Below are 57,671 nucleotides of genomic sequence, written 5' to 3'. Positions count from 1 at the left end.
CTGCTGCCGCGAAACCGGCTGCCAAGCCCGCTGCTGCCAAACCGGCCGCCGCCAAGCCTGCGGCAAAACCCGCCGCCGCGAAGAAGCCCGCTGCAGCGAAAAAACCCGCAGCGCCCAAGCCCGCCGTAGCGGCCAAGCCTGCCACCGCGCCAACGCCAACCGCGTCCTCAGCCAACTCGGTTTCCGCACCGACGCCCGCTGCTGTCACCCCGACTGCAACGCCGGTAACTCCGACGCCATCCAGTCAGTCCTGATTTCTACAGGGCACAAAAAAACGCTCGGCCTACAGAGGTCGGGCGTTTTTTTTCATTTTTAATCGGTGTGATCCAGGTATTTGAGGGCCAATCGCTCAGTCGCCTGGCGTGCCGGCAACATCAAGTGCGGCGCCACCAGCATCATGATCTGGTACACCACCACCCGCACTTCGCCGTCGCGGTCGAGAATGCGCTGGTAGTCCAGGGAGAACAGCAGGGTCAGGGTGATCTGCTCCACCAGCTGCCCCAGTGCCTGGGTATCGCTGACCAGTTGCCCCGCCGTCTTCAACCGCGCCAGCAATGACGCCAGGGTGCGCTTGAGTGCAGTCAACAGGCCACGAATCCCCTTGGCCAGCTTCGGCAGGCGGCCGGCCAGGTTCGACAGGTCCTGGAACAAAAAACGGTAGTGCGCCATGCGCTCGACGATCAGGTGCAGGAACAGCCAGTAATCCTGGGCCTCCAGTTGCGCATCTGCCGGTGGGTCGAGCAGCGGTGCCAGCTCGTTCTGGAAGCGCTCGAACAGCCCGAGCACCAGCGGCTCCTTGCCATGGAAGTGGTAGTAGAGGTTGCCGGGGCTGATCCCCATTTCATTGGCCACCTCCATGGTCGACACGTTCGGTTCGCCCTTCTGGTTGAACAACTGCAGGGCACATTCAAGGATACGGTCGCGGGTCTTCATCCAGTCTTCTTAATGTGATCGTTGAGCTCAGCGCACCCGCACGTAAGTGCCTGGCGCCGCTTCCATCGGTGGATAGTTCTGGTTGCCCAGGGCGGTGAGGGTTTCGCGCTGTACGCCGGAGCGTTGCTGGATCCAGGTCAGCCACTGTGGCCACCAACTGCCTTCGACGTGATCGGCGTCGTAGTACCAGGCGCGCGGGTCGCTGCTCAGCTTGGGGTTTTCGACGTAGTTGGCCTTGGGGTTGCCCGGCGGGTTGAGGATGCTCTGGATATGCCCGCTGTTGGACAGCACGAAGCGCCGCTCGCCGCCCAGCAGTTGGGTGGAGCGATACACCGCGTCCCACGGCGTGATGTGGTCGTTGATCCCGGCGACGCTGAAGCTGTCCACCGTGACCTTCTGTAAGTCGATGGGCGTGCCACACACTTCCAGGCCGCCCGGATGGCTCAACGGGTTGTGCTTGAAGAAGTCCAGCAGGTCGCCATGCAGTGCGGCGGGCAGGCGCGTGTTGTCATTGTTCCAGTACAGGATGTCGAACGCCGGTGGCTCCTTGCCCAACAGGTAATTGTTGATCCAGTAATTCCAGATCAGGTCATTGGGACGCATCCAGGCGAACACGCGCGCCATGTCGCGGCCGTCGAGCACGCCTTGCTGGTAGGAACGGCGCTTGGCCGCCTCCAGGGTTTGCTCGTCGACAAACAGCGTGGCGGGGCTGTCGATCTGGCTGTCCAGCAGGCTCACCAGGTAACTGGCACTGGAGATGCGCCGCAGCTGGCGCTTGGCTTGCAGATGGCCTTGCAGCGCCGCGATGGTCAGGCCGCCGGCGCAGGCGCCCATCAGGTTGACTTCACGGGCCCCGGTGATCGCCCGGCACACGTTGAGCGCTTCTTCCAGCGCGGCCACATAGGTGGACAGGCCCCATTCGCGATGGCGTACGTCCGGGTTGCGCCAACTGACGATGAACGTCTGCAGGCCGTTCTTCAGCGCGTACTGCACAAAACTGTTGGCCGGGCTCAGGTCGAAAATGTAGTACTTGTTGATTTGCGGCGGCACGATCAGCAGCGGCTTGGCGTACTGCTTTTCGCTCATGGGCTTGTACTGGATCAGCTCCAGCAGCTCGTTGCGAAACACTACCGAGCCCGGCGTGGTGGCCACGGTCTTGCCGACCTCGAAGGCCTGCTTGCTCACCTGGCGTGGCAGGCCGTGGTTGTGCAGCAGGTCGTCGAACAGGTTGCTCACGCCGCGCACCACGCTGTTGCCGCCGGAGTTGAGCAGCTCCTTGATGGCCAGCGGGTTGAGCAGAGTGTTGGACGGCGAGACGGCGTCGTTGATCAGGGCGAAGGCAAAATGCGCACGGGCGCGGTCATCGGCGCTCAAGGTGCTGTCATCGATCCAGTGGCGGGTCTGTTTCTGCCAGCTCAGATAGGCTTGCAGGCTGCGCCGGTAGAAGGGGTTGAGGGCCCAGGTCGGGTCGACAAAGCGGCTGTCGCGGGGATTGGGCTCGTGCACCGTTTCCCCCAGCAGTACGCGGCCCAGTTGACCGCCCAGCGCGAGCGCGTGACGAGCGGTATGCACCGGGTTGCGCAAGCCATGGGCGGCGACGCTGCGCAGGGTCGACAGCAAATCCCGGCCGCGCAGGCCGGTGATCGCATTTTGCGCGTTGATGAACGCAGCGGGGGTGGGCGCCGGGTTCGTCACGGGTCTTTCTCGCATGAGCCAACACTCCTTCGTCAAGCCATCAACAGGCACGCCAATTCAGAACCATAGCCGGTTCTCGGCAAGTTGCGCGGCGGCGCAGTCCTTACACCGCCGGTCGCGGGTGAATCACCGCCCGCAGACGCTCCTCCTCGAGAAACTTCATGATGATCGGAGCCACGGCTTCCGCGCGGGTGATCAGGAACAGATGGCCGTCATCGATGATGTGCAACTGCGCGTTGGGAATGCGCCAGGCCAGCATGCGCATGTTGACCAGCGGGATCAGCGGGTCGTCGTCCCCGGCCAGCACCAGGGTCGGCTGGCGGATCTTGTGCAGCCAATGAATGCTGGTCCAGCCAAGCCCCGCAAACAGCTGCCAGTAGTAGCCGAGCTTGCCGGCCGAGCGCACTTTGCTGGCGTGTTCGGCGGCCAGTTTCGAGTCGCGGCGGAACGAGCCGCCGTAGATCATCGGCGCAATGCGCACCACATGAGAGGGCTGGATATACCGCCGTGGGCTCGCCATCAGCCACAGCACCTTGGGTTTGCCCGGCACCATAAAGGCGCCGGCGGCGGTGGCGGCCAGGATCAGCTTCTTGCAGCGCTCCGGGTAGTCATAGGCAAACTGCTGCGCCAGCGCGCCGCCCCAGGACACGCCCACCGCGTTGACCTGGCCGTAATCCAGGTAATCGAGCATGCGCGCCGTGAGCTTGGCCAAACCAGGAAACCGGTACGGCCGGCTGGGCGTCGAGGAACCCCCCACGCCCGGCACGTCGAAGGCGATCACTTCAAGGTCGGGGTCCAGGGCCTGGACGAACGGAAACACCAACTCAAGGTTGGCGCCGATGCCGTTGAAGATCAGCAACGGCGTCAAGTGCGGCTTGCCCGGGCGCACCGCCGTGCGGATGGTCTGGCCATCCAGGTCGATGGTGCGGAAGATGAACGGTTGCGGCATGGGCTTACCCTGCGAAGTGGCGCACTATTTCCCTGTCGGAATTCGGTCAGTGTGGGAGCGGGCTTGCTCGCGAAAGCGGTGTATCAGTCGAGTAAATAGTGACTGATCTAGCGCATTCGCGAGCAAGCCCGCTCCCACATTTGAGCGCATTCCAGCTACAAAACGGTGGTTCGTTTAGCGTTCGTGAACGTATGTCCCCGGCGCAGCCTCAGCTGCGGCGTAAGTTTTATTACCCAAAGTTGTCGGCGCCTTCTTCAGTTTCCCCGCCCGCTCCGCCTGCCAGGCCTGCCAATGCAGCCACCAGGAATCGGTGTGCTTGGTGGCATTCTCCTGCCATTCCAGGGCCTTGCCCGCCAAGCCATCGCTGGTCTGGTAGCGCGCCTTGGGGTTGCCCGGCGGGTTGAGGATGCTCTGGATATGCCCGCTGCTGGACAACACAAACTCGACCTTGCCGCCAAACAGCTGCGCCGACTTGTAGCAGGACTGCCAGGGCGTGATGTGGTCGTTGGTACCGGCCAGTGAATAGATATCGGCAGTGACCTGCTTGAGGTCGATCGGCGTGCCGCACACTTCTAGTGCATTGGCGCGCACCAGTGGATTGTTCTTGAACAGTTCGATCAGGTCGCCGTGGAAGGCCGCCGGCAAGCGCGTGGTGTCGTTGTTCCAGAACAGGATGTCGAACACCGGCGGCTCGTTGCCGAGCAGGTAGTTGTTCACCCAATAATTCCAGATCAGGTCGTTGGGGCGCATCCAGGCGAATACCTTGGCCATGTCGCGGCCTTCCAGCACGCCGGCCTGGTAGGAGTGACGCTTGGCCGCTTCAAGGGTCTGCTCGTCGACGAACAGCGCCACCTGGGTGTCCAGCGTGGTGTCCAGCACACTCACCAGCAGGGTCAGGGCGTTGACCTTCTTCTCGCCCAGCGCCGCGTAGTGGCCCAGCAGCGCGGTGCAGGTGATGCCGCCGGAACAGGCGCCGAGCATGTTGATGTCTTTGCTGCCGGTGATCGCGGTGACCACATCGACGGCTTCTTTCAGCGCTTCGATATAGGTCGACAAGCCCCACTCGCGCTGCGCCTTGGTCGGGTTGCGCCAGCTGACGATAAAAGTCTGCTGGCCATTGCGCAGGCAGAAGCGCGCCAGGCTTTTATCCGGGCTCAGGTCGAACACATAGAATTTGTTGATCTGCGGCGGCACCACCAGCAATGGGCGCTCGTGCACCTGCTCGGTGGTCGGCTTGTACTGGATCAGCTCCAGCACGTCGTTGCGAAACACCACGGCGCCTTCGGTGGTGCCCAGGGTCTTGCCGACTTCAAACGCACCCATGTTGACCTGGCTCGGCATGCCGCCGTTGTGCACCATGTCCTTGGCCAGGTGGGACAGGCCATCGAGCAGGCTCTTGCCGCCGGTTTCAAAGAAGCGCTTGACCGCCGCCGGGTTGGCCGCGCTGTTGGTGGGGGCCATGGCTTCGGTCATCAGGTTGATCACGAAGTGGCCGCGGCTGATGTCCTGTTCCGACAGGTTGCTGTCGCCGATCCACTCGTGCAGTTCCTTGCGCCACGCCAGGTAGGTCTGCAGGTAGCGTTTATAGAGCGGGTTCTGGGTCCAGGCCGGATCATTGAAGCGACGGTCGTCGTTCTCGGGCTGCAGCTGCGATTTGCCGAACATCACGTTCTTCAATTCGACGCCGAAGTGGGCCACATGCTTGACGCTGTGCAACGGTTGCTTGATGGCTTGGGTCAGCACCATCTTCGCCGAGGCGAGTAAATCCTTTTTTCGTAACGCGATGATCGGGTTGAGCCCCAAGGTGTTTTCCGAGGCCTGGCGTTTCAAGTCATCGTTATTCTTGTTACTCATCTACGACGCTCCATTGTCCGAAAGACGAGTACCGGGTACCGCTGCGCACCAGGTTTCGATACACAACACAAGCCAGGTACTGCGACTCGGGTGACCGTTGATACCGCATCGTCAAATGCAGGGAACTTGCCAGTTCCATTGGTTACCCGAGTTTAATTTTTTTCGCAAGCGGGCCAATCATTGGCCACGTGACAGGGCATTCAAGCAGATGAAATTAGAAAATGCCCTCTAAAGAGCAAGAAGCCTAAGCTAGAGCATCAGGCGCACGACCGATTCACTCGGATCGCGGGTTTTGCCGGCAGCCTTGAGCTCGACAAGATAATCGGCCCACAGCGCCTCCTGACGCACGGCCAGTTGGTAGAGGTAGTCCCAGGTGAACAAACCGCTGTCATGCCCGTCGTCGAAGGTCAATTTCAGTGCGTACTGACCGGCCGGCTCGATCTTGGTCAAGCGGACATTGAGTTTGCCGAATTGCAGGATGGGTTTGCCGTGGCCCTGGACCTCGGCAGACGGCGAGTGCACCCGCAGCAGTTCGGCGGGCAACTGGTAGACCTCGTCTGGCCCGTAGGTGAGGCCGAGGGTGTTGGAGGTTTTGTGCAGGTTGATGGCGGTAGGCAGTTTGGTCATTTGGGGAACCGCTCAGAGATGATCCTGAAGGAACCGGATCAATGTGGTAGCTGGGCTTGTGTGGGAGCGGGCTTGCCTGCGATAGCATCACCGCGGTGCTTCTGGCACTACGCGGCGACCCTATCGCGGGCAAGCCCAGCTCCCACAAAAGCCAGCGCTCACACGAGCTGGTCCGATGTAAGGCTTACAGGATATAACGAGACAGGTCTTCGTTCTGCGCCAATTCGCCCAAGTGGCTGTTGACGTAGTCCGCGTCGATCTTGATCGATTCGCCATTCTGCGCGCCCGCCATGTCACCCGCGCTGAAGGACACTTCCTCAAGCAGGCGCTCCAGCAGGGTGTGGAGGCGACGGGCACCGATGTTCTCGGTCTTCTCGTTGACCTGCCAGGCAATCTCCGCCAGGCGCTTGATGCCGTCCGGCAGGAACTCGATGCCCAGGCCTTCGGTTTTCAGCAGCTCACGGTACTGCTCGGTCAGCGACGCGTGCGGCTCGCTGAGGATGCGCTCGAAGTCGCCCGGGGTCAGCGCCTTGAGCTCGACGCGAATCGGCAGCCGGCCTTGCAGCTCGGGTACCAGATCGCTGGGCTTGCTCAGGTGGAACGCACCGGAGGCGATAAACAGGATGTGGTCGGTCTTGACCATGCCCAGCTTGGTATTGACGGTGCAGCCTTCGATCAGCGGCAGCAGGTCACGCTGCACACCTTCACGGGATACATCGACGCCACCGGCGTTGCCGCGCTTGGCGACCTTGTCGATCTCGTCGATAAACACGATGCCGTGCTGCTCGACGGCTTCCAGGGCCTTGGCCTTGAGTTCTTCCTCGTTCACCAGGCGTCCGGCTTCTTCGTCACGCACCAGTTTCAGCGCCTCTTTCACCTTGAGCTTGCGGCTTTTCTTCTTGCCCTTGCCCATGTTGGCGAACAGGTTCTGCAACTGGCTGGTCATTTCTTCCATGCCAGGCGGTGCGGAGATGTCGACGCCGGAAACTTCGGCGACTTCGATCTCGATTTCCTTGTCGTCCAGCTGGCCTTCACGCAGGCGCTTGCGGAACAGCTGGCGGGTGTTGGAATCCGAGGCCGGTGCGGCGTCTTCGTTGAAGCCCATGCGCGCCGGTGGCAGCAGGGCGTCGAGGATGCGTTCTTCGGCGGCGTCTTCGGCGCGGTGGCTGACCTTGGTCATTTCCTGTTCGCGCAGCAGCTTCAGCGCGGCGTCGGCCAGGTCACGAATGATCGACTCGACGTCGCGGCCCACATAGCCCACTTCGGTGAACTTGGTGGCTTCGACCTTGATGAACGGCGCGTTGGCCAGCTTGGCCAGGCGCCGGGCGATCTCGGTCTTGCCCACGCCGGTCGGGCCGATCATCAGGATGTTCTTGGGGGTTACTTCAACGCGCAGTTCTTCGGGCAGTTGCATCCGGCGCCAACGATTACGCAGCGCAATGGCAACGGCGCGCTTGGCATCGTCCTGGCCGATGATATGGCGATTGAGTTCATGGACGATTTCGCGGGGAGTCATGGACATAGTGTTTGGCGGCCTCAAGCAGGAATAAGCCTACGGCTTACTCGGCGAGGTCCTGCTCCTCAATGGTGAAGTTGTGGTTGGTGAACACGCAGATGTCGCCGGCAATGCCCAAGGCAGTCTCGACGATTTCGCGGGCCGACAGGTCGGTTTTCTTCAACAGTGCGCTGGCAGCCGCTTGTGCGTAGCCACCACCGGAACCCATGGCGATCAGGCCGTGTTCGGGCTCAACCACATCGCCGTTACCGGTGATGATCAGGGACGCGTCTTTGTTGGCGACTGCCAGCATGGCTTCCAGGCGGCTGAGGGAGCGGTCGGTGCGCCATTCTTTGGCAAGCTCGACAGCGGCGCGCACGAGGTGGCCCTGATGTTTTTCAAGCTGGCCTTCGAAACGTTCGAAAAGGGTGAAGGCGTCGGCGGTAGCGCCGGCAAAGCCCGCGAGAACCTGGCCGTGGTACAGGCGACGGACTTTTTTCGCGTTGCCTTTCATCACGGTGTTGCCAAGGGAAACCTGGCCGTCGCCGCCCATGACGACTTTGCCGTGGCGACGTACTGAAACGATGGTGGTCAAGGGGAGAGTCTCCACGCAGCGGGGCGAAAATGCCCTGATGGAAACTCATATGGGGGTGGCGGGGGGGATTTCAACCGTAGGGGTTTAAGGCGGACGAGTGGTGTTTATCGGTCTGACACATTTTTAAGCGCACACCAAAACCGAATGTGGGAGCGGGCTTGCCTGCGATGGTGGTGTGCCAGTCACTGAAAATATTGACTGTGATACCGCCATCGCCGGCAAGCCTGCTCCCACATGGGCCCTACTGTGTTCTCAGATTCAGCGGCTCTGGCGTTGTTGTAACAACAGGTTGCTAAACCCGGCGCCGGCCAGTTGTTTCTGTGCGACGGTCAGCTGTTCGCGGTTGCTGAACGGCCCTACCAGGACGCGATACCAGGTCGCGTCCTTGACCGTGCCGGACTCCACCGTCACCGTCTGGCCGAGCAGGATGATCTGCGCACGCACACGATCCGCATCCGCCTGTTTCGGGAACGAGCCCGCCTGCAGGAAGAATTTGGTCACCGGTGCCGCCTTGGTTTCTGCAACCGGCGGGGCTGGTGGCGGGGTGATCCCGGCCAGCGCCGCCTGGGCCCGTGCGGTGTCGATTTTCGCCGCTTCCGCAGGCGTTACCGGGGTGGTCGGCACTTGCGGCGTCGGCAGGGTTTTCTCCGGCACGGCGTCGGGCGGCACGATCACTTCCGATTCCGGCAGCAGCGTGTAGAAGTCGTACTTCGGCTTCACCGGTGCAGTCGGGCTCGGCGCAGTCTTGTTGGCTTCGGCAATTTTGGTGGCCTTCTGCTGCTCCTGCTTGACGCGTTTGACGTCATCGCCCTTGCCCGGCTCCAGCTTCATCAGAATCACCACAAACGCGCCGACCGCCAGGCCGATGGCCATCCACAACCAGCCTGGAATAGGCTTCTTCGCCGGTGCCTGGTAGCGGCTCGCGCCGCGCTTGGGTGCAGGTTTTTTCTTGGCAGCCAACTTACATACGCTCCAGGGTTTCCAGGCCTAACAGTTCCAGGCCTTGCTTGAGGGTCCGTCCAGCCAGTGCGGCGAGGCGCAGGCGACTTTGCTTCTGGGCTTCGTCGTCGGCGGTGAGGATCGGGCAATTCTCGTAGAAGCTGGAGAACAGACCGGCGACTTCGTACAGGTAGGTGCAGAGGATATGCGGCGTGCCTTTCTCGCCGACGCTGTTCAGCACTTCGCCGAATTGCGCCAGTTTCGCGGCCAATTCCTGCTCATGCGGGGCCTGGAGCACGATCTGGCCTTCGACTGCGCTGAAGTCCTTGCCGAGCTTGCGGAACACCCCGGCTACGCGGGTGTAGGCGTACAGCAGGTACGGCGCGGTGTTGCCTTCGAAGTTGAGCATCAGTTCGAAGTTGAAGCTGTAGTCGCTGGTGCGGTGCTTGGACAGGTCGGCGTATTTCACCGCGCCAATCCCCACCACGCGGGCGATGTTGCGCAGGTCGGCCTCGGCCAGCTCCGGGTTCTTTTCCTTCACCAGGTTGTAGGCACGCTCCTGGGCTTCGGTCAGCAGGTCGATCAGCTTCACGGTGCCGCCGTCGCGGGTCTTGAACGGGCGGCCATCGGCGCCGTTCATGGTGCCGAACCCCATGTGTTCCATGTGCATCGGGTGGGTGACAAACCCTGCGCGCCGCGCCACTTCGAACACCTGCTGGAAGTGCAGGGCCTGGCGCTGGTCGACGAAATACAGCGCCCGGTCGGCTTTCAGCACGCCGCTGCGGTAGCGCACGGCCGCCAGGTCCGTGGTGGCGTAGAGGTAGCCGCCGTCGGCCTTGACGATGATTACCGGCAGCGGCTCGCCGTCGGCAGTCTTGAACTCTTCGAGGAACACGCACTGGGCGCCGTTGCTTTCGACCAGCAGGCCCTTGGCCTTGAGGTCGTTGACCACGTTGATCAGGTCATCGTTGTAGGCGCTTTCGCCCATCACGTCGGCCGGGGTCAACTTGACGTTGAGCAGCTCGTAGATTTCCTGGCAGTGCGACAGCGAGATCTCCCGGAAGCGACCCCACAGCTCCAGGCATTCCTTGTCACCGGCCTGCAGTTTGACCACCAGGCCACGGGCGCGGTCGGCGAATTCTTCGGATTCGTCGAAACGCTTCTTGGCAGCGCGGTAGAAGTTCTCCAGGTCTGCCAGCTCGTTGCTGGTGATCGGGTTTTCCTGCAGATACGCCATCAACATGCCGAACTGGGTGCCCCAGTCGCCCACGTGGTTCTGGCGGATCACGGTGTCGCCGAGGAACTCCAGTACGCGTGCCACGCCGTCGCCGATGATGGTCGAACGCAGGTGGCCGACGTGCATTTCCTTGGCCAGGTTGGGCGCCGACAGGTCAATCGCCACGCGCTCGAGCGGGCCGGCCTTGCGCACGCCGATTTTTGCGTCAGCCAGGGCCGCGTCCAGGCGGGACGCCAGGGCCTGGGTGTTCTGGAAGAAGTTGATAAAGCCCGGGCCGGCGATTTCGGCCTTGGTGACCTGCGGGTCGGCGGGCAGGGCGGCGATGATTTTTTCCGCCAGGTCGCGCGGTTTCATGCCCGCAGGCTTGGCGAGCATCATCGCGATGTTGCTGGCGAAGTCGCCGTGGGTCTTGTCGCGGGTGTTTTCCACCTGGATCGCCGGCGTCAGGCCTTCAGGCAACACACCTTCGTTGACGAGTTGGGTGAGGGCTTGTTGGATCAGCTGGCGAATGGTGTCTTTCATGGTGTTCTCTTTCGACCGCAAGCGGCGGCGCGCGATGCGCAGGTGGAAAAACTGGGCATTATCCGTGGCGAGGGCGGGCTTGCCAACCGTTCAGGTTCTTCGGCAGACCTGCGGGCCTCATCGCGGGCAAGCCCGCTGCCACATTTAAGGGTATTCACATTTCAAAACGTGGGAGCCGGCTTGCCTGGGATAGCGATTTTGAAGTCAGTACAAATCTACCGGATCTACGTCCAACGACCATCGCACTTGCCGGCCACTGGGCATTTGCTCCAGGGCAAGCAACCAGCTACTTAATAGCCGATGCAGCGGTGCACGGGAGGTTGCCTGCAAGAGTAGCTGAGCACGATAGCGTCCGGCGCGGCGCTCCATGGGCGCGGGCACCGGGCCGAGCAATTCGATGCCGGTCAGACCCAGTTCGACGAGCAAACGTTCGGCGGCGCTGCAGGCTTCATCCAGGAAACCTTCGGCCTGCCCGGGTTTATGCGCTTCGGCGCGCAGCAGCGCCAAATGGGCAAAGGGTGGCAGTCCGGCGGAGCGGCGCTCGCTCAGCGCCTGCTCGGCGAAGGCAAAGTAGCCTTGTTCTGTCAGTTGGATCAGCAGCGGATGGTCGGCCAAATGCGTCTGGATAATCACTTTGCCCGGCTCTTCGGCGCGTCCGGCGCGGCCCGCGACCTGCACGATCAACTGCGCCATGCGCTCGCTGGCGCGGAAGTCGCCGGAGAACAGGCCACCATCGGCATCCAGGATCGACACCAGGGTCACCCGTGGAAAATGATGCCCTTTGGCGAGCATTTGCGTGCCCACCAGAATGCATGGCTGGCCTTTCTGGATGGTGGCAAACAACTGATTCATCGCATCTTTGCGCGAGGTGCTGTCGCGGTCGACCCGCAGCACCGGGTAGTCGGGGAACAGAATGCCCAGGCGTTCCTCGGCGCGCTCGGTGCCTGCGCCCACCGGCCGCAGGTCGACCTTGCCGCACTGCGGGCAGTGGCGCGGCACGCGTTCCACATGGCCGCAGTGATGGCAGCGCAATTCGCCGTAGCGCTGGTGCACGGTCATGCGCGCATCGCAGCGCTCGCACTCTGACATCCAGCCGCAGTCATGGCACAGCAGGGTCGGCGCAAATCCGCGGCGATTGAGAAACACCAATACCTGCTGGCCGGCGGCGAGGGTCTGGCCGATGGCTTGCTGCATGGGGCCGGAGATGCCGCTGTCGAGTGGACGACTCTTGACGTCCAGGCGCAGGAAGCGTGGCTGTTTGGCGCCCCCCGCGCGTTCATTCAAGCGTAGGAGTCCATACCGGCCGGTGTAGGCGTTATGCAGGCTTTCCAGGGACGGCGTGGCCGAGCCCAGCACAATCGGGATGTCTTCCTGGCGCGCGCGCACCAGCGCCAGGTCGCGGGCGTGATAACGCAGGCCTTCCTGCTGTTTATAGGAGCCGTCGTGCTCCTCGTCGATGATGATCAAACCGGGGTTCTTCATCGGCGTGAACAGCGCCGAACGCGTGCCGATAATAATGTCGGCCTCGCCATCGCGCGCCGCCAGCCACGACTCCAGGCGGTCCCGGTCGTTGACCGCCGAGTGCACCAGGGCAATGCGCGCATTGAAGCGCTGCTCGAAGCGCGCCAGGGTTTGCGGGCCCAGGTTGATCTCCGGGATCAACACCAGCGCCTGTTTGCCGGCCTGCAGGGTTTCACGGATCAGTTGCAGATAGACTTCGGTCTTGCCGCTGCCGGTGACACCCGCCAGCAGGAACGCGTGGAAACTGTCGAAGCCTGCGCGAATGGCTTCGTACGCGGCGCGTTGTTCGGTGTTCAGCGGTAGCTCGGGCTGGGCCAGCCAGTGTTCGTGGCGCGGGTCCGGGGCATGCTTGCGGATTTCCACCTGCACCAGGCCCTTGGCCAACAGCAGGTCGAGGCTGTCCTTGCTCAGCATCAGCTTGCTCAACAGCTGATGCGCGACGCCGTGAGGATGTTGCGCCAGGGTGGCCAGGGCTTCACGCTGGCGCGGCGCGCGCGCGATGCGCGGGTCGTCGAGGCGCGCACCGGGCACCATCGACCAGAAGCGTTCCTGGCGCGCTTCGGCCAACTCGCCCTGGCGCAACAGCACCGGCAGTGCCCAGCTCAAGGTATCGCCGAGGCTGTGCTGGTAATACTGGGCGGTCCACAGGCACAGCTTGAACAGCTCCGGCGGCAGCGGTGGCGTGGCATCAAGGATCGCCAGGGCCGGCTTGAGCTTTTCGGCCGGCACTTCGCTGTGGTCGGCGACTTCCACCAGGATGCCGATCATCTCCCGCCGCCCGAATGGCACACGCACACGCATGCCCGGCTGCAACTGCGCCCGCAGCACGCCGGCCGGGGCCCGGTAGTCGAACAGGCGGCGCAGGGGCGAGGGCAGGGCTAGGCGCAAAATGGCGTCGGGCACGCGAGGGGTCTCATCTGTAAAGGCAGGCAGTGGCGCAGGGGCGGGAGCCTAGCAGACCTGCGGTAGAGGTGTCCCGTCTCTGGTACAGGAGGCAGCACTTCTGTGGGCGCCGGGCGGGTTGTGGTGGGCAGGCTTGCCCTGTGGTGTGCCGCAAGTTTTCTGATGAAAGGGGCTTTTATGTGTGTAAACGAGCGGAGGCGCCGCTTGCGTGATTAAAAAGGTCTGGTAGAATCCGCGGCCTAATTACGTGCGGTATTCGACAATAGTGTCGAGTGGCGGCACGCTAGCCCGAGGAAGTCACCATGAAAGCCGATATCCATCCAGCGTACGAAACCATCGAAGTCACCTGCAGCTGCGGCAACAAGTTCGAAACTCGTTCGAACCTGTGCAAGCCACTGGGTACTGACGTATGCAACGAGTGCCACCCGTTCTACACCGGTAAGCAGAAAACTCTGGACACCGGCGGCCGTGTACAGCGCTTCGCAGATCGCTTTGGTGCTTTCGGCAAGAAGCCTGCTGCTACTCCAGCAGAGTAAGGCTCAAAAGCCTTATGGGCTTTTGCCAGCTGTTGAAAAAGGCGTCCCTTGTGGGCGCCTTTTTTGTGCCTGGGATTTGGCTCTCGGCCGCGCAGGCCGAGGCGTTCTGCCCGGCACCGACGTCCCTGGCCCGTGTGGAAGTGCAGCGCGTGGTGGATGGCGACACGGTACGCCTCAAGGATGGCCGCAGCGTGCGGCTGATCGGTATCAATGCGCCGGAAACCGGCAAGAAGGGCCGTGCGGAAGAACCCTACGCCGTCGCCGCCCGTCAGCGTCTACAGGCGCTGGTCCAGGCCAGCGATGGCCGTGTCGGCCTGGTGGTGGGGCGCGAGCCTAAAGATCATTACGGGCGCACCCTGGCCCATCTCTATGGTGCCGACGGCAAGAACCTTGAAGCCCAACTGTTGGCCGAAGGGCTGGGCTTCCAGGTGGGTGTGGCGCCGAATGTTGACCTCGTCAGCTGTCAGCAGGCCGCTGAAAACACTGCCCGCAAGGCGCGGCTCGGTCTTTGGCGGCAATCGCCGGTGCAGGCCGTCACGCAACTCAAGCGTTCCGGGTTTGCCGTGGTCAGTGGCCGGGTCAGCAAGGTCGAACGCAATCGGGGCGGTCTCTGGATTGAGCTGCAGGGTTCACTGGTATTACGCATCGCCCCGGCTCTGGTCAGCCAATTCGACAGTGTCCTGCTCAATGGTCTGCAAGGGCGCACTGTTGAGGCGCGTGGTTGGGTGCAGGATCGTTCGCGACGCGGCGGCCTGAAAAACGGCCAGGCGCGTTGGCTGCTGCCACTGACCGATCCCGGGATGCTTAAATCGACGCTTTAAGAAAAAATTGTAGACATTTTTTAGATCGATTGTGAACAGTTGAGCCCTTGTATCCCGCGGCTCTTGGCCGAAAGTCTTAGTGCAGGGCCCTTGACACCTGTGACTGCCCAGTCTTGTAGGGACTTTGCGACACGCGTATCCTCGGCGGTCCGTCGACCAACAGTAAAAGCGGAATGCCGATATGTCTGATTTGAAAACTGCCGCTCTCGAATATCATGCCCATCCTCGTCCAGGAAAGCTGAGTGTAGAGCTCACCAAAGCCACTGCCACCGCCCGCGACCTGTCGCTGGCCTACAGCCCTGGCGTTGCCGAGCCCGTACGTGAAATCGCCCGCGACCCTGAACTGGCGTACAAGTACACCGGCAAAGGCAACCTGGTTGCAGTGATTTCCGATGGCACCGCGATCCTGGGCCTGGGTAACCTCGGCCCATTGGCTTCCAAGCCAGTCATGGAAGGTAAAGGCGTGCTGTTCAAGCGCTTCGCCGGCATCGACGTTTTCGACATCGAAGTCGACTCCGAAAGCCCGCAGGCCTTCATCGACACCGTCAAGCGCATTTCCATCACCTTCGGTGGCATCAACCTGGAAGACATCAAGGCACCTGAGTGCTTCGAGATCGAAAAGGCCCTGATCGAGCAGTGCGACATTCCGGTATTCCACGATGACCAGCACGGCACCGCGATCGTTACCGCGGCCGGCATGATCAACGCCCTGGAAATCGCTGGCAAAACCCTGGCTGACGCCAAGATCGTCTGCCTGGGCGCTGGCGCTGCGGCCATCTCCTGCATGAAGTTGCTGGTGAGCATGGGCGCCAAGCTGGAAAACATCTTCATGGTCGACAGCAAGGGCGTGGTCCAGTCCGAGCGTACCGACCTGAACCAGTACAAGGCGATGTTTGCCCACGCCACCGAGAAGCGCACCCTGGCTGACGCCCTCGACGGTGCCGACGTGTTCGTCGGCCTGTCCGGTCCGAACCTGCTGAGCGCCGAAGGCCTGAAGTCCATGGCGGCCAACCCGATCGTGTTCGCCTGCTCCAACCCTGATCCAGAAATCTCTCCGGAACTGGCGCACGCCACCCGCAGCGACGTGATCATGGCGACCGGCCGTTCGGACTACCCGAACCAGGTCAACAACGTACTGGGCTTCCCGTTCATCTTCCGTGGTGCCCTGGACGTTCGCGCCAAGCGCATCAACGAAGAAATGAAAGTCGCTGCCGCCAACGCCCTGCGCGAACTGGCCAAGCTGCCGGTTCCTCAGGAAGTGTGCGACGCCTACGGTGGTATCAAGCTGGAATTCGGCCGTGAGTACATCATTCCGAAACCAATGGATAAGCGCCTGATCACCCTGATCTCCGATGCCGTGGCCAAGGCCGCGATCGAGACCGGTGTGGCTACCCTGCCGTATCCGAAGCACTACCCGCTGCAAAGCGTGGATGATGTGTTCAACGGCTAAGCCGTTGTAGCGCACAACAAAAAGCCCCGACTCTCGCGAGCCGGGGCTTTTTTGTTGGCTGGCAATTAGCTTGAGCCTTGCGGTGAGCTAAAGGTGGGAGCGGGCTTGCTCGCGAAGGCGGTGTGTCAGTCGGCGCATCTGAGCCTGATACTCCGCCTTTGCGAGCAAGCCCGCTCCCACATTGGATCTGTGCTCAGCCACAGATCGGATTAGAACAAGTCGATCGGCGCCGCCTCATCCGCTGGCAGCGGGCTGCCCGGCGCAACGCCATTGCCCAGCTCGTTGACCGACGGCGGGGTGTCTTCGCTCTTGAACAGTTCGAAGTACGCATTCGGCGTGCTTGGCGAGGCCGCGCGGCCACTGACCGGATCGATCCGCAGGCTGAGGATGCCTTCCGGCTCGGGTTGGGTATGCAGCGGCTTGTCCTTCAGGGCGGCGCCCATGTAGCTCATCCAGATCGGCAGCGCGACGGTGCCGCCGAACTCGCGACGGCCGAGGCTTTCCGGCTGGTCGTAGCCGGTCCACACGGTGGTCACGTAGTCGGCGTTGTAGCCGGAGAACCAGGCGTCCTTGGAATCGTTGGTGGTACCGGTCTTGCCCGCGATATCCGCCCGGCCCAGGGCCAGGGCGCGACGGCCGGTGCCTTTCTTGATCACGTCTTCCAGGATGCTGTTGAGGATATAGGTGGTACGGCCATCCACCACGCGCTCGGCCACGGCAGGTGCCTGCGGCTCGGTCGGGGCCGTGGCATTTACCGCAGGCTGTGTACCTGGGGTCGGCTCGATGGTGATACCGCCGTTGCCCGGGGCCGCCACGCCATCGGTGGCCGCCACGCCGTTGACCACGTCACCCGGCACGCGTGGCGGGTTGGCAGTGAACAGGGTGTCGCCATTGCGGCTTTCGATCTTGTCGATCAGGTATGGCGTGATCTTGTAGCCGCCGTTGGCAAAGGTGCTCCAGCCGGTGGCGATCTCCATCGGCGTGAGGGTCGCGGTGCCCAGGGCCAGCGACAGGTTCGGCGGCAGGTCCGACTTGTTGAAGCCAAAGCGGGTGATGTAGTCGATGGTCTTGCCCACGCCCATCGCTTGCAGCAGTCGGATCGACACCAGGTTGCGCGACTTGTACAGCGCCTCGCGGATGCGGATCGGGCCGAGGAAGGTGTTGGTGTCGTTTTTCGGGCGCCAGACCTTGTCCAGGTACTCGTCGACAAACACGATCGGTGCATCGTTGACCAGGCTGGCGGCGGTATAACCGTTGTCCAGTGCGGCGCTGTAGATGAACGGCTTGAAGCTCGACCCTGGTTGACGCTTGGCCTGGGTGGCGCGGTTGTAGTTGCTCTGCTCGAAGGCGAAGCCACCGACCAGCGCGCGGATTGCACCGTTCTGTGGGTCCAGCGATACCAGGGCGCCCTGGGCCAGCGGCACTTGGCTGAATTTGAGGCTGTCGTCCTTCTGGCGCTGCACGCGGATCAGGTCACCGACTTGCGCGACGTCCGACGGCTGCTTGGGCATCGGGCCCATGCTGTTGGTGTTCAGGAACGGGCGTGCCCATTTCATGCTGTCCCACGCCACATGCGCTTCGCCGGTGCGGGTCAGGACCTGCAAGCCATCTTTCTTCACCTGGGTGACGATGGCGGGCTCCAGGCCACTGATCGGGCGTTGCTTGCCCAGCTCGGTGGTCCAGGCGCTCAGGGTCTTGCCCGGCAGGCGCGATTCCGGGCCACGGTAGCCGTGGCGCTGGTCGTAGGTGACCAGGCCGGAATGCACCGACGTGTTGGCGATTTCCTGCAGGTCGCTCGGCACGGTGGTGGTCACGCGGAAACCTTCGGTGTAGGCCTCGCTGCCGTAGCGGCCGACCATCTCGGCGCGCGCCATTTCGGCGATATACGGCGCGTTCACTTCTGGCGTCGGCACGTGATAACTGGCGTTCAGCGGCTCGGCCACGGCGCTTTCGTAAGCGGCCTGGTCGATCTTGCCCAGCTTGTACATGCGCCCCAGGATCCAGTCGCGACGCTCCTTGCTGCGCGCCGGGTTGGCCAGCGGGTTGAAGCGCGACGGGGCCTTGGGCAGGCCGGCGATCATCGCCATCTGCGCCAGGCTGGCGTCACGGATCGACTTGCCGTAGTACACCTGCGAGGCCGCCTCGATCCCGTAGGCACGGTTGCCCAGATAGATTTTGTTGACGTACAGCTCGAGGATTTCATCCTTGGTCAGCTGGCGTTCGATCTGTAGCGCCAGGAGGATCTCGGTGGCTTTACGCGAAAAGCTGCGCTCGCTGGTGAGGAAGAAGTTCTTCGCCACCTGCATCGTGATGGTGCTGCCGCCGGATTGAATGTGTCCGCTTTTTACCAATTGGGTGGCTGCGCGCACCAGGCTGCTGGGGTCGACGCCATAGTGGTTGGCAAAATTATCGTCTTCGGCCGACAACAAGGCGCTGATGAAATTGGGTGGAATGTCGGCAAAACGGATCGGTGTGCGGCGCATTTCGCCGAACTCCGCGATCAGTTTTTCATCGCTGCTGTAGACCCGCAAAGGAATCTGCAACTGGATACTTCTCAGGGCCTCTACGGAGGGCAAACCCGGACTAAGGTAGAGATAGGCCCCGCTGAGCACGAGCAGCAGCCCGCAGACGATCGCGACAATGGAGTACCCGAAAAACTTCAGCAGACGAATCAAGGCTTTTGGATTTCCAGAGAAAAGAATGAGTTAGGCGTCGGGGCATGCATGGCAAACGATGGATCAACCCGAGCTGCAGATAAAAAGCGGGAAAAAACGCTGGGCATTAAAGCATTTTTCGGCTTCGGACGTCATTCGCACAGGTTCAACAAATCGACCGAATGCATGGCGCCCGACGGCAATCAGGCGGTATGACAGGCAAAGCTTTAGGGAGTTTTATGCGAAAGGGATTTTTCAGGCGAAAAACCGACACCCTCCTGGGCGTCGATATCAATGACACGGCCATCAGCCTGGTCGAGTTGAGTCATTCAACTTCCGGTTACACCATTCAAGGCTACGCCACCCAGGCGCTGCCGGCGCATGCGGTGGTGGACGGTACCTTGCTGGATCTCGAGGGGATCGGGCGTGCCCTGCAGGCTGCATTGGCACGGCTGCAAACCTCGGCGCGCGGGGCTGCCGTGGCGGTGTCCGGGCCCTCGGTGATCACGCGGGTGATCGAAATGGAAGCAGGCCTCAGCGACGACGAGATGACATGGATGATCCAGATGGAGGCGGACCAGTACATCCCCTACCCATTGGATGACGTGAGCATCGACTTTCAGGTGCAAGGGCAATTGTCCCAGGACCCGGCGCGGGTGCAGGTGCTGCTGGCTGCGTGCCTGAAGGCGCAGGTTGAGGCGCGCGAGGCGGTTTTGGCGCTGGCCGGGCTGGTGCCGAAGGTGGTGGACGTCGAAGCGTTTGCATTGGCGCGCGCTTGCAGTCAGGATTTCGCCAGCTTCACGCCGGGCCATCGAGTCGATGGTGCACAATGGGCCTTGGATGCCCAAGGGATGGGAATTGCTTGCGGGTTGGCCCTGAGGAGTTTCGCTTGATGACACGAATCAATCTTTTGCCTTGGCGCCAGGCGCTGGCAGAGCGGCGACGCAAGTACTTCCTCGCGTGTTTGCTGGCGTTCGCCTGTGTGGCGCTCGCAGCCGTGTGGCTGGCGGACCAGGTGATCGACCAGGCGATTGACCGGCAAGTGACGCGCAATGACCACCTCGGCAAGGAAGTCGGCGTGCTCGATTCGCGCATCAGGACCATCGACGACCTGCAGGAGCAAAGCCAGCAACTGGCGGAGCGCATGAAGGTCGTACAGGACCTGCACGACTCCCGCTCATCCGGCGCCCAACTGCTGGACCAGTTGGCCCGCGCGGTGCCTGAAGGGGTACACCTGCATGAAGTCGTGGCGAAGGGCGACACGCTGAGCATCAGCGGCAGTGCTGAATCGAGCCAGGACATCGCCCAGTTGATGCGCCGCCTGGAGGCGTCTGAAGGCGCCCACGCCACGCGGCTGCAGCATGTGCGCACCGAAGGCATGCGCGGCAACAATGAATTCCAGCTGATGGTGCGCCAGGGAGAGTCCACCGAGGCTCAACCATGAGCCTGCCCAGGCTCGATATTTCTGCACTCACTCACAACGCTGCAAAATGGCCCCTACCTGGCAAGGCCCTGCTGGGCTGTGCGCTGGTGGGCGTGGTGCTGGTGATGGGTGAGTGGATGTACCTGGGCCCGTCGCGCGAGCGGTTGCAGCAGCTGGAGCGCGAGGACGTCTCTTTGCAGCAGCAGCTTGCGCAAAAAAGCACCTTGTCGGCCAGCCTTGAGGCACGGGTCCATGAGCTTGCACTCAGGCAGGCGAAGTTCGACGAGCTGTTGCAGGCGCTGCCCGCCGAATCGCAGATGCCCGCCTTGCTGGAAGACACCGCTCGGTTGGCGCTGGCCAATGGTTTGCTGATCGAAAGCATCGCCCCGCTGGATGAGCAGCCACGGTCTTTGCACGGCGAGCAGCCGGTGCAGATCGGCGTGACGGGCGCTTACCACGACCTGGCCACGTTCGTGAGTGCCTTGGGCGGCCTGGCACGACTCACCACGGTGCACGATGTCGCCCTGCGCCGTGATGGCAAGCTGCTGCGCCTGGACCTGCTGGCCAGGACCTATTGGCATGCGCAGCAGGGGCGGGGAATAGCCGTTCAGGCCCAGCCTTTTGTCTACGATGCCTTTGGCCTGCGCGACCCGTTCCAGCCGCTTGCCGTCCAGGTCGATCATGTGCGTGGCCGCGCGGCCCATGCGCCGGACCTCACCCGGGCGCGAGGCATCCTCGAAGGCCTGGCGGTGGATCAGCTCGAAATGGTCGGCACCTTGTCTCGCGGGCTGCAGACCTATGTCTTGCTGCGTGCCGCCTCCACGGTGCATCGCCTCGCGGTCGGGGATTACCTGGGGCCGGACCACGGCCGGGTGACGGCCATCCATGAGGGGCATATAGAACTGGTGGAATTGTTCCCCGATGAACAGGGCGCATGGCTGGAGCGTCCGCGAACCCTCGCGTTAAACGTCAACTCATAACGGAATAAACCAATGAAAAGGACTTTCTCGTCCTTCGGTGTGGCGCTATGGATAGCGTTCACGGCACCGATGGCTGCTGCTGTGCCCAATCGTGTGGATCTGATCCAGCTGCCGCCCCCCGGCAGCGCGGCATCGAACACCTATACCGGCGACAAGCTGAACCTCAACTTCCAGAACATCGAGCTGCGCGCTGTGCTGCAGCAAATCGCCGATGTCGCGGGCCTCAACCTGGTGGCCAGCGACGACGTGCAGGGTTCGATCACCCTGCGCCTCAAGGATGTGCCGTGGGATCAGGCGCTCGACCTGGTGCTGCAGGCCAAGGGCCTGGATAAGCGGCTGAAGGCCGGTGTATTGCTGGTGGCGCCTGCCGAGGAGCTGGCTGCCCGCGAACTGTTGACGCTGGAGTCGCGCAAACAGATGGCCGAGCTGGCGCCCTTGCGCCGCGAGCTGCTGCAGGTCAATTACGCCAAGGCCGCGGACCTGGCCAAGCTGTTCCAGTCGGTGGCTGGCCTTGAAGGCAGCACCGATGAGCGCGGCTCGGTGGCGGTGGACGACCGCACCAATAACATCATCGCCTACCAGACCCGCGAGCGTTTGGACGAGCTGCGGCGAATCGTGGCGCAGCTGGATATCCCGGTGCGCCAGGTGATGATCGAGGCGAGGATTGTCGAGGCCAATGTCGATTACGACAAAAGCCTGGGCGTGCGCTGGGGAGGTGGGCTCAGTCGCGGTGGTTGGGGCGCTGGCGGCATTCAGAAACCTTTGCCCGACGGCATGGAGCCTGTGGAAAACCCGGCCAGCGTACCGTTTGTCGATATGGGCTCGCTGGCCGGTACCTCCGGCCTGGGCATCGCCTTCATCACCGATAATTTGCTGCTGGACCTTGAGCTGACCGCCATGGAGAAAACCGGTAACGGGGAAATTGTCTCGCAACCCAAAGTGGTCACCTCTGACAAGGAAACCGCGCGCATCCTCAAGGGCACCGAGATTCCCTACCAGGAATCCAGCTCCAGCGGGGCCACGTCGGTGTCGTTCAAGGAGGCTTCTCTGTCGCTGGAAGTCACCCCGCAAATAACCCCGGACGGCTGGGTGATCATGGAGGTCAAGGTCACGAAGGATGAGCCCGACTACCTGAACAAGCTCAATGACGTGCCGCCGATCAAGAAAAACGAGGTCAACGCCAAGGTGCTGGTCAAGGATGGGGAGACCATCGTGATTGGCGGGGTTTTCTCCAATACCCAAAGCAAAGTGGTAGATAAAGTGCCATTTTTGGGCGATGTGCCGTATCTTGGCCGCCTTTTCCGGCGCGATGTGCTGGCGGAGAAAAAATCCGAGCTGCTGGTATTCCTGACTCCGCGTATTATGAATAACCAGGCGATTGCTGTGAGTCGTTGATTCTGTGCGAAATTTGATTCTTGTAGGACCGATGGGGGCTGGAAAAAGCACCATCGGCCGTTTGCTGGCCAAAGAGCTGCGCCTGCCATTCAAAGATTCCGACAAGGAAATTGAATTGCGCACGGGTGCCAATATCCCATGGATCTTCGATAAGGAAGGCGAACTGGGCTTTCGCGACCGCGAGCAGGCGATGATTGCCGAGCTGTGCGGCTGCGATGGCGTGGTATTGGCGACCGGCGGTGGCGCGGTGATGCGCGAGGAAAACCGCCGGGCGCTGCATGCCGGCGGTCGCGTGGTCTATCTGCATGCGTCGGTGGAACAGCAAGTGGGCCGTACCGCCCGCGATCGCAATCGCCCGTTGTTGCGCACCGCCGACCCGGCCAAGACCCTGCGGGATCTGCTGACGCTGCGCGACCCGCTGTATCGGGAGATCGCCGATCTGGTGGTGGAAACCGATGAGCGGCCACCGCGGATGGTGGTGCTCGACATTCTTGAGCGCCTGCAACGGCTGCCACCCCGTTAAAGCCAGGCCCGAAATGCGCTATTCTCGGCGGCGCGCTATCACCCTTGCGGGTGTGGCGTAGAGCCATCAGGCAACGTCTGATCTGGACGTTACCGGTCGTCAATACATCTTCAACGCGGGGACACATGCAGACACTTAAGGTCGATCTAGGCGAGCGCAGCTACCCGATCCATATTGGCGAAGGTCTGCTGGACCAGCCCGAGTTGCTCGCACCGCATATTGCCGGGCGGCAAGTGGCGATCATCTCCAACGAAACGGTCGCGCCGCTGTATCTTGAGCGTCTGAGCCGCAGCCTGTCGGCGTATTCCGTGATCTCGGTGATCTTGCCCGACGGCGAAGCCCACAAGAACTGGGAAACCCTGCAACTGATCTTTGACGGCCTGCTGACCGCACGTCATGACCGCCGTACCACCGTGGTCGCCCTGGGCGGCGGTGTGATCGGCGACATGGCCGGCTTTGCGGCCGCCTGCTATCAGCGTGGCGTGGACTTTATCCAGGTGCCGACCACCTTGCTGTCCCAGGTCGATTCCTCGGTGGGTGGCAAGACCGGTATCAACCACCCGCTGGGCAAGAACATGGTTGGCGCGTTCTACCAGCCCCAGGCCGTGCTGATCGACACCGCGACCCTCAACACCTTGCCGCCGCGCGAGCTCTCGGCCGGGTTGGCGGAAGTCATCAAGTACGGGCTGATCTGTGACGAGCCGTTCCTCACCTGGCTCGAAGAGCACGTAGACGCCCTGCGCAACCTGGACCAGGCGGCACTCACCGAAGCGATTTCCCGCTCCTGCGCCGCCAAGGCGCTGGTGGTGAATGCCGACGAACGGGAGTCCGGTGTACGGGCCACCTTGAACCTGGGTCACACCTTCGGCCATGCGATCGAAACCCACATGGGCTATGGTGTGTGGTTGCATGGGGAGGCCGTTGCGGCTGGCACTGTGATGGCATTGGAGATGTCGCACCGCCTGGGCTGGATCAGTGCCCAGGAGCGTGATCGTGGTATTCGCCTGTTCCAGCGCGCCGGTTTGCCGGTCATCCCGCCTGAGGAGATGACCGAGGCGGACTTCCTCGAACATATGGCGATAGACAAGAAAGTGATCGACGGTCGACTGCGACTGGTGCTGCTGCGCCACATGGGCGAAGCAGTGGTGACCGACGATTATCCGAAAGAGATTTTACAGGCCACGCTGGGAGCGGATTACCGCGCCCTGGCCCAGCTTAAAGGTTAATAAGATCCCGATGACTAGTTTGCATGCCGACGAGGCGTTCCTCGGCCATTACCAGCTCAGCCACGACCCCTTTGCTCCACGGGTGCCTGGCTTCAAATTTTTCCCGGCCCAGCGCAAGCCGGTGCTTGGGCAGTTGCACCATCTGGCGCGCTACAGCCAACTGCTGCTGGTGGTGACCGGCCCGTTGGGCAGTGGCAAGACCCTGCTGCGCCAGGCCCTGGTGGCCAGCACCAACAAGCAGTCGGTACAGAGCGTGGTGGTCTCGGCTCGCGGCGCCGGTGATGCAGCGGGCGTATTGCGCCAAGTGGCCCAGGCGTTGGACGTGTCCACTGCCGAGCCGAATGCGATCCTCAAGCAGGTGGTGCAGTTGGGCCTGACCGGCCAGGAAGTCTACCTGCTGGTGGATGACGCCGAACAACTCGACGAATCAGCCCTGGAAGCACTGCTGGCGCTGGCGGCGGGTACGCCCGAGGGTCGCCCCCATGTGTTCCTGTTCGGTGAGTCGTCGTTGATCGCCGATCTGGAGCAGATCAGTGGCGATCAGGAGCTGTTCCACGTCATCGAATTGCAGCCGTACGAAGAGGAAGAAACCCGCGAATACCTGGCTCAACGCCTTGAAGGCGCAGGGCAGGGCATCGAACTTTTCTCCGCTGCGCAGATCTCTGATATTCACGAAAGCTCCGACGGCTGGCCTGGCACCATCAACCAGGTCGCCCGCGATGCCATGATCGAAGCCATGATTGCCAGCCGCTCTGCGGTCAAGCGTCCAAAGATGGGGTTCACTATGCCTAAGAAGCACGTATTGGCGATTTCCGCCGTTGTCGTGGTCGCCGTTGCCGCTGCCTGGCTGATCCCTGGTCGCAGCAAGGCACCGACGACTGCCGGCGCGCCAACCGAACAGGCGCAGTTGCCACTGGGCAAGCCCACGCCAAATGTCGAGTTCGCCAACTCCGGCCAACCGACCAACCTGCCGATGGTCGGCCAGCCGGTGATGCGTGGCCCGCTTGCCGAAGAAGCCGGCGGCATCTCCGAAGGCGACGACGGCGTGCCGGTGGAAGGCTCCAGTGCCACACCGCCGACGGTCACCACCACTGCACCACCTGCGGGTGTGCCAGCGGGCCAGCCGGCTGCCAAGCCGACGCCGGCACCTACCGTCGCCACGGCCAAGCCTGCGCCAGTGACCAAGCCGGTCGCCCCTGCGCCAGCCGCCAAGCCCGCTCCGGCACCGGCTGCCAAGCCTGCAGAAAAACCCGCCGCCACCGTTGCCAAGGCTGGCGCCGCCGGCAGCAGCTGGTACACCAGCCAGCCGACCGGTAACTTCGTGGTGCAGATCCTCGGTACCAGCTCCGAAGCCAACGCCCAGGCGTTCGTGAAAGAGCAGGGTGGCGAGTACCGTTATTTCAAGAAAGTGCTCAACGGCAAGCCTCTCTACGTGATCACCTACGGCAGTTTCTCCAGCCGTGCCGCTGCTGATTCTGCGATCAAAACCTTGCCAGCGAAGGTCCAGGCTGGTAAACCTTGGCCACGCACTGTTGCCAGCGTTCAACAAGAACTCGCAACAACTCGCTGAAGATCCGGCGGCCTTACCCAGGCCGCCCTCCCGGCACCTCAAAAAAACTACAACAGCGTGCAGCCCTGAAGGCCGCGCGCTTTGTGGTGTCTGCGTCACAGTAGCTTTTGAGTCGTAGCGGTCAGAATTAAAAAAGTTTTGACTAGCACAGCATATCGCTTTAAACCTTTCATAAATGCGACATAGATTTGCGACATTTCGTCGCTAAATTTGTGAGCGTTCGTGTCGGTGTGTACAATGACCTCCCTTTTGCCCCCGCTAAGCCGGCGTACGTTCGGCGTGGAAGGTAACCGGTTGAATTGAAAAGAAATTTGCCTCGATATAAGAGGCAGCCTGGTGAGAAAGTGTCTATGAAAGCAGGTCTGTACCAACCCGATGAATTCAAGGATAACTGCGGTTTCGGCCTGATAGCCCATATGCAGGGCGAGCCCAGTCATACCCTTTTGCAAACGGCCATCGAGGCCCTGACCTGCATGACCCACCGTGGTGGGATCAACGCCGACGGCAAGACCGGTGACGGTTGTGGCTTGCTGATTCAAAAGCCCGACCAGTTCCTGCGTGCTGTCGCCAAGGAGCATTTCGGCACCGATTTGCCCAAGCAGTACGCCGTGGGCATGGTGTTCTTCAACCAGGACCCGGTCAAAGCCGAAGCCGCTCGCGAGAACATGAACCGCGAGATCCTGGCTGCCGGCCTGCAACTCGTCGGCTGGCGCAAAGTGCCGATCGACACCAGCGTGCTCGGCCGCCTGGCCCTGGAGCGCCTGCCGCAGATCGAACAAGTGTTCATTGCCGGTGATGGCCTGAGCGACCAGGACATGGCGATCAAGCTGTTCACCTCGCGTCGTCGTTCGTCCGTGGCCAACGCCGCCGACACCGACCACTACATCTGCAGCTTTTCCCACAAGACCATCATTTATAAAGGCCTGATGATGCCGGCGGACTTGACCGCCTTCTATCCAGACCTGAGCGATGAGCGCCTGCAAACCGCGATCTGCGTGTTCCACCAGCGCTTCTCCACCAACACCCTGCCGAAATGGCCGCTGGCCCAGCCATTCCGCTTCCTCGCCCACAACGGCGAGATCAACACCATCACCGGCAACCGCAACTGGGCCGTGGCCCGTCGCACCAAGTTCGCCAACGATTTGATGGACCTGGAAGAGCTCGGCCCGCTGGTCAACCGCGTCGGTTCCGACTCCTCCAGCATGGACAACATGCTCGAGCTGATGGTCACCGGTGGCATCGACCTGTTCCGTGGCGTGCGCATGATCATTCCGCCAGCGTGGCAGAACGTTGAAACCATGGACCCGGATCTGCGTGCATTCTACGAGTACAACTCGATGCACATGGAGCCGTGGGACGGCCCGGCCGGCGTGGTCATGACCGACGGTCGCTACGCCGTGTGCCTGCTCGACCGTAACGGCCTGCGCCCGGCGCGTTGGGTGACCACTACCAACGGGTTCATCACCCTGGCGTCGGAAATCGGCGTGTGGAACTACCAGCCCGAAGACGTGATCGCCAAGGGCCGTGTAGGCCCTGGCCAGATCCTGGCCGTGGACACCGAGACCGGGCAGATCCTCGACACCGACGCGATCGACAACCGCTTGAAGTCGCGTCACCCGTACAAGCAATGGCTGCGCAAGAACGCCCTGCGCATCCAGGCCACCATGGAAGACAACGACCACGGTTCGGCTTTCTACGACGTCGACCAGCTCAAGCAGTACATGAAGATGTACCAGGTCACCTTCGAGGAACGCGACCAGGTGCTGCGTCCGCTTGGCGAGCAAGGCTACGAGGCGGTCGGCTCCATGGGCGACGACACGCCGATGGCCGTGCTGTCCCAGCGCGTGCGCACGCCGTACGATTATTTCCGCCAGCAGTTCGCCCAGGTGACCAACCCGCCGATCGATCCGCTGCGTGAAGCCATCGTGATGTCCCTGGAAGTCTGCCTCGGTGCCGAGCGCAACATCTTCCAGGAATCGCCTGAGCACGCTTCTCGCGTGATCCTCAGCTCGCCAGTGATTTCGCCGGCCAAGTGGCGCTCGTTGATGACCCTGGATCGCCCGGGCTTCGACCGCCAGATCATCGACCTGAACTACGACGAGAGCCTCGGCCTTGAAGCCGCCGTGCGCAATGTCGCCGACCAGGCCGAAGAAGCCGTGCGCGCCGGTCGTACCCAGATCGTGCTGACCGACCGCCACATCGCGCCGGGCAAGCTGCCGATCCACGCGTCCCTGGCCACCGGCGCGGTACACCACCGCCTGACCGAAAAAGGCCTGCGCTGCGATTCCAACATCCTCGTCGAAACCGCTACTGCCCGTGACCCGCATCACTTTGCGGTGCTGATCGGCTTCGGCGCCTCGGCGGTGTACCCGTTCCTGGCGTACGAAGTCCTCGGCGACCTGATCCGTACCGGCGAAGTCCTCGGCGACCTCTACGAGGTGTTCAAGAACTACCGTAAAGGCATCACCAAGGGCCTGCTGAAGATCCTGTCGAAGATGGGCATCTCCACCGTCACCTCGTACCGTGGCGCGCAACTGTTCGAAGCCATCGGCCTGTCCGAAGAAGTCTGCGAGCTGAGCTTCCGTGGTGTGCCGAGCCGTATCAAGGGCGCGCGTTTCGTCGATATCGAAGCCGAGCAGAAAGCCCTGGCGGCCGAAGCCTGGAGCGCGCGCAAGCCGATCCAGCAAGGCGGCCTGCTGAAGTTCGTCCATGGCGGCGAATACCATGCGTACAACCCGGACGTGGTCAACACCCTGCAAGCTGCCGTGCAGCAGGGCGACTACGCCAAGTTCAAGGAATACACGAGCCTGGTGGATAACCGCCCGGTGTCGATGATCCGCGACCTGTTCAAGGTGAAGACCCTGGACACCGCGATGGACATCAACGAAGTCGAGCCGCTGGAATCGATCCTCAAGCGCTTCGACTCCGCCGGTATTTCCCTGGGCGCCTTGTCGCCCGAGGCTCACGAAGCCCTGGCCGAAGCCATGAACCGCCTGGGTGCGCGTTCCAACTCCGGTGAAGGCGGTGAAGACCCGGCGCGCTACGGCACCATCAAGAGTTCGAAAATCAAGCAGGTGGCCACCGGCCGTTTTGGTGTGACCCCGGAATACCTGGTCAACGCCGAAGTGCTGCAGATCAAGGTTGCCCAGGGCGCCAAGCCCGGTGAGGGCGGCCAACTGCCAGGCGGCAAGGTCAACGGCCTGATCGCCAAGCTGCGTTACGCAGTACCCGGCGTGACCCTGATCTCGCCTCCGCCGCACCACGACATCTATTCGATCGAAGACTTGTCGCAGCTGATTTTTGACTTGAAACAAGTCAACCCGCAGGCCCTGGTCTCGGTGAAGCTGGTGGCGGAAGCCGGCGTGGGCACCATCGCCGCTGGCGTGGCCAAGGCCTATGCCGACCTGATCACCATCTCCGGCTACGACGGCGGCACCGGCGCATCGCCGCTGACCTCGATCAAGTACGCCGGCGCGCCGTGGGAACTCGGCCTGGCCGAAACCCACCAGACCCTGCGCGGCAACGACCTGCGCGGCAAGGTCCGGGTGCAGACCGACGGCGGCCTGAAAACCGGCCTCGACGTGATCAAGGCTGCGATCCTCGGCGCCGAGAGCTTCGGCTTCGGTACTGCACCAATGATCGCCCTGGGCTGCAAATACCTGCGCATCTGCCACCTGAACAACTGCGCCACCGGCGTCGCGACCCAGAACGAGAAGCTGCGCAAGGATCACTACATCGGCACCGTCGACATGGTGGTGAACTTCTTCACCTACGTCGCCGAAGAGACCCGTGAGTGGCTGGCCAAGCTGGGTGTGCGTTCCCTCGAAGAGCTGATCGGGCGTACCGACCTGCTGGATATCCTCGAAGGCCAGACCGCCAAGCAGAACCACCTCGACCTGACACCGCTGTTGGGCAGTGATCACATCCCGGCCGACAAGCCGCAATTCTGCCAGGTGGATCGCAACCCGCCGTTCGACAAAGGCCTGTTGGCCGAGAAGATGGTCGAGATGGCTGCTTCGTCGATCAACGATGCCAGCGGTGGCGAGTTCGCCCTGGATATCTGCAACTGCGACCGTTCCATCGGCGCACGGATCTCCGGCGAAATTGCGCGCAAGCACGGCAACCAGGGGATGGCGAAAGCACCGATCACCTTCCGCTTCAAGGGCACCGCTGGCCAGAGTTTCGGCGTGTGGAACGCCGGCGGCCTGCACATGTACCTGGAAGGCGATGCCAACGACTACGTGGGCAAGGGCATGACCGGCGGCAAGCTGGTGATCGTTCCGCCTGCAGGCAGCGTGTACAAGACCCAGGACAGTGCCATCATCGGCAACACCTGCTTGTACGGCGCCACCGGTGGCAAGCTGTTCGCCGCCGGCACGGCCGGTGAGCGTTTCGCCGTGCGTAACTCCGGTGCCCACACCGTGGTGGAAGGTACCGGCGATCACTGCTGCGAGTACATGACCGGTGGCTTTGTCGCGGTACTGGGCAAGACTGGTTACAACTTCGGTTCGGGCATGACCGGCGGTTTCGCCTACGTGCTCGACCAGGACAACACCTTCGTCGACAAGGTCAACCACGAGTTGGTCGAGATCCAGCGGATCAGCGGCGAAGCCATGGAATCCTACCGGAACCACTTGCAGCACGTGCTGGACGAGTACGTCGAGGAGACCGGCAGCGAATGGGGTCGTAACCTCGCCGAAAACCTCGATGATTACCTGCGTCGTTTCTGGCTGGTCAAGCCCAAGGCTGCCAACTTGAAGTCGTTGCTTTCCAGCATCCGTGCCAACCCGCAATAAGTGCAGTCGCCAGCGGCAAGCTTCAAGCCGCAAGTGAAATGCAGTGCGCGGTATGCCGGTTAATGTGATTTTCTTGCAGCTTCAAGCTTGCCGCTTGGAGCTGTCGTGTAAGAGGTTTTGAAGATGGGCGAACGTCTCAATAACGACTTCCAATTCATCGATGTCGGGCGCAAAGATCCGAAGAAGAAACTGTTGCGTCAACGCAAGAAGGAGTTCGTGGAAATCTACGAACCCTTCAAGCCCCAGCACTCGGCCGACCAGGCCCACCGCTGCCTGGGTTGCGGTAACCCGTATTGCGAATGGAAGTGCCCGGTGCACAACTTCATTCCCAACTGGCTCAAGTTGGTGGCCGAGGGCAACATCCTTGCCGCCGCCGAGCTATCGCACCAGACCAACACCTTGCCGGAAGTGTGTGGGCGGGTGTGCCCGCAGGATCGTCTGTGCGAAGGCGCGTGCACCCTCAACGACGGCTTCGGCGCGGTGACGATCGGTTCGGTGGAGAAGTACATCACCGACACCGCGTTCGCCATGGGCTGGCGTCCGGACATGTCCAAGGTCAAGCCGACCGGCAAGCGCGTTGCGATCATCGGCGCGGGCCCGGCGGGCCTGGGCTGTGCCGACGTGCTGGTGCGTGGCGGCGTGACCCCGGTAGTGTTCGACAAGAACCCGGAAATCGGTGGCCTGCTGACCTTCGGCATCCCCGAGTTCAAGCTGGAAAAAACCGTCCTGAGCAATCGCCGTGAAGTCTTCACCGGCATGGGTATCGAGTTCCGTCTCAATACCGAAATCGGCAAAGACATCACCATGGAGCAACTGCTTGAGGAATACGACGCGGTGTTCATGGGCATGGGCACCTACACCTACATGAAGGGCGGCTTTGCCGGTGAGGACCTGCCAGGGGTGTATGACGCGCTCGACTTCCTGATCGCCAACGTCAATCGCAACCTGGGCTTTGAAAAGTCGCCGGAAGACTTCGTCGACATGAAAGGCAAGAAGGTCGTGGTACTCGGCGGTGGCGACACCGCGATGGATTGCAACCGTACCTCGATCCGCCAGGGCGCCAAGTCGGTGACCTGTGCGTACCGTCGTGACGAAGCGAACATGCCCGGCTCGCGCAAAGAAGTGAAGAACGCCAAGGAAGAAGGGGTGAAATTCCTCTACAACCGCCAGCCGATTGCTATCGTCGGTGAAGACCGCGTCGAAGGCGTGAAGGTGGTCGAGACCCGTCTCGGCGAACCGGATGCCCGTGGCCGTCGCAGCCCCGAGCCGATCCCGGGTTCCGAAGAGATCATCCCGGCCGATGCCGTGGTCATCGCTTTCGGTTTCCGCCCAAGCCCGGCGCCGTGGTTCGAACAGTTCCAGATCCAGACCGACAGCCAGGGCCGCGTCGTCGCCCCGGAACAAGGCCAGTACAAGCACCAGACCAGCAACCCGAAAATCTTCGCCGGTGGCGATATGGTGCGCGGTTCTGACTTGGTCGTGACGGCGATCTTCGAAGGGCGCAATGCCGCCGAAGGTATCCTGGATTACCTGGGCGTCTGACGACGCCAGCAGCCAGCTTCAAGCAATGAGCTGCAAGCTGGAAGCCCCGATACTTGGGGCTTTCAGCTTGAAACTTGGCGCTGCTTTTATGCGACAAATTGACCCGATAGACAAAAGGCACGGCGCATTCCGTGCCTTTTGCGTCGCGCTCTGAGAAAATGCCCGCACTTTTTTTGCGGATGCCGACATGACTGCCCTCAAGAACGACCGTTTCCTTCGTGCCCTGCTCAAGCAACCCGTGGACGTCACCCCTGTGTGGATGATGCGCCAGGCCGGTCGCTACTTGCCGGAATACCGCGCCAGTCGCGCCAACGCCGGCGATTTCATGAGCCTGTGCATGAACCCTGCGTTCGCCTGCGAAGTCACCATGCAGCCGCTGGACCGCTACCCACAACTGGACGCGGCCATCCTCTTTTCCGACATCCTCACCATCCCCGACGCCATGGGCCAAGGCCTGTATTTTGAAACCGGCGAAGGCCCGCGTTTCAAGAAAGTCGTCAGCACCCTGGCCGATATCGAAGCCCTGCCGATTCCTGATCCGCACAAAGACCTCGGCTATGTGATGGACGCCGTCAGCACCATCCGCCGCGAGCTGAATGGCCGCGTGCCGCTGATCGGCTTCTCCGGCAGCCCATGGACCCTGGCCACCTACATGGTCGAAGGCGGCTCGTCGAAAGACTTCCGCAAGACCAAGGCCATGCTCTACGACAACCCGCAGGCCATGCACCTGCTGCTGGACAAGCTGGCGCAGTCGGTCACCTCCTACCTCAACGGCCAGATCATGGCCGGTGCCCAGGCAGTGCAGATCTTCGATACCTGGGGCGGCAACCTGTCGGCCGCGGCGTATCAGGAATTTTCCCTGGCCTATATGCGCAAAATCGTCAGCGGCCTGATCCGCGAACACGAAGGCCGTAAAGTGCCGGTCATCATGTTCACCAAGGGCGGCGGCCTGTGGCTCGAAAGCATCGCCGATGCCGGCGCCGATGCATTGGGCCTGGACTGGACCTGCGACCTGGGCGATGCCCGTCGTCGCGTCGGCAACCAGGTTGCCCTGCAAGGCAACATGGACCCGACCGTGCTGTACGCCAAGCCGGAAGCGATTCGCACCGAAGTCGGACGCATCCTGGCCAGCTATGGCAAGGGCACCGGTCACGTGTTCAACCTCGGTCATGGCATCACCCCGGAAGTGAACCCGGAGCACGCTGGTGCGTTCCTGCAGGCGGTGCACGAACTGTCCGCGCAATACCACAACTAACACGCAAAACAACTGTGGGAGCGGGCTTGCTCGCGAATGCGGTGTATCAACTGACACTGCGCATTCGCGAGCAAGCCCGCTCCCACATTTAAAGCAGGACCGTATCAGGCCTTCACATTCCCCAGCGGCGGCAACTTCGCCAGCTTCAGCGCCACCAGCAACGCCCCAATCAACAGCGCGACGATAAACGCCCCAATCCCGTTCCACCCGGCAAAGTGCCAGAAGAACCCGCCCGCCGTACCGGCGATACTCGACCCCACGTAATAGCAGAACAAGTACAGCGACGACGCCTGCCCCTTGGCCTTGACGGCGCGGCGGCCGATCCAGCTGCTGGCCACCGAGTGGGCGCCGAAGAAGCCGAAGGTGAAGATCAGCATGCCCGGCACCACCAGCCACAGCGGGGTAAACAGGGTCAGCGTCATGCCGGCGAGCATCAGTACGATCGTGCCCCACAGCACGCGACGGCGGCCGAGTCGGTCGGCGAGGGAGCCGATTTTCGCCGAGCTGTAGATGCCCGAGAGGTACACCAGCGACAGCAGGCCGACCACGGCCTGGCTCAGTTCGTAGGGCGAGGCCAGCAAGCGATAGCCGATGTAGTTGAACATCGTCACGAACGCGCCCATCAGCAGGAACGCCTCAAGGAACAACCACGGCAGGCCCGCGTCCTTGAAGTGCATGACAAAACCATCCACCAGGTTGCGCGGCTTGAGGCTGCTGGCGCGGAAGTTGCGCGATTCGGGAAGGATCTTCCAGAACACGGTGGCGGCGATCAACGCCAGCGCGCCGATGATCAGCATCGCGGTGTGCCAGCTGACGAAGTCGATTAACACGCCGATGATCAGGCGCCCGCTCATGCCGCCAATCGCGTTGCCACCGATGTACAGGCCCATTGCCAAGCCGATGTGCTGCGGATGGATCTCTTCGCTCAGGTAGGTCATTGCCACGGCGGCCAGGCCGCTCAGCGACAGGCCTACCAGCGCGCGCATCAGCAGGATGCCCTCCCAGGTTGGCATCAAGCCACTGGCGATGGTCGCCAGCGCCGCACAGAACAGCGCGGACACCATCACCGGCTTGCGTCCCAGCCGGTCGGAAATCGGCCCGGTGATCAGCAAGCCGCACGCCAGCATCGCCGTCGCCACCGAGAGGATCAGGCTGCTTTGCGCGGCATTGATGGAAAACTCGTGGGACAACGCCGGCATCATCGGCTGCACGCAATACAACAGGGCAAAGGTGGCAAACCCGCCGGAAAACAGCGCCAGCACCGTGCGCATGAACATCGGCGTGCCTTTTTCGATGTACTCGTCGTTGAGCTGCGCCACCACCTCATCCAAGGCGGTGGGTGGGACTTCTTGCGCGAAGGGAGCAACAGCAGATTTCACGGGGACCTCGGGGAGGAAGAGCGTGCCAGGACTGGCAATGCTGAAAAGAATATAGCTGGCTAATGATTCTTTCCAATATATTGTTCGACCTGTTTGATAGCTTTAACGACCTAATGAGGCTTGCATGGAATTGCGTCACTTGCGGTATTTCATCGCCGTTGCCGAAGAACTGCATTTTGGCCGCGCCGCGCAGGTGCTGGGCATCTCGCAACCGCCCTTGAGCCAGCAGATCCAGGCGCTGGAGCAAGAGGTGGGCGCGCGTTTGTTTGAGCGTACCAATCGTCGGGTCGAGCTGAGTGAGGCTGGTCGACTGTTCCTGCAGGAGGCGCGCCTGGTGCTGGCGCAGGTCGACAAGGCGGCGGACGTCGCGCGTCGGGCTCAATTGGGTGAACTGGGGGAACTGAAGATTGGCTTTACCTCGTCGGCGCCCTTCAACTCCAGCATTCCCCAGGCGATCTTCGCCTTTCGCCAGGCGTTCCCGGCCGTGCACTTGAACCTGCAGGAAATGAGCAGCACCGAGGTGGCGGAGTCGCTGGTGGATGAGTCGATCCAGGTCGGGCTGATGCGTCCGCTGCCGTTGCCGGATTCACTGAGTGTGGTCGAGCTGATGCGCGAGCCGCTGGTGGCCGTATTGAACGCCGGGCACCCGTTGGTGCAGGGCAGCGAACGAGGATTGCACCTGGCGCAACTGGCGCAGGAGCCGTTCGTGTTTTTCCCGCGCACTTACGGCAGTGGCCTGTATGCGCAACTGCTCAATCTGGCGCGTGATGCCGGCTTCAGCCCGCACTTCGCCCAGGAGGCAGGCGAGGCGATGACCATCATCGGCCTGGTAGCGGCGGGGTTGGGCGTGTCGGTGTTGCCGGCGTCGTACCAGCGCATCCGCATTGATGGGGTGGTGTATCGCACGCTGCTGGACCAGGAGGCGGTAACGGCGGTGTGGCTGGTGCAGCGCAAGGGCGTACAGACGCCGATGGCGAAGGCGTTCGTGGAGTTGTTGACGCGTAAGGCGGCGATCTAGGCATGCATTGAAATGTGGCGCTTGGTGGGTCAGACCCCTGACTTGAAGAGGGTTTCAGAGTCGCTTTTTCCAGAGGGGCGATTCGTCGTTCTCGTATGGGAAAGCTGGAACCGTTTTTGTGCGAATGGCCACTGATCCTGCCGAAGGCTTCGTATTGAAATGTTCGATGTGGGAGGTTCGTATGATCGCTGGGAATCGAAGCGCTGAGCTTGGCTGGTTGTTGTGGCGGCTTGGAATGCCGGGTGCAACCGTTGACACCATTACGGGTCCGCCGAGTGGGAATCCAGTAACCCGTTCAGGTCAAGGCGGTGGCGGGGCCCCGCAGCGCGTTGGCGGTAACGCGCATGGTGAGGGGCAACGCCCTATAGGCTATGGGCCACCGGGGCACACGGGCGCAGGCATTCATCCGTACGAGGCGGCTCCACGCCGAGGAACCGGCCCAGGCCGAAGTGGTGTTAGGGAGCAGCCGCAGCACCAGGGGCCCAATACGGGAGGCCAGGCGCAACGGGGCAATGCTCGGGGGAATACGGGTGCAGGCGTTCGCCCGAACCCGTCGGCCCCCCACCAAGGAACCGGCCCAGGCCATGGTGCGGTTGGGGGGCAGCCGCATTGTCAGGGGCCCAATACGGCAGGCCAGACGCAACGAGGAAGCGGTCGGGGGAATACAGGTGCAGGCGTTCGCCCGGACGCGGCAGTGCCAGGCCAAGGTGGCGGTGCGGGGCAGCAACGTCAGGCGCAAAATACGCCAGGCCAAGGGCAGCGGAGTAATGTTCGGGGAAATCCGGGTCCCGGCAACCAGCCGAACCAGGCCCCTGCTCGCCAGGGAACTGGCCCGGTCCAAAATGGCGTCGGGGCGCAGCGGCATTGTCAGGGGCCAACTACGACAGGCCCGAATCAACCAGGCAACCCTGCGGGGAATACCGGTGCAGGCCTTCGCCCGAACGCGGCGGATGCTGGCCAAGGCAACACACCTCAGGCCGTCACGATTAACTATAACGTTAATATAAATATTGGTCAGTTAAGCATCAATACCAATACCGGCAGCAACAGTATGAATGGCAGTAATTTTGGTAACTATGGGAGCAATGGCAACAGTGGCAGCAATAGTCACTATGACAATCAGGGCGACAACGGCAATAACGGCAATCGCCTGGCTGCGCTCCTGCCAGGCAGTGATAGCGGTCGTCGTATAGCCGTTTGAAGGTTCTGTTTCAGTTGCAGGTTATGTGTGGGGTCTGACGAGGTGCCTAAATGGCGAAGGCACGTCGGTCACTGTGTGCGCCGTGTTCGTAGTGTGCCGATAGTTTGTTTTTTTTCAGCGTTGTGGAACTGTTATTTTTTCATTGCGATTAAGGGTTGGGTCGGCGTGCCGGCTCATCATAAATTTTTCTACCAAGCGTGAGGTGTTAGATGGTTTCTACAGGTCGGGCAGCCCAAGCGGCCTATGCGGTGTACGGTCCCTCTTCGGGGTCGGGTAACCATGGTAATTATGGGAATAACGAAAACATCGGGGTGAACTCACGGTATGAGAATCACGGCAACAATGGCAATAATGATAATCGTGGGATAATTGGCGGGAGTGGTAACTACGGGAACTATGGGAATAATGCCAATAGCGGCAATCATAGTACCTATGTCAACCAAGGTCATAACGGTAATAATAAAAATATTAACGCCGTCGGTGATCACGGCAATTACGGTAACTATGGCAATAATGGTAATGCCGGCGCTGATAGCCGCTACGTCAATAGCGGGCACAACGGCAATAGCGGCAACAGTATTCAGATCAGCCAGGAAGGCGGCGGTAATATCAGTTATTAAGGGACCTGTCTTTATCAATGAACCCTGCCGGGGGGCGGCAGGGCCTTGCTGCTCATTAACCCGCTCTGCGGGTGACGTCACTCATGGCGTCGCCGGTTCTGCCACGGTCATGCCATTGGCGCGCAATGCCGCCATGATGTCGCGATCAAGCATGCTCACCCAGCGGTTGTAGTTGCGATGGATCTTGCCGTCCTTGTAGCCCAGGTCGCGGCTGTCGCGGTAGGTGATGGCGTAGCTGTTGCGGGTGTAGCGGATGTCGATCGCTGCGTAGTACTGGTTGCGCACGTTGATCTCGGCCTGTACCAGTTGCGGGCTCAGGCGTTGCACCGTCCACTCGCGCTTTTGCAGGGCGTTGATGATCACCGTTTTCATTTTTTCTTCGCTGACCTGGTTGGCAACCGGCAGCTCGTGCTGGGTGTTGAGGATCGGCTTGCTGGTGCAGCCGGCGGTGGTCAACAGGGCCAGGGTGATCAGGGTAGCGCGTAGCAAGGAAGACATTCCGTTTTCTCCAATCGATTAAAAGTCAGGACCAGCGGCGGAAAATCAGCGATGTGTTGACGCCGCCAAAGGCAAAGTTGTTGTTCATCACGTAGTCGTGATGCATCTCGCGAAACTCACCCTGCAGGTAATCCAGCTCGCCGCATTGCGGGTCGATGGCGTCCAGGTTGAAGGTGTGCACGTACTGGTCGCGGTTCATCATCTCGATGCTGAACCACGATTCCAGTGCACCACAGGCGCCCAGCGTGTGGCCCAGGAAGCTCTTTTGCGAACTGATGGGCATGCGGCTGCCGAACAGGCTGCTGGTCGCCAGCGTCTCGGCGATGTCGCCTTGATCGGTGGCGGTGCCGTGGCCGTTGACGTAGCCGATCGCGCCAGGCTCGAGCCCGGCATCTTCCAGGGCCAGCTCCATGGCGCGGCGCATGGTTTTCTGTTCCGGGCGGGTGGTGTGCTGGCCGTCGGCGTTGCTGCCGAAGCCGACGATCTCGGCGTGGATATGCGCCCCTCGCGCCAACGCATGTTCGAGTTCTTCGAGTACCAGCATGCCGCCGCCCTCGCCGATCACCAGGCCATCGCGGCCAGTGTCGTAAGGGCGTGGGCTGGTCTGCGGCGCATCGTTTTTCAGGCTGGTGGCGTAGAGCGCGTCAAACACCATGGCTTCGGTCGGGCACAGCTCTTCGGCGCCGCCGGCGAGCATCAGCGGCAAGCGCCCGAACTTGATCGCCTCGTAGGCATAGCCGATGCCCTGGCTGCCGCTGGTGCAGGCGCTGGACGTAGGGATCAGCCGCCCCGTCAGGCCAAAGAAGATGCTGATATTCGCCGCCGTGGTGTGCGGCATCATGCGCACGTAGGAGTTGGCATTCAGCCCCTCGGCCACCGAGTTCAGCAGCATATTGCCGAACGCCTTGATCTCGTCGGTGCTGCCGGTGGACGAGCCGCAGGCCACGCCCATGCGCCCGTCCTTGATCGACTCGTCGCCGAGCAGGCCGGCATCCTGCAGCGCCTGCTCCGCCGCCCACACCGCCAGGCGCGAGACGCGGCCCATGCTGCGCAACTGCTTGCGCGTCCAGTGGCTGGGCACGACGAAGTTGTCGATCGGCCCGGCCAGGCGCGTGTTCAATTCGGTAAAACGGTCCCACTCGTCCATGCGCCGGATGCCGCTGCGGTTGGCGCGAAAGTTGGCCGCGATGGTTTCCCAATCGCTGCCCAGGGAGGTCATGCCGGCCATGCCGGTGACGACAACGCGTTTCATCAGCACAGGCCTCCGTTCACGGCCAACACCTGGCGCGTGATATAGCCGGCTTCGGCCGACATGAGGAAATTCACCGCGCCGGCGACTTCTTCCGGGGTGCCCATGCGCTGCGCCGGGATCATTTTCATCAGTTCTTCCACCGGTACGTTTTCATCCAGCATGGCCGTGTCGATCAGGCCGGGGGCGACGCAGTTGACGGTGATCTTGCGCTTGCCCAGCTCGATGGCCAGCGCCTTGGCTGCGCCGATCAGGCCGGCCTTGGAGGCACTGTAGTTGACCTGGCCACGATTGCCGATCAGCCCGGACACCGAAGTAATGCACACGATGCGCCCGGCCGCACGGCGCCGAATCATCGGCATCATCACCGGGTGCAGCACGTTATAGAACCCGTCGAGGTTGGTGCGCATCACCACGTCCCAATCGTCTTCCGACAGGGCCGGGAAGGCGCCGTCGCGGGTCAGGCCGGCATTCAGCACCACACCGTAATAGGCGCCATGTTGCTCCACGTCCGCCTCGAGGATTTCCTTGCAGCGCGCGCGGTCCGCCACGTCGAACTGCAGCACCCGTGCGTTGCGGCCCAGCGCCTCGACCTCGGCCTTCACGGCATCGGCTTCGGCACGGCCACTGCGGCAATGCAGCACGATGTCGTGCCCGGCCTGGGCCAGGCGCAGCGCGATGGCGCGACCAATGCCACGGCTGGAGCCGGTGACCAGTACGGATTCAGTCATGGCGTTTCGTCCTTCGATTCTTCTAAATAGTTGGCCGCCTGTGGCGGTCGAAATACGTTCAGGCGGGCGCTCGCCTGGATACCGTCACCGGTCAGGTGGCATTCGAACACACCCATGCCGTTGTCGTCTTCCAGCGAGCGCAGGCCGTGGATCGTCAGCTCGGCGCCTGCCGGGAAGTGTTCCACGTTGCACTCGAACTTGCGCGTGCCAAGCAAAAAGCCCAGCTCCACGGCGGCGCCTTTCTGGCGCGCGCGGCAACCGGCATAGGCGGCGACGCTTTGCGCCATCAGCTCGATGCCGACCCAGGCCGGCAGGCTGCCGTCCGGGCGATTGAACAGGCCGCCGGGCTTGACGGTCGTGCGGGTGCGAACCTGCTCTTCATCGAACGACAGCACCTGGTCGATCAGGATCATGTCGCCCGCGTGGGGCAGCAGTTCGGCGAGTGGCCAATCGATCATGGTGCCTCTGCGATAATCAGGCTGACATTATTGCCACCGAAGGCAAACGAGTTGCTCATCAGGCAGCGTTTTTCCAAGCGGGCACCGGGCCGTACCCAGTGCAACGCGGGCAGCGCCGGGTCGGCCTGGCCGTCCCACACGTGCGGTGGCAGTTGGTTGTGGGTCAAGCTCAGCCAGCAGAACGCCGCTTCCAGCGCGCCCGCAGCCCCCAGGGTGTGGCCGCTCATGGGTTTGGTCGACGAGCAGGCCACGCCGGCGGGGAACAGGCTAGCGACGGCCAGGCTTTCCATCGCGTCATTATGCTGGGTAGCCGTGCCGTGCAGGTTCAAGTAGCCGATCTGTTCGGGGGCCAGTTTCGCGCTGGCCAAGGCCTTGCGCATCGCTTGCAAAGCGCCTTTGCCGCTGGGCTCCGGCGCCGAGATATGGTGCGCGTCGCAACTCGCGCCGCTGCCCAGCAAAGCAATCGGCGACGGCTGCCTGCTCATCAGAAACAACACCGCCGCCTCGCCGATGTTGATGCCGTTGCGGTTTCGCGAAAACGGATTGCAGCGCTGGTCCGACACCGCCTCGAGCGAGCTGAACCCATTGAGGGTGAGCTTGCACAAGCTGTCGACGCCGCCGCAGATCACTGCATCGCACACGCCCAGGTCCAGCAGGCGCTGGGCGCTCATCAGCGCGCGGGCGCTGGAGGTGCATGCAGTGGAAATCACATAGGCCGGGCCGCTCGTTTGCAGCCAGTCGGCGAGGAAGTTTGCCGGCGCGCTGAGCTCCTGTTGCTGGTAGTCATAGTCGCCGGGGAACTGGTTATCGCGCAGGTAATGGGCAATGCCGCGACTGGCCTCATCGATCCCCGAGGTGCTGGTGCCCAGCACAATGGCGACACGTGCCGCGCCGTAGCGCTGGATCGCCTGGCGAATCTCGCCCTCGATCTGCAGCGCCGCCTCCAGCAGCAACTGGTTGTTGCGGCTGCTCTGCTGGCCCAGTTCGGGTGGGATGGTCGCCAGCTCGCCGTGCACACCGGCCACCGGCAGCACTCGCTCCGGGACCCAGCCGCTTTCGGCGCGCATGCCCGAACAGTCACCGGCGAACAGGCTGCGGCTGACCTCGGCCTGGCCGCGGCCCAGCGCGCAGATCACACCGAGTGCATTGAGATAGGCGGTCATCGCGCGACTCCCAGCGGCGTAATGCGATAGCTCAACGGCTGCCCGCTGATGTTCACGCGAAATACCTCGGACGACTGATACACGATTTGCCAATGGCCCGGCAGGGTGCGCGTCAGGTCCATCGCCTGCGCGTCGGGGTACAGCGCGCGCAGGTCGTCCGCCGAAGTCAGGGCAAACAGCAGGGCGGCGAACAGCTCGCGCGCCTGGGGGTTGGGCGGCAACAAGCCATCGGCCTGCCACTGCCCATTGATCAGTATCTGCCGGGCCTGGGGGATGCCCAGGGGATCCATCATCGACCAGCGAATGCCGCCGTCCTCGCGCTGGATCACCAGCAGCCAATCCTGGCGCTCGGCACCTTCCTGGCGTTGCACATGCAATTGCATCGGCAGGGTCAGGGTGGGCATTTTTTCGGGCAGCGGCGCCTGGCTGGCGCAGGCGCTCAGCAGCAACAGGCAGCCGATCAGCAGCAGGCGCATCATGCGGTTGCACCCGCCAGGGGTTTGCGCGCGACGCAATTGACCAGGGTTTCTTCGCGCTGGCCCACCGGCGGCGCCTTGCGCAGGCCCCAGCGTTCCAGCAGGCCGAAATCGCTGGAACGGCTCCACCACAGATAGGGGTACGAGACGTTCTGCGCGCCGAACTCAAAGCCCTGCTCGCGCAGCATCTGCAGGTACTCTTCGGCGCTCTTCTGCACGTGCATCGGGTGGCGGAACAGCCAGCGGATCACCCAGGTGTCGATATACGCTTCGGTGGATTCGGCAAACAGCAGGTAGCCGCCCGGCTTGAGCACGCGGTAGAACTCTTTCAGCGCGCGATGTTGTTCCACCAGATGGTGGAACGTCTGGTGGCAGAACAGGATATCGACGCTGGCGTCCGGCACTTCGAGGGTGGCGCAGTCGCTGCCGATCAGCTCCACGGCGAGGCCCTGGCGCGTGGCTTCCTCGCGGCTCAGTTGGAGGCTGTGAGGGTCGGCATCCAGGCCGATCAGGCGCGAGGGGGCAAACACTTGCTGCAGCAGCTTGAAGGATTTGCCCTGGCCGCAACCGGCGTCGAGCAAGACCGGCGCCTGGGGCAATGCCTCACTGAACAGGCCGCGCAGGTCGTTGATCGCCACGCGCAGCACATGGTGCTGCCAGGTGTGGCTGCGCAGGAACCAGAAACCGAACCTGGTTTCCTCGACGTAATTCTTACTCAGGTACTGACTGCTCACGCGGCATCCCCTGCACAAATCTCCGATAACATCCGCAACCGCCGCTTGGGCTCGCTGACAAACGGGTTGCGCTCATCCCAGGCATAGCCGGCGAGGATCGAGCTGATCATCCGGCGAATCTCCGGCGAGCTGCCGGGATGGAAAATCACATCCTGGAACGTGCCCGCATACCAACCTTCGACGTAGCAGCGGAAGGTGTCGACACCCCGCTTGAGCGGTTCGGCGAATTCGCTTTGCCAGTCCACCGTTTCGCCGCTCAGCTGACGATGCAACAAACCGGCGGCCATGCTCGCCGAGCGCATGGCGATGGTCACGCCGGACGAAAACACCGGGTCGAGGAATTCTGCGGCGTTGCCCAGCAGCGCGAAGCCCGGGCCGTGCAAGGTTTTGACGTTGGCCGAGTAGCCGCCGATGGTGCGCGCGGGGGTATCCCACACGGCGTTGTGCAGCACGCCGGACAGGCTTGGGGTTTCGTCGATAAAACCGCGCAGGCAGGCGTCGAGGTCCGCGTCGCGGCCGTCGAAATGTTCCTTCGCCGCGACCACGCCGACCGAGCAGCGGCCATTGCTGAACGGGATGGTCCAGAACCAGATATCGCGCTGTGTCGGATGGGTGGTCACCAGGATCTTGGTGCGATCAAACCCAGGATGTTCGATGCGGTCTTCGACGTGGGTGAACACCGCCTGGCGCAGCGGGAAATTCGACGGCGCCTCCAGGTCGAGCAAGCGCGGCAACACACGGCCGTAGCCGCTGGCGTCGAGCACGAACCTGGCCTTGAGATGGTATTCGCTGCCGTTCTCGCGGCGCACGTGCAGGTAGCGCGATTCGCCTTTGAAATCCACGCCAACGATGGTTTCGCCGTAGCGAATATCGACGCCCTGCAGCGCCGCCTGATCGGCCAGCAATTTGTCGAACTCGCCGCGTTGCACCTGGAAGGTGGTCGGTTTGCCGTTGCTGAAGGTGTCGCCGAAATCGAATGCGCTGTAGCGCTCGCCCCAGGCGAACGCAGCGCCGGTTTTCACCTGGAAGCCCGCGGCCTGCACGGCGTCGAGCATGCCGGCTTCTTCGATGAAGTCGATGCAGTGCGACAGCAGGCTTTCGCCGATCGAGAACCGTGGGAAGTGCTGGCGCTCGATGATCAATACATCATGCCCCTTGCGCTTTAACAGCGCGGCGGCGATGGCACCGGATGGACCGGCACCGATCACCACCACCTGGCGACGTTCCATTTCAACTGTGGGCACGAGGGCTCCTTGCCGCATTGGCGATAATCACATTCATGAGGCGTGCTTCTGGTGGCCCGCCCAGGGCGCCAGCATAAAGCTGAACGCCAGGCCCAGGCTGACCGACAGGCCGAAATTACTCACCGCCGGGGTACTCGACACCGCCAGCAGGCCGAACGACAACCAGGTCGTCAGCGCTGCCAGCAGCGTGCCTAAAAGGCTGACGGCCGGGCCGCCGATCTGTTCGCGCATCAAAATCGCGTAGTCGACGCTGATGGCCGTGACCAGCAGCAGGCCGAACAGGCTGAACAGGGTCAGCGGCTGGCCCAGCCAACCCAGGCTGGCCAGGCTGCACAGCGCCGCCAGCAAGGGCAGAGCGACGATACGCAAGGCGCCGGCAAAGCCGAATGGCAGGATCAGCAGCAGCACGATCAGCACGCAGGACATCAACTTCAATTCGGCCGCGCTGATCTGCGTATCGGCAAACACGCGGTTCAAGTCGCCCAGGCGATCCACCAGTTGCACACCCGGCAGATCCAGCGCTTGCACCCGCAGCAGCGCCGGGTTGTTCAAGCCTTGCAGGCTGACCATCGCCGCCACGCCGCCGCCGTCGACCTGGCCAAGCCACAACGTGCGCCAAGGCTCGGCCAGGGGGCCGACGAGTGCGGCGTCGATGTCTTCGGTGGGCAACGCTTGCAGCCGCGCGACTTCGGCCTGCAGGGCCGTGGCAGGCACACCGAGGTCCAGCAGTGGCTGCCAATGTTGTGGGAGTTGGTTCAAGGCGTCGCGCAGTTGTTGCTGCTCGGCCGGCAGGTTGACCAGTTGGTTGAGCGCCAGGTACCCCTGGAGCTTGTCCATGCTCACCAGTTGATCCAGGCGCTGGCTCAGGGCGGCCTGGCGTTCCAGCAACTGCTGCTGGTCGTCCGCGCGTACCAGGAAAAACTGGCTGGTGGGCTGGAACCCGGTAATCCGCGCGACGGCCTGCGCCTCTTGCAGCAATTGCGGCGGCGCACCGATCCATTGGCGGATATCGTTCTTGCTGTTCAGGTGCCACAGGCCACCTGCGCAGAACAGCAGCACCATTGCCAGCAACACCGGGCTCGGCACGCGCTTGAGCAAGGAAGCCCGCACCAGCCACAGGCATTCGGCGATGCGCAGCGGCCATTGCGCCGGGCGCAATTCCACACCCTTGAGCAGCGCGGGCAACAGGCACACGGCCGACAGGTAGGCGCCGATCAGCCCGGCGGCGGAGAACACGGCAATCTGGGTCAGTGCCGGGAACGGCGTCCAGGCCAGCGCCAGGTAGCCTATGCAACTGGTGGCGAGGCTCAGGCTCAGCCCCGGCAGGGTGAGCCGCAACGCTGGCCAACTGCGCCAGGGGTTCATGCTCCAGCTCTTCGACAGGTAATGCAGCGGGTAATCCACCGCCACGCCGATCAGGCTGGAGCCCAGTACCAGGGTCATCACGTGCATATGGCCGAACAGTGCCACACAGGCCACCGCGCCAAACAGCATGCCCACCAGCACCGGCACAAAGGCCAGCAGCACGCGCCAAAGGCGGAACGCCAGCAACAGCAGCAACAGAATACCGACGGTCGCGCCGCCGCCGACCCAGGTGATTTCCCGTGTGGCCTGCTGCTGACCGTTGGCCGCGTAGAGCAGGCCGCTGGCCGCGAGCAATTGCGCGCCTTGCCCGCTGGCCTGTTCGCGACTGGCCTGGAGCAGCGCCGCCACTTGCAGCGGCAGTTTCATGTCAAAGGCATTGCCGGTGGTGCGCGCACGCAGCAGCACCCAGCTTTTGCCGTCGGCATCGGCGATCAACGCGCCGCTGCCGATATCCAGTTGCACCGAACCGTGTTGCGGCTGGCTGTTCTGGATACGCCCGGTCAGGCCCAGCCAGTCATCCTGGCTCGGCACCAGGCTGAAGCCGGTGAAGGGGTCGAACAGCGCCTGCACACGCTGCTGGATAAACGCGCCGGGCTGTTCGATCAGTTGCGCGCGGTCTTTGGCCGAGAGCATCGCCAGCCGCCCGCGCAGCAGTTGCTCGCGCAGCGCGGGCAAGTCGGCTTGCAGGTTCCATTGCACTTTTTCGAACAGGCCGCTGGCCTGCCACTGCTCGCCCAGTTGCTGCGCGACTGCAACGGCTGTCTGCCGATCAGCATGGCCCACCAGCACCAGCATCTCGCGGTTCAGCGGCTCCTGCATGCGCTGTTCGGCCTGCAGTTCCAGGGCGTCCGGCGTGTTGCCCGGCACCAGTTCCATCAAGTTGGCCGACAGCGGGGCGCCGTGGCGCCACTGCCAGCCCGCCAGGGCCAGCACGGCCACCAGCAGGATCAGGAACAGGCGGGGCAGCAAGCGTTCACTGGGCAAAGTCGTGTTGCTCCGCATCGCTCAACGGCTGGCTGGCGGTGCTGTCCTGCATGCGCAGCACGGTGCTGTCGCCCTGGGTTTCCAGCAGCTCGATGGTTTGCACCAGCTCGCCGCCGTCGATATTGATCTGGGTGAATACCTGTTTTAACAGCAGCGAGCGTGGGATCAGCGTCAGCTTCCATTGCCGGGCTTCGCCTTGCAACTGCAGCTCGAAGTCGCGTTGCAAGCCGCTGCTGTCGCCCTGCAGCACGGCGAGGAACAGGCGGTTCTGCTCGGCGCCGGCGCTCTTGTTCGGCAGCAGTTGCCAGCCGTTGGCATCACGCCGGGCGATGCCCTGGGCGCTGATGCGGTAGTCCTGTTGCAGCGGGGTTTTCAGCAGCCACAGCAGGCCGTGGTCCTTGGCGAGCACGAAGGTGCCTTTGCTCACCAGCGGCTGCGGCAGGGCGCGCAGGTGTTTTTCCTGGATGAAGCTGCCGTGGATCACCGAGGGTTTTGCCAGTTGAGCGCTGAGTTGTTGCAAGTCGAAAGCATGGGCACTCAGGCTCAGCAACAACCCGAGCCCTGTAGGAGCAAGCTTGCTCGCGAAAAACCTGAGGGCGCTGCGCAGTGTCAGGCGGATCGCATTATCGTTAACGTGCTTCGCGGGCAAGCCCGCTCCCACAGGGGTCAGCATTTCAGGGCCCTTTCGACGGCGTCGGTGAATATTCTGGGTGAGGCCAGCTGCATCTCGCGGCTGGCGATTTCGACGGCGACTTGCACGGTGCTGGCGCGGGTCAGGCGCTCGCCGCTGGCAAGGTCGGTGATCAGGTAATTGACCTTCAAGCGGTTCTCCCATTCCACCAGGCTCGCGCGCACATTGATGGTCTGTCCAAAGGTCGCGCCGCGCACGTAGCGCAGCTGCATATCGATCACCGGCCATGCGTAGCCGGATTCGAGCATCGCCGTGTAGTTATGGCCGATCTTGTCCAGCAGCGCGCAACGCGCCACTTCCAGGTACTTGACGTAGTGCCCGTGCCACACCACGTTCATGGTGTCGATGTCGAAAAACGGCACCAGGATTTCGCTGTCGCTGTGCAGCACGCCCTGACTACGCATGCAGCCTCCAGTGTTGCTCGGCAATGCGCGTGAGGCACAGGCGCAGCTCGCCTTCGAGGGCACGGTCCTCGATGACCGGCGGGAAGTCCTTGGCGAGTGCTGCATGCATGGCGGCCAAGGCTGGCGGCAAAGGCCGCGCATCCTCGGCCTGGGCACGCAGCCACACACCCTGGTTGGCGGCGAGCAGGGTGGCAGCGGCGACCTGTTCGGTCAGCTCCAGCACACGGATCGCATCGCGCGCAGCGATGGTGCCCATGCTCACCTTGTCCTGGTTATGGCACTCGGTGGAGCGCGAGAACACGCTGGCCGGCATGGTGTTTTTCAGCGCCTCGGCGGTCCAGGCGCTGGTGCCGATCTGCACCGCCTTGAAGCCGTGGTTGATCATCGCGCGCTCGGCCGGCGCGCCGGACAGGTTGCTCGGCAGGCCATGGTTGTAGCGCACGTCTACCAACAGCGCGAGCTGGCGGTCGAGGAGGTCGGCGACGTTGGCCACCAGGGTCTTGAGGCTGTCCATGGCAAAGGCGATATGCCCGCCGTAGAAGTGCCCGCCGTGCAGCACGCGTTCTTCCTCGGCGTCGATGATCGGGTTGTCGTTGGCGCTGTTCAGTTCGATCTCGATAAACGAGCGCAGCCAGTTCAGGCTGTCGGCCAACACCCCGAGCACATGCGGGGCGCAACGCAGCGAGTAGCGATCCTGCAGGCGATGCAGCGGCGCGGTCGGCGCATCGATGGCCAGGTCCTTGCGCAGCCAGGCGGCGACTTGCATCTGCCCCGGGTGCGGCTTGGCGGCGAACAGGCGCTCGTCGAAATGCTCCGGGTTGCCTTGCAGCGCCACCACGTTCAGCGCGGTAATGCGCGTCGCCAGTTGCAGCAGGTAGTCGGCCCGGGCGAAGGCCAGGCAGGCGAGGCCGGTCATCACGGCGGTGCCGTTCATCAGCGCCAGGGCCTCCTTGGGACGCAGCACCAGCGGGTCCCAACCCAGTTCGCGATGCACATCGGCAGCCTGGCGCCGCTCGCCACGGAACATGACCTCGCGCTCGCCGGACAGGGTCGCGGCCACGTAGGACAGTGGGGTCAGGTCACCACTGGCGCCGACCGAGCCTTCTTCCGGAATCAGCGGCAGCACGTCGTGTTCGAGGAACGCATGCAGGCGCTCGAGCAGTTCCACGCGCACCCCGGAAACCCCATGGCACAGCGACTGCAAGCGCGCCGCCAGCACGGCACGGGTGGCTTGGGCGTCGAGCAACTTGCCCAGGCCGCAGCCGTGAAAGGTGTACAGGTGACGCGGCAGCGCCTCGACGTGGTGCAATGGCACCGCCACCACGCAGGAGTCGCCGTAGCCGGTGGTCACGCCGTAGATCACGCCTTCCTTGTCCAGCAGCGAGTCTAAAAACTGCGCGCCCTTGGCGATGCGCTGGCGATAGGCGGCGTCATCCTGCAAATGTGTGGGCACCTGACGGTTGGCCAGGGCCAGCACGTCTTCGATGCGCAGGGGGCGTTCGCCAAAGGTTACCGGCTCAAGATGCGTCGTCATCGGTCTTCCAGAAAGGGTAAAAGTTGAACCATTGTTGGGGCGCTTCCAGGCAGAACTGGCCCAGGCGTGCGGCATAGCGCGCGGTCCACAGGGCGATGACCTGCTCGCGGGTGCTGCGTTTCCATTCGATCAACTGCGCGAACGGCTCGATGGTCAGGTGATAGCGACCCTGGTGTTTCAGGCACATCAGCAGGTTGACCGGGCATTTCAGCAGGCCGGCCAGCAACCACGGGCCTTGGGGGAAGGCGGCGTCGTGGCCGAGGAAATCCACCCGCACCGTGCGCCCGCCATGCAGCGGCACGCGGTCGCCAGCGATGGCCAGCCACTCACCGGCGTCCAGGCGCTGGCTGAGCAACAGCATGGTGGCCGGGTCCAGCTCGCTGACCTGGATCAGGCGCAAGTGGGTCGCGCCGGCTTCGCCCAGCAGACGGTTGAAGCGCTCGGCGTGCTTGGTGTGCACCAGCACGTTCATGGTGACCTGCTCGCCGATTTCCGCCAGCGCGCGGCACACTTCAAGGTTGCCCAGGTGCGCGCCCACCAGCATCTGCCCGCGCCCGCCACGCAGTTGTCCGCGCAGTTGCGCCGGGTCGTTGATTTCGATCTGCTCGATACGCAGCTTGCCGTTCCACACGTCGAGTTTGTCCAGCAGCGAGTCGGCGAAGGCCATGAATTGGCCGAAGACCTTTTTCTGGGTCGGGCGCAGTTCATCGCGTCCGCTCCACTCGGCCAGGCGCTGCTGGTATTGCCAGGCGCTCTGGCGCGCGGTGCGGCCGAACAGGAAGAAGTACAGCACGATGCCGTACAGCACCGGGCTCAGCAGGCGGCGGCCGAGCACCTTGGCGGCGACGGCTGTGAGTTTCATCAGCCAGAAGCTGCCGCGTTCTTCGCGGTCGGCCCAGTGTTTGCTGCTGTCGCTCATGCCTGCCACCGTCGCCACAGGATCATCGGCGCGCGTACCAACATGCCGAAGAACAACCGGGTGTGCATGGCCGAGATGCGCACGTTGTCGCGGAACAAACGAAAGTGCGACAGGCCGTCGGTGGGGTAATGCACCTGCGTCGGCAGCCAGCGCATCGGCTGGTTGCGCCAGGCCAGGCGCACCAGGATGTCGGAGTCGAAGTCCATGCGCGTGCCGATATAGGCCGAGTCCATCAGCGCCAGCGTCGGCGCCAGCGGGTACACGCGAAAGCCGCACATCGAGTCGCGGATCTGCAGCGACAGGGTGTTGATCCACACCCACACGTGGGTCAGGTAGCGCGCGTACAGGCGGCCCTTGGGCACGCTGTCGTCGTATTCGGGATAGCCGCAGATGACCGCGTCAGGGTGCCGGCGCGAGGTGTCGATAAATGTCTCGACTTCACGCAAGTCGTGCTGGCCGTCGGCATCCACTTGCAGGGCATGGCTGAAGCCCAGGCGTGCGGCTTCGCGGAAACCGGCCATGACCGCGCCACCTTTGCCCTGGTTGTTCGGCAGGGTCAGCAGGGTGACGTTTTCGAGGCGTGCCAGCTGTGCCAATACCGCCGCGCAGGCCGGGCTGCTGCCGTCGTCGACCAACAGGCACGGCAGGCCGCTGTTCAACAGGCTGCGGACCACTGCCGGCACGGCGGCTTCATGGTTGTAGACCGGGATCAGGGCGCAGGGGTTATGCATGGCTCACCCAATTGGCTGGTAGCGTGCTTCCTGTGGTGAATGGGTTTTCTGCGGTGAGCACGCTCCCTGTGGTGAGCGGGCTTGCCCCGCGTTGGGCTGCGAAGCGGCCCCAAAACCAGCCAACTCGGTATGCCTGGAAGACCGCGTCGACCTTATTGGGGCTGCTTCGCAGCCCAACGCGGGGCAAGCCCGCTCGCCACAACAAGCCCGCTCGCCACAACAAGCCTGCTTGCCACAAACAGTCTGCTTGCCACGACGAACCTGCTTGCCACAAGAGATTATGCATTTTGCGCCTCCAGCACTATCCGGCCACTGGAACAGGCCGCCACGCCATTGCGGTAGGCGAAGTACAGCTTGGCGCGCTCTGCATCAAAGCGCAGGTGCAGTTCGATACGGTCGCCCGGGCGTATCAGTTGCTGGAACTTGAGCACTTCCATGCCGGCAAAGGTCGTCGGCAGGTCCAGCAGTTGCTGGCCGAGGTTGAAGGCCCATTCCACCTGCACCACACCGGGCAGCACCGGAGTGACCGGGAAGTGGCCGCTGAAGTAAGCCAGGTCCGGCGGCACACTCAGTTGCAGGGTCCATTCGCCACCCGCTTCGACCTGCTCCAGCACTTCCGGTGCTTTTGGCCGTGGCGCCAGCAGCAGTGCTTCGACGTCGGCCTGCGGGAGCTTGCCCTGGCTGTTCAGCGGCAATTGGCGCAGCAGGCGCCAGCGCCGCGGCAGGGCCAGGGCTTCGCAATGCTGGCTGAGATGCTGGCGCAGGGTTTGGGTGACGGTGCGCCGGCCCTGATTGCGCAGGGCGTGCAGGCCTTCGGCGCTCAACACCACCAATGCGCCGAGGGACGCGCGATTTTCCTGTACCACGCCCAGGCGGGTTTCGGCGACCCAGGCGTGGGCCATCAGCGCCTGTTCGAGCATCGGCAGCGAGATGCGTTTTTCTTCCAGCTTGACGATGCGGTCCAGGCGACCCAGCAGCTCGAAATGGCCATCTGGATGGATTCGGGCAGCGTCAGCAGTCTGTTCAATATGCCCGGCGGGCAGGTAAGGCGAGGCGATACGCAGCGCGCCGTCGGCGTCCTGGCTCAGTTGCACGTCGGCGAATGGCTGCCAGGGTTGCGCGCCCTGGCGCCAGGCGATGCCGCCGGTCTCGGAGCTGCCGAGGATTTCCGTCGGCCATTGCTGCAGGCGCTCGTAAAGACGGGTGGCCGCCTCGAGGGGCAAGGCGCCGCCGGACGAGAACACCCTCGCCACCTGGCTCAGTGCCGGCCAGTCGAGGTTGTCGCCCATGCGTTTGAGCAGCGCCGGGCTGGCGACCCAGGCAAAGTGCGGGTGCTCGCGGCTGGCGCGCTGCAGGTCTTCGGGGAATGCCAGTTGCTTGCGCACAAAAGTGCGACCGGCGCACAGCGGCCACAGCACACGGAACAGCAAGCCGTAGATATGTTGGGTGGCGACGCTGCCGATGATGCACGCGTCTTTCACATCCGCGCCCCACAAGGCTTCCAGTGCCTGGACTTCATTGGCCAACTGACGCAGGGTCTTGTCGATGCGCTTGGGCTCGCCGCTGGAGCCGGAGGTGCACAGGCTCAGTTGGCAGGCGTCCAGGTCGAGGACTGCAGGGCTCAAGGGCGACTGATACAGCGCGTCGAGGTCGGCAGCTTCCACCAGCCAGGCGTCGACGGCCTCGTCCCAGCGTTGGCGGGTCTGGGGTTGCAGGTCGGCGGGCAGCAGCACGCTGACCCCGGCACGCCAGGCGCCCAGCAGGGCAATCGCCAGTACACCGGCGTCTTCCAGGTGCACGGCCAGGCGCTGGATGCCACGCGCCTGCAGGCCTGCGGCCAGGCTCAGGGCGTGTTCCCACAGTTCAGCGTGATTCATTGCAGGTTCGGTGGTGACCAAACGCTGTTGCAGCGGCTCGAGCAACAGGTGCTCAAGTTTCAACCCTTTCATACGCGGCCTCGAACCCTTTGTCGTACCAGCCATTCCACGGCAAACAACAGCCCCATCAGCCCGTAGGCGATCAGGCCGTTGTACAACGTCCACCAACTCAGCGGCGCCCACAGGGTGAGCGCGGCGGCGAGCAGGCCATTACACAGAAAAAACACACTCCACACCACGGTGACCTGGCGCGTATACACAATCGCGTGGGGGGGCAGCTGCGGGTCGGTCATGCGCGCCAGGCGCTCGACCATCGGCGGGCCATATTTCAGGCTCAGGCCGAACAGCGCGAGCATGAACGCGCTGACCAGGCTCGGGTACCAGCGCAGCAGGTGCGGGTTGTCGAACCAGGCCAGCAACAGGCAAAACACGATCACGGCCACCGCCATCCAGCGGCTGCCGGGGCGCCGCGCACCGGTCAGCGCGCGCAACAGCCACAAACTGCCGAGCAGCAGGCCGAATTGCCACGGCGCGAAGTGCTCGGTGCCGTAATACACCGCAAAGGGGTACAGCAGCCCCGCCAGCAACAGGCCAAGGCCGATCAGCCGGCTCATGCGGCCGGCGTGACCAGACGGTACACCGCCTCTACCACGTCGTTGACGGTGCGCACGGCCTTGAACTCTTCGGCAGCGATCTTCTTGCCGGTCTGGCGCTTGATATGGTCGATCAGGTCGACGGCGTCGATGCTGTCGATTTCCAGGTCCTGGTACAGGTTGGCGTCGAGAGTGACGCGCTCAGGCGGCAGTTCAAACAGTTCCACCAAGGCATCGCGCAGGGTGTTGAAAATATCGTCACGAGTTTGCATGGTCCGGTCTCAAGCTGCCTGTCTGGCCGTGACGAACGCCGCGAGGCTCGCCACGTTGGTGAAGTGATTGCGGGTGTCCTTGGCGTCGGCATCGATTTTGATGCCGTACTTTTTCTGGATCGCCAGGCCCAATTCCAGGGCGTCGACCGAATCCAGGCCCAGGCCTTCGCCGAACAGGGTTTGTTCGCTGCCGATGTCGTCGGCGCTGATGTCTTCCAGGCCCAGGGCCTCGATGATCAGCGTCTTTATGTCGTGCTCAAGGCGGTGTTGGTCGCTCATCTTCGGCGAGCTCCTTAATAAAATAGTGGTGCAGGTAATCGTTGAGCTTGCGTGAAGCCTGGGGCGCAGGCCCCAATGCCGCGAAGGCCTGTGGTTCTATATCGGCACCCACCCGCAAACTGAAGTGCACGCGGCATTTTGGGATGCGATACCAGGGTTCGGCCTTGGTCAGGGTGGTGGGGCTGACCTTGATCACCACGGGGGTGATGATTGTCGCACCGCGCAGCGCAATGGCGGCGCCCCCGCGATGAAAGGCAGGCGCCGCGCCGGGTGTGGTGCGGGTGCCTTCCGGAAAGATGATCAGGGTTTGCCCGGCCTGCAGCGCGCCGGCGGCGGCATCGAGCATCTCGGCGCTGCCGTCGTTGCTGATATAACCCGCGTCGCGCACCGGTCCACGGGTGAACGGGTTTTGCCACAGGCTTTGCTTGACCACACAGTTGGCCTGGCGCACCAGGCCGATCAGGAACACCACATCGATCAGCGACGGGTGGTTGGCGATGATCATCTGGCCCGGGCGGCCGAGCTTTTCCGCGCCTTCGACACTGAAGGTCAGCACCCCGGCGCGTTGCATCAGGCGGATAAAGAACCAGAACAGCCAACTGATGGTGTGACGGGCGCGGCGCCGGTGTTGGGTGGCGTCGCCCGGCAGGCAGCTGAGCAGGGGGAACACCAGCAAACGCAGGCACAGCCCGCCGAAACCGAACAGCACGAAGCTGGCTGCGGTGGCGATCAGGCGCCAGTAGTAGGCGTCCCGGGGTTTGTCGGTCAAGGCTTGCGTTGCCAGTTCCATACGCGGTTCTTCCAGGCATGTTGGCAGGCGACCTGGTCGGTGAGCAGGGTGCGCAGCAGGTTCAGGGCGTGAGGCCACTGGGTTTGAGTGGGTTGGACAGTGCCGGGGCTGAGTTCCAACTGCCACTCGTCGCCGGGCGTCAGCAGCAGGCCGAGGGCGTAGGGAAAAGGCACGTCGTGGATCCAGCTTGCGTAGGCCTCGGGCGGCTGTTCTTCGGTGATCACCAGCAAGACCGCCGAGGCCCCCTCGTTGAGCAGCGCGGCGGCTTCGAGCATGCCGTGCTCCAGGCCATCACCGGCGGCTGCCAGGGCGGTCATTTCGCTGGTTTCATTACGCAGGATCGACCACAGGCCAATCACCGCGTTATGCACCGACAGGCTGAACTGGGTCGGCGACAGTGGCTGGTCGTTGGCCAGGTCAGTGAGGATATCGAGGGTGCGCGGGGTCTCGCCGTGCCGGGAAATAAACACCAGGGGCAAGCCCTGCAGGCCTTCGGCCAGTGGCCAGCCCACGCTGAAGGCCATGCGCGCCAGGCGGCTCAGGCGCCGGCGCTGCATGGCCGGCAGGAATGACACGTCGGGGCAGGCTTCGCTTTCGGGCAGCAACACCGGATTCCGGCACCAGGCGTGCCAGTCGTCCGCGCTCTCCAGGCCAGGGGCCCAGGCGCGCCATTGGGCGATGTTGAAAGTGATCACTGAGAAGATATCCCGCCCCTGCGGGCTTCCATGTGCGGCCGTTGGCCCCGAATACCGGGACAGGGAGCAGTAGCCGAATGGCGCGCATTATCCCGTTGCCGTGGGGTTCTAGCAAACTTTGGTAAATATTTGTGCACGGCTGATTACAAATTAGTGGAGGGGATTTACACATTGTCGGTTACCGAAGGTCGGCTGGGTTGTCGGACCCTTCCTGATTCTTCGTGTGTGACGTACTACATGCCGACTTTAATGCAGCAGTGCATGGATGAACGAGGTAGCTAACAGGCGCTTTTGCCCTCTACACTCGGACATTCATTGATACACGGAGGTTTTTCCATGCGGCGTGTGGTGTTCAATCAGAAAGGCGGCGTTGGCAAGTCCAGCATCGCCTGCAACCTGGCGGCGGTCAGCGCCAGTGAAGGCTATCGAACCCTGTTGGTGGACCTCGATGCACAAGCCAACTCAACCCAGTACCTCACCGGGCTGACGGGCGACGATATCCCCATGGGGATCGCGGATTTTTTCAAGCAAACCCTGTCATCCGGGCCGTTTTCCAAGAAAAACCAGGTCGATATCTACGAAACGCCGTTCGACAACCTGCACGTCATCACCGCGACTGCTGAACTGGCGGACCTGCAGCCCAAGCTTGAGGCCAAGCACAAGATCAACAAGCTGCGAAAGCTGCTGGACGAATTGAGCGAAGATTACGACCGGATTTACCTGGATACGCCGCCGGCCCTGAATTTCTATGCGGTTTCGGCGCTGATTGCCGCCGATCGTGTGCTGATCCCCTTCGATTGCGACAGCTTCTCGCGCCAGGCCTTGTATGGCCTGCTGGCGGAAATCGAAGAATTGAAGGAAGACCACAACGAAGGCCTGGAAGTGGAAGGCATCGTGGTCAATCAGTTCCAGGCGCGGGCGAGCTTGCCGCAGCAGATGCTCGACGAGTTGATCGCCGAAGGCCTGCCGGTGCTGCCGGTGTACCTGGCCAGTTCGGTACGCATGCGTGAATCGCACCAGGAGAGCAAGCCGTTGATCCACCTGGACCCACGGCACAAGCTGACGCAGCAATTTGTGGAGCTGCACAACCTGCTGGAAAACGCCTGATCTGACAGGCAACGCTGACCTTAATGTGAAATGCAATCAGTGTGGGAGCTGGCTTGCCTGCGATGGCATCGCCTCGGTGTATCAGGCAGACCGAATCGCCTGCATCGCAGGCAAGCCAGCTCCCACATTTGATAGGTGTTGTTCTCAGGAGGGAGTTATACGCCCTGGCTGCGTAACCACGCCATCAACTGCGGTAAAGGAAACGCTCCACTCTGGCGTGCCACTTCGCGGCCGTTCTTGAACAGAATCAAACTCGGGATCGAGCGAATCCCCAACTGCGCCGACAACTGCTGATTGGCCTCGCTGTCGAGCTTGGCCAATCGGCACTTGCCCTCCAGCTGCCCAGCCGCTTGCTCAAACACCGGCGCAAATGACTTGCACGGCCCGCACCATTCAGCCCAGACATCCACCAGCAACGGCAAATCGCCTTTGATCTGACTGGTGTAGTCACCTTGTTTCAGCTCGAACGGCGTGTTCAGCAAAACCGGCTGTTTGCAGCGCCCGCATTTTGGTGCATCGCCCAGGCGTTCGCCGGGGATGCGGTTGAGGCCATTGCAATGGGGGCACGGGATTACGAGAGGTTCGGACATGGTGGGCTCCTGGAATGACCAATAGCTTCTAAGTGGAGCCGGGGCAGATAGTTATCAAGGTTGTAATGAGCGGGACACGCCCGCTCACTACAACAGTAGCGCCTACGACGAACAACTGATCTCCAAATGCTTGCCCCAATCCGGCGGCCGCTGCGCGTACTGTTCCATACCCGCTTGCTCCTCGAACGGCTTGGAAAGCACCTCGTGCAGCCGCCGCACTTCGCTGTAATCGCCGGACTCGGCGGCGGTGATGGCGTTTTGTGCGAGGTAGTTGCGCAGGATGTACAGCGGGTTGACCGCATGCATGCGCGCGCGTCGCTGTGCTTCAGTGTATTCCCCGTCCCTTGCCACGCGGGCTGTGTAGCGTTCGGCCCAGGCGTCGAATCCGGCCAGGTCGACAAAATCATCACGCAAGCGGGTCACGGCCAGTGCCGCTGGTTCATCGCCCAGGCGCCGGAAGAACAGGGTGTAATCCACACCGCTGTTCTGCATCAGCTTCAATAAGCGCTCGACCAGCGCTTGATCATCGTCCTCGGCGGTGGTCAGCCCCAAACGACGGCGCATCAGGTCCAGGTAGTGGGCCTGATACAGCGGCAGGTACAGGCCCAGCGCTTCCTTCAAGGCATCG

At 62.6% G+C, this 57,671-nt stretch carries 50 protein-coding genes and 1 pseudogene (2 of these 51 cut by a window edge); 16 read left to right on the top strand and 35 right to left on the bottom strand.

The annotated features are described in order from the left end of the window. Positions 1 to 254 carry the 3' end of a phasin family protein gene (locus tag AC07OJ_RS19490; protein ID WP_120447436.1) on the top strand. 769 nt of this gene lie to the left of the window's left edge, so 254 of the gene's 1,023 nt are visible here — the last part of the coding sequence; its start codon lies beyond the left edge, outside the window; it ends in the stop codon at positions 252 to 254. Positions 255 to 312: 58 nt separating this feature from the next. Here the strand turns inward: AC07OJ_RS19490 and AC07OJ_RS19485 are convergent, their stop codons facing one another. From AC07OJ_RS19485 to AC07OJ_RS19440, 10 genes are all read right to left on the bottom strand, one after another. After that, positions 313 to 933: a TetR/AcrR family transcriptional regulator gene (locus tag AC07OJ_RS19485; RefSeq protein ID WP_065899893.1), complete on the bottom strand. Its 621-nt coding sequence runs from the start codon at positions 931 to 933 to the stop codon at positions 313 to 315. A 27-nt stretch (positions 934 to 960) separates the two neighbouring features. Then, on the bottom strand, positions 961 to 2,643 hold the full coding sequence (phaC, locus tag AC07OJ_RS19480; RefSeq protein WP_065899895.1) for a class II poly(R)-hydroxyalkanoic acid synthase: 1,683 nt from the start codon (positions 2,641 to 2,643) through the stop codon (positions 961 to 963). Between the two features lie 88 nt (positions 2,644 to 2,731). After that, the gene (phaZ, locus tag AC07OJ_RS19475; RefSeq protein WP_065899897.1) at positions 2,732 to 3,577 is read right to left on the bottom strand and encodes a poly(3-hydroxyalkanoate) depolymerase; all 846 of its coding nucleotides are present in this window, start codon (positions 3,575 to 3,577) and stop codon (positions 2,732 to 2,734) included. Positions 3,578 to 3,751: 174 nt separating this feature from the next. After that, the gene (phaC, locus tag AC07OJ_RS19470; RefSeq protein WP_495095008.1) at positions 3,752 to 5,431 is read right to left on the bottom strand and encodes a class II poly(R)-hydroxyalkanoic acid synthase; all 1,680 of its coding nucleotides are present in this window, start codon (positions 5,429 to 5,431) and stop codon (positions 3,752 to 3,754) included. A 249-nt stretch (positions 5,432 to 5,680) separates the two neighbouring features. Beyond that, positions 5,681 to 6,058 (bottom strand): gamma-butyrobetaine hydroxylase family protein, encoded by a 378-nt coding sequence (locus tag AC07OJ_RS19465; RefSeq protein ID WP_213550299.1) that lies wholly within the window; start codon positions 6,056 to 6,058, stop codon positions 5,681 to 5,683. A gap of 184 nt (positions 6,059 to 6,242) precedes the next feature. After that, positions 6,243 to 7,580, bottom strand: a complete 1,338-nt coding sequence (gene hslU, locus AC07OJ_RS19460) for an ATP-dependent protease ATPase subunit HslU (RefSeq protein WP_106805378.1) — start codon at positions 7,578 to 7,580, stop codon at positions 6,243 to 6,245. A 37-nt stretch (positions 7,581 to 7,617) separates the two neighbouring features. Next, positions 7,618 to 8,148 (bottom strand): ATP-dependent protease subunit HslV, encoded by a 531-nt coding sequence (gene hslV / locus AC07OJ_RS19455; RefSeq protein WP_010563201.1) that lies wholly within the window; start codon positions 8,146 to 8,148, stop codon positions 7,618 to 7,620. Between the two features lie 258 nt (positions 8,149 to 8,406). Then, positions 8,407 to 9,108, bottom strand: coding sequence for an SPOR domain-containing protein (locus AC07OJ_RS19450; protein ID WP_065899905.1), 702 nt, complete (start codon positions 9,106 to 9,108; stop codon positions 8,407 to 8,409). A 1-nt stretch (position 9,109) separates the two neighbouring features. Next, positions 9,110 to 10,846, bottom strand: coding sequence for an arginine--tRNA ligase (argS, locus tag AC07OJ_RS19445; protein ID WP_120447438.1), 1,737 nt, complete (start codon positions 10,844 to 10,846; stop codon positions 9,110 to 9,112). Positions 10,847 to 11,050: 204 nt separating this feature from the next. Continuing rightward, a complete protein-coding gene (locus AC07OJ_RS19440) occupies positions 11,051 to 13,270 on the bottom strand; it encodes a primosomal protein N' (protein WP_495095007.1) in 2,220 nt (739 codons plus the stop codon). A gap of 302 nt (positions 13,271 to 13,572) precedes the next feature. Between AC07OJ_RS19440 and rpmE the strand changes: the two genes are divergently transcribed. From rpmE to AC07OJ_RS19425, 3 genes are all read left to right on the top strand, one after another. Beyond that, positions 13,573 to 13,806: a 50S ribosomal protein L31 gene (rpmE, locus tag AC07OJ_RS19435; RefSeq protein ID WP_005784030.1), complete on the top strand. Its 234-nt coding sequence runs from the start codon at positions 13,573 to 13,575 to the stop codon at positions 13,804 to 13,806. Positions 13,807 to 13,820: 14 nt separating this feature from the next. Further along, complete coding sequence (locus AC07OJ_RS19430; RefSeq protein ID WP_495095006.1) at positions 13,821 to 14,627, top strand: thermonuclease family protein; 807 nt, start codon at positions 13,821 to 13,823, stop codon at positions 14,625 to 14,627. Positions 14,628 to 14,808: 181 nt separating this feature from the next. Beyond that, positions 14,809 to 16,077, top strand: coding sequence for a malic enzyme-like NAD(P)-binding protein (locus tag AC07OJ_RS19425; RefSeq protein ID WP_065899913.1), 1,269 nt, complete (start codon positions 14,809 to 14,811; stop codon positions 16,075 to 16,077). A gap of 209 nt (positions 16,078 to 16,286) precedes the next feature. Here AC07OJ_RS19425 and AC07OJ_RS19420 read toward each other — a convergent pair whose 3' ends face one another. After that, the gene (locus AC07OJ_RS19420; protein WP_495095005.1) at positions 16,287 to 18,752 is read right to left on the bottom strand and encodes a penicillin-binding protein 1A; all 2,466 of its coding nucleotides are present in this window, start codon (positions 18,750 to 18,752) and stop codon (positions 16,287 to 16,289) included. A gap of 218 nt (positions 18,753 to 18,970) precedes the next feature. On the opposite strand from AC07OJ_RS19420, the gene pilM reads away from it, so the two are divergent. The 10 genes and pseudogenes from pilM (at position 18,971) to hemE (ending at position 33,441) form a co-directional block, all read left to right on the top strand. Beyond that, a complete protein-coding gene (gene pilM, locus AC07OJ_RS19415; RefSeq protein ID WP_495095004.1) occupies positions 18,971 to 19,624 on the top strand; it encodes a type IV pilus biogenesis protein PilM in 654 nt (217 codons plus the stop codon). Next, the gene (locus tag AC07OJ_RS19410; protein ID WP_106805375.1) at positions 19,624 to 20,175 is read left to right on the top strand and encodes a PilN domain-containing protein; all 552 of its coding nucleotides are present in this window, start codon (positions 19,624 to 19,626) and stop codon (positions 20,173 to 20,175) included. Before pilM ends, AC07OJ_RS19410 begins: the two co-directional genes overlap by 1 nt. Then, positions 20,172 to 21,134 (top strand): pilus assembly protein PilP, encoded by a 963-nt coding sequence (locus tag AC07OJ_RS19405; protein ID WP_495095003.1) that lies wholly within the window; start codon positions 20,172 to 20,174, stop codon positions 21,132 to 21,134. The genes AC07OJ_RS19410 and AC07OJ_RS19405 overlap by 4 nt, the downstream gene beginning before the upstream one ends. A gap of 141 nt (positions 21,135 to 21,275) precedes the next feature. Beyond that, a pseudogene (locus tag AC07OJ_RS19400) lies at positions 21,276 to 22,529 on the top strand (type IV pilus secretin PilQ); the annotation flags it as partial. 4 nt (positions 22,530 to 22,533) lie between these two features. Beyond that, a complete protein-coding gene (gene aroK, locus AC07OJ_RS19395) occupies positions 22,534 to 23,052 on the top strand; it encodes a shikimate kinase AroK (RefSeq protein WP_065899941.1) in 519 nt (172 codons plus the stop codon). 125 nt (positions 23,053 to 23,177) lie between these two features. Then, positions 23,178 to 24,278 carry a 3-dehydroquinate synthase gene (gene aroB, locus AC07OJ_RS19390; protein WP_065899943.1) on the top strand — a complete coding sequence of 367 codons (1,101 nt, stop codon included), beginning with the start codon at positions 23,178 to 23,180 and terminating at the stop codon, positions 24,276 to 24,278. Between the two features lie 10 nt (positions 24,279 to 24,288). Next, the gene (locus tag AC07OJ_RS19385) at positions 24,289 to 25,848 is read left to right on the top strand and encodes an SPOR domain-containing protein (RefSeq protein ID WP_065899945.1); all 1,560 of its coding nucleotides are present in this window, start codon (positions 24,289 to 24,291) and stop codon (positions 25,846 to 25,848) included. Between the two features lie 350 nt (positions 25,849 to 26,198). Further along, entirely contained in the window at positions 26,199 to 30,644 is a 4,446-nt protein-coding gene (gene gltB, locus AC07OJ_RS19380; RefSeq protein ID WP_106805371.1) for a glutamate synthase large subunit, read from the top strand. A gap of 123 nt (positions 30,645 to 30,767) precedes the next feature. After that, positions 30,768 to 32,186 (top strand): FAD-dependent oxidoreductase, encoded by a 1,419-nt coding sequence (locus tag AC07OJ_RS19375; protein ID WP_065899949.1) that lies wholly within the window; start codon positions 30,768 to 30,770, stop codon positions 32,184 to 32,186. A 187-nt stretch (positions 32,187 to 32,373) separates the two neighbouring features. Continuing rightward, positions 32,374 to 33,441, top strand: coding sequence for a uroporphyrinogen decarboxylase (hemE, locus tag AC07OJ_RS19370; protein ID WP_065899950.1), 1,068 nt, complete (start codon positions 32,374 to 32,376; stop codon positions 33,439 to 33,441). A 104-nt stretch (positions 33,442 to 33,545) separates the two neighbouring features. Here hemE and AC07OJ_RS19365 read toward each other — a convergent pair whose 3' ends face one another. Continuing rightward, positions 33,546 to 34,772 (bottom strand): MFS transporter, encoded by a 1,227-nt coding sequence (locus AC07OJ_RS19365; RefSeq protein WP_491522667.1) that lies wholly within the window; start codon positions 34,770 to 34,772, stop codon positions 33,546 to 33,548. 172 nt (positions 34,773 to 34,944) lie between these two features. Here AC07OJ_RS19365 and AC07OJ_RS19360 point away from each other — a divergent pair, with 172 nt between their 5' ends. Beyond that, positions 34,945 to 35,838, top strand: coding sequence for a LysR family transcriptional regulator (locus tag AC07OJ_RS19360; RefSeq protein WP_106805368.1), 894 nt, complete (start codon positions 34,945 to 34,947; stop codon positions 35,836 to 35,838). Between the two features lie 1,518 nt (positions 35,839 to 37,356). On the opposite strand, the gene AC07OJ_RS19355 is transcribed toward AC07OJ_RS19360, so the two are convergent. The 21 genes from AC07OJ_RS19355 to AC07OJ_RS19255 form a co-directional block, all read right to left on the bottom strand. Continuing rightward, positions 37,357 to 37,740, bottom strand: a complete 384-nt coding sequence (locus AC07OJ_RS19355; RefSeq protein WP_495095002.1) for a hypothetical protein — start codon at positions 37,738 to 37,740, stop codon at positions 37,357 to 37,359. Beyond that, on the bottom strand, positions 37,741 to 38,157 hold the full coding sequence (locus tag AC07OJ_RS19350; protein WP_213550310.1) for a hypothetical protein: 417 nt from the start codon (positions 38,155 to 38,157) through the stop codon (positions 37,741 to 37,743). It lies immediately after the preceding gene. Between the two features lie 25 nt (positions 38,158 to 38,182). After that, the gene (locus AC07OJ_RS19345; protein ID WP_065899958.1) at positions 38,183 to 39,409 is read right to left on the bottom strand and encodes a beta-ketoacyl-ACP synthase; all 1,227 of its coding nucleotides are present in this window, start codon (positions 39,407 to 39,409) and stop codon (positions 38,183 to 38,185) included. Then, on the bottom strand, positions 39,409 to 40,137 hold the full coding sequence (gene fabG / locus AC07OJ_RS19340; RefSeq protein WP_262132989.1) for a 3-oxoacyl-ACP reductase FabG: 729 nt from the start codon (positions 40,135 to 40,137) through the stop codon (positions 39,409 to 39,411). The genes AC07OJ_RS19345 and fabG overlap by 1 nt, the downstream gene beginning before the upstream one ends. Then, on the bottom strand, positions 40,134 to 40,595 hold the full coding sequence (locus tag AC07OJ_RS19335; RefSeq protein ID WP_120447446.1) for a hotdog family protein: 462 nt from the start codon (positions 40,593 to 40,595) through the stop codon (positions 40,134 to 40,136). Before AC07OJ_RS19335 ends, fabG begins: the two co-directional genes overlap by 4 nt. Beyond that, positions 40,592 to 41,758: a beta-ketoacyl-[acyl-carrier-protein] synthase family protein gene (locus tag AC07OJ_RS19330; protein WP_120447447.1), complete on the bottom strand. Its 1,167-nt coding sequence runs from the start codon at positions 41,756 to 41,758 to the stop codon at positions 40,592 to 40,594. The genes AC07OJ_RS19335 and AC07OJ_RS19330 overlap by 4 nt, the downstream gene beginning before the upstream one ends. Further along, entirely contained in the window at positions 41,755 to 42,237 is a 483-nt protein-coding gene (locus AC07OJ_RS19325; RefSeq protein ID WP_495095001.1) for a hypothetical protein, read from the bottom strand. The genes AC07OJ_RS19330 and AC07OJ_RS19325 overlap by 4 nt, the downstream gene beginning before the upstream one ends. Beyond that, the gene (locus AC07OJ_RS19320; protein ID WP_065899966.1) at positions 42,234 to 42,968 is read right to left on the bottom strand and encodes a class I SAM-dependent methyltransferase; all 735 of its coding nucleotides are present in this window, start codon (positions 42,966 to 42,968) and stop codon (positions 42,234 to 42,236) included. Before AC07OJ_RS19320 ends, AC07OJ_RS19325 begins: the two co-directional genes overlap by 4 nt. Then, on the bottom strand, positions 42,965 to 44,212 hold the full coding sequence (locus AC07OJ_RS19315; RefSeq protein WP_065899968.1) for an NAD(P)/FAD-dependent oxidoreductase: 1,248 nt from the start codon (positions 44,210 to 44,212) through the stop codon (positions 42,965 to 42,967). The genes AC07OJ_RS19320 and AC07OJ_RS19315 overlap by 4 nt, the downstream gene beginning before the upstream one ends. 33 nt (positions 44,213 to 44,245) lie before the next feature. Next, on the bottom strand, positions 44,246 to 46,561 hold the full coding sequence (locus AC07OJ_RS19310; protein WP_495095000.1) for an MMPL family transporter: 2,316 nt from the start codon (positions 46,559 to 46,561) through the stop codon (positions 44,246 to 44,248). Beyond that, entirely contained in the window at positions 46,551 to 47,234 is a 684-nt protein-coding gene (locus AC07OJ_RS19305; RefSeq protein WP_495094999.1) for an outer membrane lipoprotein carrier protein LolA, read from the bottom strand. Before AC07OJ_RS19305 ends, AC07OJ_RS19310 begins: the two co-directional genes overlap by 11 nt. Further along, on the bottom strand, positions 47,228 to 47,656 hold the full coding sequence (locus AC07OJ_RS19300; protein WP_065899971.1) for an acyl-CoA thioesterase: 429 nt from the start codon (positions 47,654 to 47,656) through the stop codon (positions 47,228 to 47,230). The genes AC07OJ_RS19305 and AC07OJ_RS19300 overlap by 7 nt, the downstream gene beginning before the upstream one ends. After that, a complete protein-coding gene (locus AC07OJ_RS19295) occupies positions 47,649 to 49,190 on the bottom strand; it encodes an HAL/PAL/TAL family ammonia-lyase (RefSeq protein WP_106805362.1) in 1,542 nt (513 codons plus the stop codon). The genes AC07OJ_RS19300 and AC07OJ_RS19295 overlap by 8 nt, the downstream gene beginning before the upstream one ends. Further along, complete coding sequence (locus tag AC07OJ_RS19290; protein ID WP_495094998.1) at positions 49,174 to 50,109, bottom strand: lysophospholipid acyltransferase family protein; 936 nt, start codon at positions 50,107 to 50,109, stop codon at positions 49,174 to 49,176. The genes AC07OJ_RS19295 and AC07OJ_RS19290 overlap by 17 nt, the downstream gene beginning before the upstream one ends. After that, positions 50,106 to 50,840 (bottom strand): glycosyltransferase family 2 protein, encoded by a 735-nt coding sequence (locus AC07OJ_RS19285; RefSeq protein ID WP_201143396.1) that lies wholly within the window; start codon positions 50,838 to 50,840, stop codon positions 50,106 to 50,108. The genes AC07OJ_RS19290 and AC07OJ_RS19285 overlap by 4 nt, the downstream gene beginning before the upstream one ends. A 278-nt stretch (positions 50,841 to 51,118) precedes the next feature. Further along, complete coding sequence (locus AC07OJ_RS19280; protein ID WP_495094997.1) at positions 51,119 to 52,789, bottom strand: ApeI family dehydratase; 1,671 nt, start codon at positions 52,787 to 52,789, stop codon at positions 51,119 to 51,121. Further along, positions 52,786 to 53,331, bottom strand: a complete 546-nt coding sequence (locus AC07OJ_RS19275) for a COG4648 family protein (protein WP_065899980.1) — start codon at positions 53,329 to 53,331, stop codon at positions 52,786 to 52,788. Before AC07OJ_RS19275 ends, AC07OJ_RS19280 begins: the two co-directional genes overlap by 4 nt. Next, positions 53,328 to 53,582, bottom strand: coding sequence for an acyl carrier protein (locus tag AC07OJ_RS19270; RefSeq protein ID WP_016979215.1), 255 nt, complete (start codon positions 53,580 to 53,582; stop codon positions 53,328 to 53,330). The genes AC07OJ_RS19275 and AC07OJ_RS19270 overlap by 4 nt, the downstream gene beginning before the upstream one ends. A gap of 9 nt (positions 53,583 to 53,591) precedes the next feature. Next, positions 53,592 to 53,861: a phosphopantetheine-binding protein gene (locus tag AC07OJ_RS19265; RefSeq protein WP_065899982.1), complete on the bottom strand. Its 270-nt coding sequence runs from the start codon at positions 53,859 to 53,861 to the stop codon at positions 53,592 to 53,594. After that, the gene (locus AC07OJ_RS19260; protein WP_065899984.1) at positions 53,839 to 54,651 is read right to left on the bottom strand and encodes a lysophospholipid acyltransferase family protein; all 813 of its coding nucleotides are present in this window, start codon (positions 54,649 to 54,651) and stop codon (positions 53,839 to 53,841) included. The genes AC07OJ_RS19265 and AC07OJ_RS19260 overlap by 23 nt, the downstream gene beginning before the upstream one ends. Next, the gene (locus AC07OJ_RS19255) at positions 54,627 to 55,346 is read right to left on the bottom strand and encodes a beta-ketoacyl synthase chain length factor (RefSeq protein WP_495094996.1); all 720 of its coding nucleotides are present in this window, start codon (positions 55,344 to 55,346) and stop codon (positions 54,627 to 54,629) included. Before AC07OJ_RS19255 ends, AC07OJ_RS19260 begins: the two co-directional genes overlap by 25 nt. Positions 55,347 to 55,682: 336 nt before the next feature. On the opposite strand from AC07OJ_RS19255, the gene AC07OJ_RS19250 reads away from it, so the two are divergent. After that, the gene (locus AC07OJ_RS19250) at positions 55,683 to 56,453 is read left to right on the top strand and encodes a ParA family protein (RefSeq protein ID WP_065899988.1); all 771 of its coding nucleotides are present in this window, start codon (positions 55,683 to 55,685) and stop codon (positions 56,451 to 56,453) included. A gap of 155 nt (positions 56,454 to 56,608) precedes the next feature. Here the strand turns inward: AC07OJ_RS19250 and trxC are convergent, their stop codons facing one another. Both trxC and selO read right to left on the bottom strand, forming a co-directional pair. Continuing rightward, positions 56,609 to 57,043: a thioredoxin TrxC gene (gene trxC, locus AC07OJ_RS19245; protein WP_495094995.1), complete on the bottom strand. Its 435-nt coding sequence runs from the start codon at positions 57,041 to 57,043 to the stop codon at positions 56,609 to 56,611. Between the two features lie 102 nt (positions 57,044 to 57,145). Beyond that, positions 57,146 to 57,671 carry the final stretch of a protein adenylyltransferase SelO gene (gene selO / locus AC07OJ_RS19240; RefSeq protein ID WP_495094994.1) on the bottom strand. The gene runs 938 nt beyond the window's last position, so the window shows 526 of its 1,464 coding nt (coding positions 939-1,464); the start codon falls outside the window, past its right edge — the gene reads right to left on this strand; it ends in the stop codon at positions 57,146 to 57,148.

The sequence above is a fragment of the Pseudomonas sp. GW821-FHT09C08 genome, from assembly GCF_059418125.1.
Note: the sequence above shows the minus strand (reverse complement) of the source record. Positions and strands in the feature narration are given on the sequence as shown.

Bases quoted from the DNA above. Each gene is read 5' to 3' on its own strand.
- AC07OJ_RS19485 (WP_065899893.1), bottom strand. From the start codon at position 933: ATGAAGACCCGCGACCGTATCCTTGAATGTGCCCTGCAGTTGTTCAAC.
- phaC (WP_065899895.1), bottom strand. From the start codon at position 2,643: ATGCGAGAAAGACCCGTGACGAACCCGGCGCCCACCCCCGCTGCGTTC.
- phaZ (WP_065899897.1), bottom strand. From the start codon at position 3,577: ATGCCGCAACCGTTCATCTTCCGCACCATCGACCTGGATGGCCAGACC.
- phaC (WP_495095008.1), bottom strand. From the start codon at position 5,431: ATGAGTAACAAGAATAACGATGACTTGAAACGCCAGGCCTCGGAAAAC.
- AC07OJ_RS19465 (WP_213550299.1), bottom strand. From the start codon at position 6,058: ATGACCAAACTGCCTACCGCCATCAACCTGCACAAAACCTCCAACACC.
- hslU (WP_106805378.1), bottom strand. From the start codon at position 7,580: ATGTCCATGACTCCCCGCGAAATCGTCCATGAACTCAATCGCCATATC.
- argS (WP_120447438.1), bottom strand. From the start codon at position 10,846: ATGAAAGACACCATTCGCCAGCTGATCCAACAAGCCCTCACCCAACTC.
- rpmE (WP_005784030.1), top strand. From the start codon at position 13,573: ATGAAAGCCGATATCCATCCAGCGTACGAAACCATCGAAGTCACCTGC.
- AC07OJ_RS19430 (WP_495095006.1), top strand. From the start codon at position 13,821: ATGGGCTTTTGCCAGCTGTTGAAAAAGGCGTCCCTTGTGGGCGCCTTT.
- AC07OJ_RS19425 (WP_065899913.1), top strand. From the start codon at position 14,809: ATGTCTGATTTGAAAACTGCCGCTCTCGAATATCATGCCCATCCTCGT.
- pilM (WP_495095004.1), top strand. From the start codon at position 18,971: ATGCGAAAGGGATTTTTCAGGCGAAAAACCGACACCCTCCTGGGCGTC.
- AC07OJ_RS19410 (WP_106805375.1), top strand. From the start codon at position 19,624: ATGACACGAATCAATCTTTTGCCTTGGCGCCAGGCGCTGGCAGAGCGG.
- AC07OJ_RS19405 (WP_495095003.1), top strand. From the start codon at position 20,172: ATGAGCCTGCCCAGGCTCGATATTTCTGCACTCACTCACAACGCTGCA.
- aroB (WP_065899943.1), top strand. From the start codon at position 23,178: ATGCAGACACTTAAGGTCGATCTAGGCGAGCGCAGCTACCCGATCCAT.
- AC07OJ_RS19385 (WP_065899945.1), top strand. From the start codon at position 24,289: ATGACTAGTTTGCATGCCGACGAGGCGTTCCTCGGCCATTACCAGCTC.
- gltB (WP_106805371.1), top strand. From the start codon at position 26,199: ATGAAAGCAGGTCTGTACCAACCCGATGAATTCAAGGATAACTGCGGT.
- AC07OJ_RS19375 (WP_065899949.1), top strand. From the start codon at position 30,768: ATGGGCGAACGTCTCAATAACGACTTCCAATTCATCGATGTCGGGCGC.
- hemE (WP_065899950.1), top strand. From the start codon at position 32,374: ATGACTGCCCTCAAGAACGACCGTTTCCTTCGTGCCCTGCTCAAGCAA.
- AC07OJ_RS19360 (WP_106805368.1), top strand. From the start codon at position 34,945: ATGGAATTGCGTCACTTGCGGTATTTCATCGCCGTTGCCGAAGAACTG.
- AC07OJ_RS19350 (WP_213550310.1), bottom strand. From the start codon at position 38,157: ATGTCTTCCTTGCTACGCGCTACCCTGATCACCCTGGCCCTGTTGACC.
- AC07OJ_RS19345 (WP_065899958.1), bottom strand. From the start codon at position 39,409: ATGAAACGCGTTGTCGTCACCGGCATGGCCGGCATGACCTCCCTGGGC.
- fabG (WP_262132989.1), bottom strand. From the start codon at position 40,137: ATGACTGAATCCGTACTGGTCACCGGCTCCAGCCGTGGCATTGGTCGC.
- AC07OJ_RS19335 (WP_120447446.1), bottom strand. From the start codon at position 40,595: ATGATCGATTGGCCACTCGCCGAACTGCTGCCCCACGCGGGCGACATG.
- AC07OJ_RS19330 (WP_120447447.1), bottom strand. From the start codon at position 41,758: ATGACCGCCTATCTCAATGCACTCGGTGTGATCTGCGCGCTGGGCCGC.
- AC07OJ_RS19325 (WP_495095001.1), bottom strand. From the start codon at position 42,237: ATGATGCGCCTGCTGCTGATCGGCTGCCTGTTGCTGCTGAGCGCCTGC.
- AC07OJ_RS19305 (WP_495094999.1), bottom strand. From the start codon at position 47,234: ATGCTGACCCCTGTGGGAGCGGGCTTGCCCGCGAAGCACGTTAACGAT.
- AC07OJ_RS19300 (WP_065899971.1), bottom strand. From the start codon at position 47,656: ATGCGTAGTCAGGGCGTGCTGCACAGCGACAGCGAAATCCTGGTGCCG.
- AC07OJ_RS19295 (WP_106805362.1), bottom strand. From the start codon at position 49,190: ATGACGACGCATCTTGAGCCGGTAACCTTTGGCGAACGCCCCCTGCGC.
- AC07OJ_RS19290 (WP_495094998.1), bottom strand. From the start codon at position 50,109: ATGAGCGACAGCAGCAAACACTGGGCCGACCGCGAAGAACGCGGCAGC.
- AC07OJ_RS19285 (WP_201143396.1), bottom strand. From the start codon at position 50,840: ATGCATAACCCCTGCGCCCTGATCCCGGTCTACAACCATGAAGCCGCC.
- AC07OJ_RS19280 (WP_495094997.1), bottom strand. From the start codon at position 52,789: ATGAAAGGGTTGAAACTTGAGCACCTGTTGCTCGAGCCGCTGCAACAG.
- AC07OJ_RS19275 (WP_065899980.1), bottom strand. From the start codon at position 53,331: ATGAGCCGGCTGATCGGCCTTGGCCTGTTGCTGGCGGGGCTGCTGTAC.
- AC07OJ_RS19270 (WP_016979215.1), bottom strand. From the start codon at position 53,582: ATGCAAACTCGTGACGATATTTTCAACACCCTGCGCGATGCCTTGGTG.
- AC07OJ_RS19265 (WP_065899982.1), bottom strand. From the start codon at position 53,861: ATGAGCGACCAACACCGCCTTGAGCACGACATAAAGACGCTGATCATC.
- AC07OJ_RS19260 (WP_065899984.1), bottom strand. From the start codon at position 54,651: ATGGAACTGGCAACGCAAGCCTTGACCGACAAACCCCGGGACGCCTAC.
- AC07OJ_RS19250 (WP_065899988.1), top strand. From the start codon at position 55,683: ATGCGGCGTGTGGTGTTCAATCAGAAAGGCGGCGTTGGCAAGTCCAGC.
- trxC (WP_495094995.1), bottom strand. From the start codon at position 57,043: ATGTCCGAACCTCTCGTAATCCCGTGCCCCCATTGCAATGGCCTCAAC.